The 57,671-nt window shown below is 41.0% G+C and carries 45 protein-coding genes and 1 pseudogene (2 of these 46 only partly in view); 41 read left to right on the plus strand and 5 right to left on the minus strand.

Annotated features, from left to right (window positions below; translation table 11 throughout):
- The 14 genes and pseudogenes from HMPREF1117_RS04105 to HMPREF1117_RS04170 form a co-directional block, all read left to right on the plus strand.
- Nucleotides 1-17, plus strand: the final stretch of a protein-coding gene (locus HMPREF1117_RS04105; protein WP_000880488.1) for an ABC transporter permease. It extends 826 nt beyond the left edge of the window; the window shows 17 of its 843 coding nt (coding positions 827-843); its start codon lies beyond the left edge, outside the window; the stop codon is at nucleotides 15-17.
- A gap of 18 nt (nucleotides 18-35) precedes the next feature.
- Nucleotides 36-491, plus strand: a complete 456-nt coding sequence (locus HMPREF1117_RS04110; protein WP_000701929.1) for a LytTR family DNA-binding domain-containing protein — start codon at nucleotides 36-38, stop codon at nucleotides 489-491.
- Nucleotides 492-500: 9 nt separating this feature from the next.
- Complete coding sequence (locus HMPREF1117_RS04115) at nucleotides 501-920, plus strand: DUF3021 domain-containing protein (RefSeq protein ID WP_000825498.1); 420 nt, start codon at nucleotides 501-503, stop codon at nucleotides 918-920.
- A 94-nt stretch (nucleotides 921-1,014) separates the two neighbouring features.
- Nucleotides 1,015-1,709, plus strand: a pseudogene (locus HMPREF1117_RS04120) (GNAT family N-acetyltransferase).
- Between the two features lie 11 nt (nucleotides 1,710-1,720).
- The gene (locus tag HMPREF1117_RS04125; protein WP_000626617.1) at nucleotides 1,721-2,137 is read left to right on the plus strand and encodes a GNAT family N-acetyltransferase; all 417 of its coding nucleotides are present in this window, start codon (nucleotides 1,721-1,723) and stop codon (nucleotides 2,135-2,137) included.
- Nucleotides 2,138-2,322: 185 nt separating this feature from the next.
- Nucleotides 2,323-3,321 (plus strand): Holliday junction branch migration DNA helicase RuvB, encoded by a 999-nt coding sequence (gene ruvB, locus HMPREF1117_RS04130; RefSeq protein ID WP_000086799.1) that lies wholly within the window; start codon nucleotides 2,323-2,325, stop codon nucleotides 3,319-3,321.
- Nucleotides 3,302-3,874, plus strand: a complete 573-nt coding sequence (locus HMPREF1117_RS04135) for a nucleotidyltransferase family protein (protein ID WP_001028386.1) — start codon at nucleotides 3,302-3,304, stop codon at nucleotides 3,872-3,874. Before ruvB ends, HMPREF1117_RS04135 begins: the two co-directional genes overlap by 20 nt.
- Before the next feature lie 230 nt (nucleotides 3,875-4,104).
- Nucleotides 4,105-4,863: an isoprenyl transferase gene (locus HMPREF1117_RS04140; RefSeq protein WP_000466729.1), complete on the plus strand. Its 759-nt coding sequence runs from the start codon at nucleotides 4,105-4,107 to the stop codon at nucleotides 4,861-4,863.
- An 8-nt stretch (nucleotides 4,864-4,871) separates the two neighbouring features.
- Complete coding sequence (locus HMPREF1117_RS04145; RefSeq protein ID WP_000159113.1) at nucleotides 4,872-5,675, plus strand: phosphatidate cytidylyltransferase; 804 nt, start codon at nucleotides 4,872-4,874, stop codon at nucleotides 5,673-5,675.
- A gap of 21 nt (nucleotides 5,676-5,696) precedes the next feature.
- Nucleotides 5,697-6,956, plus strand: a complete 1,260-nt coding sequence (rseP, locus tag HMPREF1117_RS04150; protein ID WP_000900680.1) for an RIP metalloprotease RseP — start codon at nucleotides 5,697-5,699, stop codon at nucleotides 6,954-6,956.
- A 12-nt stretch (nucleotides 6,957-6,968) separates the two neighbouring features.
- Nucleotides 6,969-8,822 carry a proline--tRNA ligase gene (locus tag HMPREF1117_RS04155; protein WP_000814036.1) on the plus strand — a complete coding sequence of 618 codons (1,854 nt, stop codon included), beginning with the start codon at nucleotides 6,969-6,971 and terminating at the stop codon, nucleotides 8,820-8,822.
- Nucleotides 8,823-9,074: 252 nt separating this feature from the next.
- On the plus strand, nucleotides 9,075-10,454 hold the full coding sequence (bglA, locus tag HMPREF1117_RS04160; protein ID WP_000943536.1) for a 6-phospho-beta-glucosidase: 1,380 nt from the start codon (nucleotides 9,075-9,077) through the stop codon (nucleotides 10,452-10,454).
- A 192-nt stretch (nucleotides 10,455-10,646) separates the two neighbouring features.
- Nucleotides 10,647-12,455, plus strand: coding sequence for a glutamine--fructose-6-phosphate transaminase (isomerizing) (gene glmS, locus HMPREF1117_RS04165; RefSeq protein WP_025171568.1), 1,809 nt, complete (start codon nucleotides 10,647-10,649; stop codon nucleotides 12,453-12,455).
- A gap of 122 nt (nucleotides 12,456-12,577) precedes the next feature.
- Entirely contained in the window at nucleotides 12,578-13,636 is a 1,059-nt protein-coding gene (locus HMPREF1117_RS04170; protein WP_000229804.1) for an LLM class flavin-dependent oxidoreductase, read from the plus strand.
- Nucleotides 13,637-13,832: 196 nt separating this feature from the next.
- Here HMPREF1117_RS04170 and HMPREF1117_RS04175 read toward each other — a convergent pair whose 3' ends face one another.
- The gene (locus HMPREF1117_RS04175) at nucleotides 13,833-17,681 is read right to left on the minus strand and encodes a pullulanase (RefSeq protein WP_000831733.1); all 3,849 of its coding nucleotides are present in this window, start codon (nucleotides 17,679-17,681) and stop codon (nucleotides 13,833-13,835) included.
- A 106-nt stretch (nucleotides 17,682-17,787) separates the two neighbouring features.
- Nucleotides 17,788-19,272: a M protein trans-acting positive regulator PRD domain-containing protein gene (locus tag HMPREF1117_RS04180; RefSeq protein WP_001023725.1), complete on the minus strand. Its 1,485-nt coding sequence runs from the start codon at nucleotides 19,270-19,272 to the stop codon at nucleotides 17,788-17,790.
- 485 nt (nucleotides 19,273-19,757) lie between these two features.
- Between HMPREF1117_RS04180 and rpoB the strand changes: the two genes are divergently transcribed.
- The 24 genes from rpoB to HMPREF1117_RS04300 all read left to right on the plus strand — a co-directional run bounded on the left by rpoB (nucleotide 19,758) and on the right by HMPREF1117_RS04300 (nucleotide 49,513).
- Nucleotides 19,758-23,363: a DNA-directed RNA polymerase subunit beta gene (rpoB, locus tag HMPREF1117_RS04185; protein WP_000907156.1), complete on the plus strand. Its 3,606-nt coding sequence runs from the start codon at nucleotides 19,758-19,760 to the stop codon at nucleotides 23,361-23,363.
- A 38-nt stretch (nucleotides 23,364-23,401) separates the two neighbouring features.
- On the plus strand, nucleotides 23,402-27,079 hold the full coding sequence (gene rpoC, locus HMPREF1117_RS04190) for a DNA-directed RNA polymerase subunit beta' (protein ID WP_000228744.1): 3,678 nt from the start codon (nucleotides 23,402-23,404) through the stop codon (nucleotides 27,077-27,079).
- 260 nt (nucleotides 27,080-27,339) lie between these two features.
- On the plus strand, nucleotides 27,340-27,759 hold the full coding sequence (ndk, locus tag HMPREF1117_RS04195; protein ID WP_000438292.1) for a nucleoside-diphosphate kinase: 420 nt from the start codon (nucleotides 27,340-27,342) through the stop codon (nucleotides 27,757-27,759).
- 279 nt (nucleotides 27,760-28,038) lie between these two features.
- Nucleotides 28,039-28,482: a tRNA (adenosine(37)-N6)-threonylcarbamoyltransferase complex ATPase subunit type 1 TsaE gene (tsaE, locus tag HMPREF1117_RS04200; protein WP_000288223.1), complete on the plus strand. Its 444-nt coding sequence runs from the start codon at nucleotides 28,039-28,041 to the stop codon at nucleotides 28,480-28,482.
- On the plus strand, nucleotides 28,472-28,990 hold the full coding sequence (locus HMPREF1117_RS04205) for a GNAT family N-acetyltransferase (RefSeq protein WP_000455527.1): 519 nt from the start codon (nucleotides 28,472-28,474) through the stop codon (nucleotides 28,988-28,990). The genes tsaE and HMPREF1117_RS04205 overlap by 11 nt, the downstream gene beginning before the upstream one ends.
- A gap of 7 nt (nucleotides 28,991-28,997) precedes the next feature.
- Nucleotides 28,998-30,050, plus strand: coding sequence for a glycopolymer--peptidoglycan transferase LytR (gene lytR / locus HMPREF1117_RS04210; RefSeq protein ID WP_000239263.1), 1,053 nt, complete (start codon nucleotides 28,998-29,000; stop codon nucleotides 30,048-30,050).
- A gap of 76 nt (nucleotides 30,051-30,126) precedes the next feature.
- Nucleotides 30,127-31,383, plus strand: a complete 1,257-nt coding sequence (locus HMPREF1117_RS04215) for a competence/damage-inducible protein A (protein ID WP_000642681.1) — start codon at nucleotides 30,127-30,129, stop codon at nucleotides 31,381-31,383.
- Nucleotides 31,384-31,437: 54 nt separating this feature from the next.
- Nucleotides 31,438-32,586: a recombinase RecA gene (gene recA / locus HMPREF1117_RS04220; protein ID WP_001085443.1), complete on the plus strand. Its 1,149-nt coding sequence runs from the start codon at nucleotides 31,438-31,440 to the stop codon at nucleotides 32,584-32,586.
- Nucleotides 32,587-32,693: 107 nt separating this feature from the next.
- Complete coding sequence (locus HMPREF1117_RS04225) at nucleotides 32,694-34,064, plus strand: MATE family efflux transporter (protein ID WP_001036249.1); 1,371 nt, start codon at nucleotides 32,694-32,696, stop codon at nucleotides 34,062-34,064.
- Nucleotides 34,065-34,160: 96 nt separating this feature from the next.
- The gene (locus tag HMPREF1117_RS04230) at nucleotides 34,161-34,877 is read left to right on the plus strand and encodes a YebC/PmpR family DNA-binding transcriptional regulator (protein ID WP_000532879.1); all 717 of its coding nucleotides are present in this window, start codon (nucleotides 34,161-34,163) and stop codon (nucleotides 34,875-34,877) included.
- Nucleotides 34,878-35,054: 177 nt separating this feature from the next.
- Nucleotides 35,055-35,516, plus strand: coding sequence for a MarR family winged helix-turn-helix transcriptional regulator (locus HMPREF1117_RS04235; protein WP_000360542.1), 462 nt, complete (start codon nucleotides 35,055-35,057; stop codon nucleotides 35,514-35,516).
- On the plus strand, nucleotides 35,500-37,269 hold the full coding sequence (locus tag HMPREF1117_RS04240) for an ABC transporter ATP-binding protein (RefSeq protein ID WP_000731782.1): 1,770 nt from the start codon (nucleotides 35,500-35,502) through the stop codon (nucleotides 37,267-37,269). Before HMPREF1117_RS04235 ends, HMPREF1117_RS04240 begins: the two co-directional genes overlap by 17 nt.
- Nucleotides 37,259-39,019: an ABC transporter ATP-binding protein gene (locus HMPREF1117_RS04245; protein ID WP_000428278.1), complete on the plus strand. Its 1,761-nt coding sequence runs from the start codon at nucleotides 37,259-37,261 to the stop codon at nucleotides 39,017-39,019. The genes HMPREF1117_RS04240 and HMPREF1117_RS04245 overlap by 11 nt, the downstream gene beginning before the upstream one ends.
- A 248-nt stretch (nucleotides 39,020-39,267) precedes the next feature.
- On the plus strand, nucleotides 39,268-39,771 hold the full coding sequence (locus tag HMPREF1117_RS04250; RefSeq protein ID WP_000800911.1) for a phosphatase PAP2 family protein: 504 nt from the start codon (nucleotides 39,268-39,270) through the stop codon (nucleotides 39,769-39,771).
- Nucleotides 39,772-39,884: 113 nt separating this feature from the next.
- On the plus strand, nucleotides 39,885-40,331 hold the full coding sequence (locus HMPREF1117_RS04255) for a LytTR family DNA-binding domain-containing protein (RefSeq protein ID WP_000776606.1): 447 nt from the start codon (nucleotides 39,885-39,887) through the stop codon (nucleotides 40,329-40,331).
- Nucleotides 40,332-40,335: 4 nt separating this feature from the next.
- Nucleotides 40,336-41,010, plus strand: coding sequence for a LiaF transmembrane domain-containing protein (locus HMPREF1117_RS04260; RefSeq protein ID WP_000725714.1), 675 nt, complete (start codon nucleotides 40,336-40,338; stop codon nucleotides 41,008-41,010).
- Nucleotides 41,011-41,116: 106 nt separating this feature from the next.
- Nucleotides 41,117-41,305, plus strand: a complete 189-nt coding sequence (gene rpmB / locus HMPREF1117_RS04265; RefSeq protein WP_001140948.1) for a 50S ribosomal protein L28 — start codon at nucleotides 41,117-41,119, stop codon at nucleotides 41,303-41,305.
- Nucleotides 41,306-41,459: 154 nt separating this feature from the next.
- Complete coding sequence (locus HMPREF1117_RS04270) at nucleotides 41,460-41,825, plus strand: Asp23/Gls24 family envelope stress response protein (protein ID WP_000216440.1); 366 nt, start codon at nucleotides 41,460-41,462, stop codon at nucleotides 41,823-41,825.
- A gap of 2 nt (nucleotides 41,826-41,827) precedes the next feature.
- Nucleotides 41,828-43,495, plus strand: a complete 1,668-nt coding sequence (locus HMPREF1117_RS04275; protein ID WP_000036695.1) for a DAK2 domain-containing protein — start codon at nucleotides 41,828-41,830, stop codon at nucleotides 43,493-43,495.
- A gap of 199 nt (nucleotides 43,496-43,694) precedes the next feature.
- Nucleotides 43,695-45,395, plus strand: coding sequence for an acetolactate synthase large subunit (locus HMPREF1117_RS04280; RefSeq protein WP_000411754.1), 1,701 nt, complete (start codon nucleotides 43,695-43,697; stop codon nucleotides 45,393-45,395).
- A complete protein-coding gene (gene ilvN / locus HMPREF1117_RS04285) occupies nucleotides 45,388-45,864 on the plus strand; it encodes an acetolactate synthase small subunit (RefSeq protein WP_001253810.1) in 477 nt (158 codons plus the stop codon). The genes HMPREF1117_RS04280 and ilvN overlap by 8 nt, the downstream gene beginning before the upstream one ends.
- Nucleotides 45,865-45,930: 66 nt before the next feature.
- Nucleotides 45,931-46,953 (plus strand): ketol-acid reductoisomerase, encoded by a 1,023-nt coding sequence (ilvC, locus tag HMPREF1117_RS04290; protein WP_000290688.1) that lies wholly within the window; start codon nucleotides 45,931-45,933, stop codon nucleotides 46,951-46,953.
- 255 nt (nucleotides 46,954-47,208) lie between these two features.
- The gene (ilvA, locus tag HMPREF1117_RS04295) at nucleotides 47,209-48,459 is read left to right on the plus strand and encodes a threonine ammonia-lyase IlvA (protein WP_000952966.1); all 1,251 of its coding nucleotides are present in this window, start codon (nucleotides 47,209-47,211) and stop codon (nucleotides 48,457-48,459) included.
- Between the two features lie 838 nt (nucleotides 48,460-49,297).
- A complete protein-coding gene (locus HMPREF1117_RS04300) occupies nucleotides 49,298-49,513 on the plus strand; it encodes a capsule biosynthesis transcriptional regulator (protein ID WP_001130035.1) in 216 nt (71 codons plus the stop codon).
- Between the two features lie 90 nt (nucleotides 49,514-49,603).
- Here HMPREF1117_RS04300 and HMPREF1117_RS04305 read toward each other — a convergent pair whose 3' ends face one another.
- Both HMPREF1117_RS04305 and HMPREF1117_RS04310 read right to left on the minus strand, forming a co-directional pair.
- Entirely contained in the window at nucleotides 49,604-50,344 is a 741-nt protein-coding gene (locus HMPREF1117_RS04305) for an amino acid ABC transporter ATP-binding protein (protein WP_000189468.1), read from the minus strand.
- The gene (locus HMPREF1117_RS04310; protein WP_001227285.1) at nucleotides 50,344-51,909 is read right to left on the minus strand and encodes an ABC transporter substrate-binding protein/permease; all 1,566 of its coding nucleotides are present in this window, start codon (nucleotides 51,907-51,909) and stop codon (nucleotides 50,344-50,346) included. The genes HMPREF1117_RS04305 and HMPREF1117_RS04310 overlap by 1 nt, the downstream gene beginning before the upstream one ends.
- Nucleotides 51,910-52,048: 139 nt before the next feature.
- Here HMPREF1117_RS04310 and HMPREF1117_RS04315 point away from each other — a divergent pair, with 139 nt between their 5' ends.
- Together HMPREF1117_RS04315 and HMPREF1117_RS04320 are read left to right on the plus strand one after the other, a co-directional pair.
- Nucleotides 52,049-53,938 carry a DUF2207 domain-containing protein gene (locus HMPREF1117_RS04315; RefSeq protein ID WP_000750614.1) on the plus strand — a complete coding sequence of 630 codons (1,890 nt, stop codon included), beginning with the start codon at nucleotides 52,049-52,051 and terminating at the stop codon, nucleotides 53,936-53,938.
- Between the two features lie 60 nt (nucleotides 53,939-53,998).
- The gene (locus tag HMPREF1117_RS04320; protein WP_000280766.1) at nucleotides 53,999-54,844 is read left to right on the plus strand and encodes an undecaprenyl-diphosphate phosphatase; all 846 of its coding nucleotides are present in this window, start codon (nucleotides 53,999-54,001) and stop codon (nucleotides 54,842-54,844) included.
- 32 nt (nucleotides 54,845-54,876) lie between these two features.
- Here the strand turns inward: HMPREF1117_RS04320 and dinB are convergent, their stop codons facing one another.
- Nucleotides 54,877-55,938, minus strand: coding sequence for a DNA polymerase IV (gene dinB / locus HMPREF1117_RS04325; RefSeq protein ID WP_000959925.1), 1,062 nt, complete (start codon nucleotides 55,936-55,938; stop codon nucleotides 54,877-54,879).
- A gap of 237 nt (nucleotides 55,939-56,175) precedes the next feature.
- On the opposite strand from dinB, the gene pflB reads away from it, so the two are divergent.
- Nucleotides 56,176-57,671: the 5' portion of a formate C-acetyltransferase gene (pflB, locus tag HMPREF1117_RS04330; RefSeq protein WP_000260650.1), read on the plus strand. The gene runs 829 nt beyond the window's last position; the window shows 1,496 of its 2,325 coding nt (coding positions 1-1,496); its start codon is at nucleotides 56,176-56,178; its stop codon lies off the right edge, out of view.

Consider the following 57,671-nt stretch of genomic DNA (forward strand, 5'->3'; position numbering starts at 1 on the left):
TTAGCAAGAGAAAATAAAGGTATATTGGAGAGAAAATGAAGATTCGTTTTGAAATGAAGGCAGAGTTTTCAGAAAAGGACCCACATATTGTAATTCAGGCAGCTCAGTTAACCGACCAAGCAAGGGAAGTCATGGAGTATTTAGAACAATTTTCAACGACTAATCAGGTGGTCATTCCTATTCGAACGGATGATCATCTGGTTATGGTGAAAATTGAGGATCTTATTCTAGCAGATATCGATAAGAACTTGTTAACCATTTATACGGTAGATGGGATTTATAAAACTAAGGAAACATTGATAAACTTTCAGAATCGGATTAACCGACGTAATTTTATACAGATATCACGCCATTCAATTATAAACATTGACCATTTAGAGTCATTATCGGATAGCTTTTCAGGGAACATGATGGCTAAAATGACTCGGGGTATCAAGTCTAGTGTGAGTAGGAAATACGTCAAGTCCTTAATGAATTATCTAGGTTTATAGGAGAAAATCATGAAACGATTAATTGATTATTTTGTATCGGGAATGCGTACGGCTTCCTTCTTTTATTTGAGTATGATGTTATTAGCTCAGTGTCATCCAAGCATTACCTATCCTGCACCAATGACAAAAAATATTCTAGCTCTGTTTTTAATGGGTGGAATTATGGGGGTATTGACTTTAATCCTTGAAAAGCTAGAGTTTCTTTCTTTTAGTATACGTGTAGGAGTTCATTTATTAGTGACAGCTACTGTCTTAGTATTGACCTCTCTATTTTTTGGCTGGGGTTCAGCCTTGTGGAGTCCCTTGCTTTGGTTCTGTTTCTTGTTAATTTATGGATTGATATGGTTGTATCAAATCTGGCAAACTCACAAACTCACCCAACGAATTAATCAAGCCTTAGAGGATAAAAGACAGAAAACGGGTCACTAATATAGTGTTGAGTATGAAGTTTGGGGACAGTGCTAGTTTCCAAAGAGAACAATTTGTGATATAGTATTTTCAGCGTAAAACAAGGAGAAGAAAAATGCCAGTAAACGAATATGGTCAGATGATTGGTGAGTCAATGGAAGGTTATACACCCGGTGCACTGCCTTCTATTGATTTCTTAGAAGGGCGTTATGCTCGAATAGAGGCTCTCTCGGTAGAAAAGCATGCGGAGGATTTATTAGCTGTTTATGGCCCTGATACGCCTCGGGAGATGTGGACCTACCTCTTTAAGAACCAGTAGCAGACAGAGAGGAACTGGTTAGCCTTTTAAATCAGATGTTGGCTCGTAAGGACCGTTTTTACTATGCAATCATAGACAGGTCAACTGGTAAGGCTTTGGGAACTTTTTCTCTCATGCGCATTGACCAGAATAACCGAGTAATAGAAGTGGGAGCTGTCACTTTTTCTCCAGAGCTCAGGGGGACACGGATAGGAACAGAAGCCCAGTATCTCTTGGCTTGCTATGTCTTTGAGGAGCTTAACTATCGTCGCTATGAATGGAAATGCGATGCTCTTAACATGCCATCAAGACGAGCTGCGGAGCGTTTGGGCTTTGTCTACGAAGGGACCTTCCGTCAAGCAGTGGTTTATAAGGGGCGGACGAGGGATACGGATTGGTTGTCTATGATTGATAAGGACTGGCCAAAAGTTAAATCTCGTTTGGAAACATGGTTGCGTCTTGAAAATTTTGACCAAAATGGACAGCAGTACAAGAGCTTGAGAGAACTCTAATAGGTGATGATATGATTAGCGTTAGAAAGCAAGATGTTGTCAAGTTAGAAGATGTTTTACATCTCTATCAGGCTGTCGGTTGGACAAATTATACAAATCAACCTCAGATGCTGGAGCAGGTCTTGCCCCATTCACTTGTTGTTTATTTAGCGTTTGATGGGGAGAAAATAGTTGGCTTGATTCGTTTGGTTGGAGATGGTTTTTCATCAGTTTTTGTACAGGATTTGATTGTTTTGCCTACTTATCAGCGCCAAGGGATTGGTAGCGCCTTGATGAAACAGGCTTTAGGAGATTTTAAAGGAGCCTATCAAGTCCAGCTGGTGACAGAACAGACAGAAAAAAACGTGGGATTTTATCGTTCTATAGGTTTTGAAACCTTATCCACCTATGATTGTATAGGGATGATTTGGATAAATAGAGAAAAATAACAAAACTTGTTTGTTCTTAAGAAAATTTTAAGTCTGATTTAGTATCATGTAATCATTAAATAAAGACCTCCTAACTTTATTTAATGAAATCCTAAACTTTTCTTTTTCATAATAATCTCCCTATAGAAGCCACCCAATCAGGTGGCTTTTTTGTTTGTAGCTTGGTTTTTTGATATAATAGAGCCATGAGTAGAATTTTAGATAATGAAATCATGGGTGATGAGGAGTTAGTGGAACGCACGCTTCGTCCCCAGTATTTGCGTGAATATATTGGGCAGGACAAGGTCAAAGATCAGCTTCAAATTTTTATCGAGGCTGCCAAGATGCGAGATGAAGCTTTGGATCATGTTCTCTTATTTGGCCCTCCAGGCTTAGGTAAAACGACCATGGCTTTTGTCATTGCCAATGAATTGGGAGTGAATCTCAAGCAAACTTCTGGTCCAGTCATTGAAAAAGCGGGTGATTTGGTAGCTATTTTAAATGACTTGGAACCGGGGGATGTCCTCTTTATTGATGAGATTCATCGCTTGCCCATGTCTGTGGAAGAAGTGCTTTACAGTGCCATGGAGGACTTCTACATTGATATTATGATTGGTGCTGGTGAAGCTAGTCGCAGTGTTCATTTAGACTTGCCACCTTTTACCTTGATAGGTGCGACGACTCGGGCTGGTATGCTCTCAAATCCACTACGGGCACGTTTTGGGATTACGGGGCATATGGAGTATTATGCCCATGCTGACTTGACAGAAATTGTTGAGCGGACGGCAGATATTTTTGAGATGGAAATCACCCATGAGGCAGCATCTGAGTTGGCCCTACGTAGTCGTGGGACCCCTCGTATTGCCAATCGTCTCCTCAAGCGCGTGCGCGATTTTGCCCAGATCATGGGGAATGGGGTCATCGATGATGTTATTACCGATAAGGCTTTGACCATGCTGGATGTTGACCATGAAGGTCTGGACTATGTGGACCAAAAAATCCTTCGGACCATGATTGAGATGTACGGTGGTGGTCCTGTTGGTTTGGGTACCCTTTCTGTCAATATCGCAGAAGAGCGTGAGACGGTGGAAGATATGTATGAGCCTTACTTGATTCAAAAAGGCTTTATCATGCGGACACGGTCTGGACGGGTGGCGACTGCTAAGGCATATGAGCACTTAGGTTATGAATATAGTGAAAAATGAGCAAGAAATTCTAGAGGCTTTTAGAAAAAATCCAGATATGATGGCTATTCTGACGATCATCCGAAATCTTTGTCTGAAAGACTCGTGGTTGGCAGCAGGTTCTGTCAGAAATTTCATCTGGAATCTCTTGTCAGATAAATCACCTTTTGACTGTGAAACAGATGTGGATGTGATTTTCTTTGACCCAGATGTCAGTTACGAAGAAACGCTGGCTATAGAAAGCAAGCTGAGAGAGGACGTTCCCCAGTATCAATGGGAGCTTAAAAATCAAGTCTACATGCACCAGCATAGCCCTCATACTGCTCCCTATACCAGTTCCCGTGATGCTATGAGTAAGTATCCAGAACAGTGTACGGCGCTTGGACTACGCTTGAATGAAGAATCTGCTTTGGAACTCTTTAACCCATACGGTCTCGAGGATATTTTGAATTTTCAAGTTCGTCCGACTCCTCATTTTTTAGAGAATCAAGACCGAATGGAACTTTATCGAACACGTCTATCCAAGAAAAATTGGCAGGATAAATGGAAAAATTTGATTTTAAAAAATACTTAAGGAAACTTTAAGTTAGGTACTGTATACTAAGTCCATAAGTTAAGAAGACCTTAACTTAAACTCCTAAAACTTTTTCATAATAATCTCCCTATAAAAAATAGAGTCGCCCAATTAGGCGGCTTATTTTTTTGAAAATACGTATACTGGTATAGAATAAACACGCTGATAATAGAAGAAAATAAGGAAATATGGTATAATGAAACGATAGATTTTTGAATAGGAATAAGATCATGTTTGGATTTTTTAAGAAACATAAAACAGTGGAAGTAGAAGTTCCTACCCAAGTTCCTGCTCATATCGGTATTATCATGGATGGTAATGGTCGATGGGCAAAAAAACGTATGCAGCCAAGGGTGTTTGGGCATAAGGCAGGAATGGAAGCTTTGCAAACTGTAACCAAAGCAGCTAGTAAATTAGGTGTTAAAGTGATTACGGTTTATGCTTTTTCTACGGAAAACTGGACGCGACCAGATCAGGAAGTTAAGTTTATCATGAACTTACCAGTAGAGTTTTATGATAATTATGTACCTGAACTGCATGCCAACAATGTTAAGATTCAGATGATTGGTGAAACTGAACGCCTGCCTAAGCAGACTTTCGAAGCATTGACCAAGGCTGAGGAATTAACCAAGAATAATACAGGTTTGATTCTTAATTTTGCCCTTAACTACGGTGGGCGTGCAGAGATTACACAGGCTCTTAAGCAGATTTCCCAAAATGTATTAGATGGAAACATCAATCCTACTGATATTACTGAGGATTTGGTTGGAGATTACCTTTTCACTCAGTATTTACCTCAGGATTTACGAGATCCGGATTTGATTATCCGTACAAGTGGAGAATTGCGCTTGAGTAACTTTCTTCCTTGGCAGGGAGCTTATAGTGAACTTTACTTTACAGACACTTTATGGCCTGATTTTGATGAGGCGGCTTTGAAGGAAGCAATCCTTGACTACAACCGTCGTCATCGTCGCTTTGGAGGAGTTTAGGAGGACTTATGACAAAGGATTTACAAAAAAGAACCTTATTTGCAGCCATTGCTCTAGCTATTTTTCTACCAATTCTCATGGTAGGGGGGCTCTTGCTTCAGATAGTGATTGGCCTTATAGCTATGTTAGCTATGCACGAACTATTGAAGATGAAAGGCTTAGAAACCATGACTATGGAGGGCCTCTTGACCCTCTTTGCAACATTTTCTCTGACTATTCCCTTAGAAAACTACCTGACTTTTTTACCAGTTGATGGAAATGTTGTAGCCTATAGTGTTTTGATTTCAATCATGCTTGGTACGACTATCTTTAGCAAGTCTTATACGATTGAGGATGCTGTCTTCCCACTGGCTATGAGTTTTTATGTAGGCTTTGGCTTTAATGCCTTGCTAGATGCTCGTGTTGCTGGTCTAGATAAGGCTTTATTGGCCTTGTGCATTGTTTGGGCCACAGACAGCTTTGCTTATTTAGTTGGGATGAATCTTGGTAAGCGCAAATTGGCTCCAGCTGTTTCTCCCAATAAAACGATTGAGGGGGCATTGGGTGGTATTTTAGGTGCTATCTTGGTAACGATTGTCTTTATGATAGTTGATAGTACAGTCGCTCTTCCGTATGGAATTTACAGAATGTCCGTCTTTGCTATTTTCTTTAGCTTAGCTGGGCAGTTCGGTGATTTATTGGAAAGTTCTATTAAGCGTCACTTTGGTGTTAAAGATTCTGGGAAATTTATACCTGGCCATGGTGGTGTTTTAGATCGTTTTGATAGTATGTTACTTGTATTTCCAATCATGCACTTATTTGGGCTCTTTTAATGTAACAAGGAAGGAAATGCTATGCTCGGAATTTTAACCTTTATTCTTGTTTTCGGGATTATTGTGGTGGTGCACGAATTTGGACACTTTTACTTCGCCAAGAAATCAGGAATTCTAGTGCGTGAATTTGCTATTGGGATGGGCCCCAAAATTTTTGCCCATACTGGTAAGGATGGGACAGCTTATACTATTCGCATCTTGCCTTTAGGCGGATATGTACGTATGGCTGGTTGGAGTGATGATACGACTGAAATCAAGACAGGAACGCCTGTTAGTTTAACCCTAGCCGATGATGGTAAGGTCAAGCGAATCAATCTTTCAGGAAAAAAATTGGATCAAACAGCTCTCCCCATGCAGGTAACCCAATTTGATTTTGAAGATAAGCTCTTTATCAAGGGACTTGTTTTAGACGGAGAAAAGACTTTTTCAGTAGATCACGATGCAACAGTTGTGGAAGCAGATGGAACTGAGGTCCGTATTGCTCCTTTGGATGTTCAATATCAAAATGCTACCATCTGGGGTAAGATCATTACTAACTTTGCAGGTCCTATGAACAACTTTATCTTAGGTGTTGTTGTTTTTTGGATTCTAATCTTTTTGCAAGGTGGTGTTAGAGATATTCAGACCAACAACTTCCATATCATGTCCCAAGGGGCCTTGGCTAAGGTGGGAGTACCAGAAACGGCTCAGATTACAAAGATTGGTTCTCATAACATCAGTAACTGGGAAGACTTGATTCAAGCTGTTGAAGCAGATACTAAGAATGAAACGGCCCCGATCTTGGATGTGACTATTTCTGAAAATGGTAGTGAAAAACAAGTTTCGGTCAGTCCAGAAGAAAGTGAAGGGCGTTACTTACTTGGGGTTCAACCGGGAATTAAATCAGATTTTCTTTCTATGTTTGTTGGCGGATTTACAACCGCTGCTAACTCGGCTCTCAGTATCCTTTCTGCTTTGAAGAATCTGATTTTTCAACCAGATTTGAATAAATTAGGTGGACCTGTTGCTATTTTTAAGGAAAGTAGTGATGCTGCCAAAAATGGCCTAGAGAATGTCTTGTATTTCTTGGCTACGATTTCCATCAATATTGGGATTTTTAACTTAATTCCTATCCCTGCTTTAGACGGTGGAAAGATTGTTCTCAACATCTTAGAAGCTATCCGCCGGAAACCACTTAAACAAGAAATTGAAACCTATGTCACCTTGGCCGGAGTAGTCATCATGGTTGTCCTGATGATTGCTGTGACCTGGAATGACATTATGCGACTCTTTTTTAGATAATCGAGGAATATTATGAAACAAAGTAAAATGCTTATCCCAACGCTTCGCGAAATGCCAAGCGATGCTCAAGTTATTAGTCACGCTCTTATGTTGCGTGCTGGTTATGTTCGTCAAGTATCAGCAGGTGTTTATTCATACTTACCACTTGCTAACCGTGTTATTGAGAAAGCTAAAAATATCATGCGCCAAGAATTTGATAAGATTGGGGCTGTTGAGATGTTGGCTCCAGCTCTTCTTAGTGCCGATCTTTGGCGTGAATCTGGCCGTTATGAAACCTACGGTGAAGACCTTTATAAACTAAAAAACCGTGAAAAAACAGACTTTATCCTAGGTCCAACCCACGAAGAGACATTTACAGCTATCGTTCGTGATTCTGTTAAGTCTTACAAGCAATTACCACTTAACCTTTATCAAATCCAACCTAAGTATCGTGATGAAAAACGCCCACGTAATGGACTTCTCCGTACACGTGAGTTCGTCATGAAAGATGCTTATAGTTTCCACGCTAGCTATGATAGCTTGGACAGTGTTTATAATGAGTACAAGGCTGCTTATGAACGTATCTTCACTCGTAGTGGTTTAGACTTCAAGGCTATCATCGGTGACGGTGGAGCAATGGGTGGTAAGGACAGCCAAGAATTTATGGCGATTACACCTGCTCGTACAGACCTTGACCGCTGGGTTGTCTTGGACAAGTCAGTTGCATCATTTGACGAAATTCCTGTAGAAGTGCAAGAAGAAATAAAGGCAGAATTGCTTAAATGGATGGTTTCTGGTGAAGATACCATTGCTTACTCAAGTGAATCTAGCTATGCGGCTAACTTAGAAATGGCAACAAACGAGTACAAACCAAGCAACCGTGTCATTGCTGAAGAAGAAGTAACTCGTGTTGCAACGCCAGATGTTAAATCAATTGATGAAGTTGCAGCCTTCTTAAATGTTCCAGAAGAACAAACCATTAAAACACTCTTTTATATGGCAGATGGAGAATTGGTTGCAGCCCTCTTAGTTGGTAATGACCAACTCAACGAAGTTAAGCTGAAAAACCACTTGGGTGCTGATTTCTTCGACGTAGCAAGTGAAGAAGAAGTTGCTAATAACCTTCAAGCTGGATTTGGGTCACTTGGTCCAGTAGGCTTGCCAGAAAATGTTAAAATCATCGCAGACCGTAAGGTGCAAGATGTTCGCAATGCAGTTGTTGGCGCCAACGAAGATGGTTACCACTTGACTGGTGTGAACCCAGGTCGTGACTTCACAGCAGAATATGTGGATATTCGTGAAGTTCGTGAGGGTGAGATTTCACCAGACGGACAAGGTGTTTTGAACTTTGCACGTGGTATTGAAATCGGTCATATCTTCAAACTTGGTACTCGTTACTCAGCAAGTATGGGGGCAGATGTCTTGGATGAAAACGGCCGTGCGATTCCAATTATTATGGGTTGCTACGGTATTGGTGTGAGCCGTCTCCTCTCAGCAGTTATGGAGCAACACGCTCGCCTCTTTGTCAACAAAACACCAAAAGGTGAATACCGTTACGCTTGGGGAATCAACTTCCCTAAAGAATTGGCGCCATTTGATGTTCACTTGATCACTGTCAATGTCAAGGACGAAGAAGCGCAAGCCTTGACAGAAAAACTTGAAGCAAGCTTGATGGGAGCTGGTTACGAAGTCTTGACAGATGACCGCAATGAGCGTGTCGGTGTTAAATTTAGTGATAGCGACTTGATTGGTCTTCCAATCCGTATCACTGTTGGTAAAAAAGCAGCTGACGGTATCGTGGAAGTTAAGATTAAGGCTACAGGAGATACTATCGAAGTTCATGCGGATAACTTACTCGAAACACTTGAAATCTTAAGTAAGAAATAAAAACTATAATCAGAAGAAAAACAAGGTAAAAATGTAACTAGTTTTTGCCTTGTTTTTTCTATATAATGAGATAGGATAATACTTAATAAAAATCAAATAAGGAGCTAGGAATTCGCACGAGTAGCTTATGATCTTATTTAAGGTTTCACATGAAACTAGATAAGTCAGTAATAGCCTATGTGTCCCCTACTTGCTGTTTTCTGATTTTTGTAGAGTACTGATATAAAAATTATCGAATCAAGAGGTATAACTATGCTAAGATTTCCAAAGGATTTTGTTTGGGGTTCCTCAACTTCTGGACCACAGACCGAAGGACGTGTAGCTGGTGACGGTAAGGGAGATAATCTCTGGGACTATTGGTATCAAGTAGAGTCTAACCGTTACTACAAAGGGATTGGACCAGATAAAACTTCTACTTTTTATGAAAATTGGGAGCGAGATATCGAGCTCTTGTTAGAAACGGGCCATACAGCCTTTCGAACTTCTATCCAGTGGTCTCGCATTTTTCCACAAGGACGAGGAGAAGTCAATTCTCAAGGTGTGGATTTCTATCGTAAGGTTTTTGAGGCTATTAAGGCCAAAGGGATACGTCTTTTAGTGAATCTCTATCATTTTGATCTTCCTTTTGCCCTTCAAGAGGATGGTGACGGTTGGGAAAATAAGGCGACTGTCTCAGCCTATGAAGACTATGCGCGTTTTTGTTTTGAGACTTATGGAGATTTGGTGGACCAATGGATTACCTTTAACGAGCCCATCGTTCCTGTAGAATTTGGTTATTTTTACGATGCTCACTATCCACATAAGGTGGATGCGGAAGCGGCGGTTAAAGTAGCTTATCATACACAATTGGCTAGCAGTTTGGCTGTTAAGGTTTGTCATGAAATCCTACCGAATTCAAAGATTGGGATTGTTCTGAATTTGACACCGGCTTATCCACGTAGCCAGCATCCTGCTGATGTCAAGGCAGCTAGTATTGCGGACCTTTTTCAGGCCCAATCTTTTTTAGATCCGTCTGTTTTGGGGACTTATCCACAGGAGTTGGTAGAAATCTTGCATGAACAAGGGCTCTTACCTGATGCTACAGAGGAGGAGTTGGAGCTCATTCGTAACAATACGGTAGACTTCCTTGGTGTCAACTACTATCAACCCTTACGAGTTATGGCACCTCGATTTGCTAAGCATCCAGACAGTCCACTCTTACCAGAACATTTTTACGAGCCTTATGTGATGCCTGGACGTAAAATCAATCCTCACCGTGGCTGGGAGATTTATGAGCAAGGGATTTATGACATTGCCCAAAATATCAAGGAAAATTATGGCAATATTGAGTGGATGTTGACAGAGAATGGTATGGGTGTTGAGGGGGAAGAAAAATTCCGTCAAGATGGAATGATTCAAGATGATTATCGTATTGACTTTGTAAAAGGTCATCTTCGTGAACTGCACCGTGCTATTGAAGACGGAGCCAATTGTAAGGGTTACTTGATTTGGACCTTTATTGACTGCTGGTCATGGCTCAACAGCTATAAAAATCGCTATGGTCTGGTCGAATTAGACTTGGAAACGCAAGAACGTCGTCTGAAAAAATCAGGGCACTGGTTCAAGGAATTAAGCGATAATAATGGATTTTAAAAAAGGACTCTGACTGATGATGTTAATTGGTCGGAGTTTTTTCATAGATTGTATCCAATAAAAACTATACCAATTTTTATTCTTGACAAGAGTAAGAAACAAGTATATACTGTCTTTGCTGATTCTGTAAAAGAGGAATTAGACTATACCAATTTTAAGGGGAAAGCACAGCTTGCCTGTGTCGTATATACTATGTGTGGAATTGTTGGTGTTGTTGGAAACACAAATGCAACTGATATTTTGATTCAAGGACTTGAAAAGCTCGAATACCGTGGCTATGATTCTGCGGGAATTTTTGTCCTAGGTGGTCCGGAGAGCCATCTGGTTAAAGCAGTGGGACGTATCGCAGAATTGTCTGCTAAGACAGTTGGTGTTGAGGGGACAACGGGTATTGGTCATACTCGCTGGGCGACGCATGGAAAACCAACAGAAAACAATGCTCACCCACACCGCTCTGAGACAGAACGTTTTGTCTTGGTTCACAATGGGGTGATTGAGAACTACCTTGAAATCAAGGAAGAATACCTTGCAGGTCATCATTTCAAGGGGCAAACGGATACTGAAATCGCCGTTCACTTGATTGGGAAATTTGCAGAAGAAGAGGGTTTGTCAGTACTTGAAGCCTTCAAAAAGGCTCTTCACATCATTCGTGGTTCTTATGCTTTTGCCTTGGTTGACTCACAAGATCCTGAAGTCATCTACGTAGCTAAAAATAAATCACCACTTTTGATTGGTCTTGGAGAAGGCTATAACATGGTCTGTTCAGACGCCATGGCTATGATTCGTGAAACCAGCCAATACATGGAAATCCACGACCAAGAGTTGGTCATCGTTAAGGCTGATAGCGTGGAAGTTCAAGATTATGATGGCAATAGCCGTGAACGTGCTAGCTATACAGCTGAACTTGACTTGTCTGATATCGGTAAGGGAACTTATCCTTACTACATGCTCAAGGAAATTGATGAGCAACCAACGGTTATGCGTAAACTCATCCAAGCCTATACTAATGAGGCTGGTCAAGTAGTGGTAAATCCTGCTATCATCAAGGCTGTTCAAGACGCAGATCGCATTTACATCCTTGCAGCTGGAACATCTTACCACGCAGGCTTTGCTTCTAAGAAGATGCTGGAAGAATTGACGGATACACCAGTTGAACTTGGAATCTCATCTGAGTGGGGCTATGGTATGCCACTTCTCAGCAAGAAACCACTCTTCATCTTTATCAGCCAATCTGGTGAAACAGCGGATAGTCGTCAAGTTTTGGTTAAGGCTAATGAAATGGGAATTCCAAGCTTGACAGTGACAAACGTCCCAGGTTCAACCCTTTCACGTGAAGCCAATCATACTATGCTCCTTCACGCAGGTCCTGAAATTGCCGTGGCATCAACTAAAGCCTATACAGCACAAATCGCAGCCCTTGCCTTCCTTGCACAAGCAGTTGGAGAAGCAAATGGCAATGCCAAAGCGAAAGCCTTTGATTTGGTTCATGAATTGTCAATCGTAGCTCAGTCTATCGAATCAACTCTTTCTGAGAAAGAAAACATTGAATCCAAGGTTCGTGAGCTTCTTGAAACAACTCGCAATGCCTTTTACATCGGGCGGGGTCAAGATTACTATGTAGCCATGGAAGCCAGTCTCAAACTCAAAGAGATTTCTTACATCCAGTGTGAAGGCTTTGCGGCAGGAGAGCTCAAGCACGGAACTATTGCCTTGATTGAAGAAGGAACACCTGTCTTGGCTCTCTTGTCAGATCCAGTTCTTGCCAACCACACTCGTGGTAATATCCAGGAGGTCGCAGCCCGTGGTGCTAAAGTACTCACTATCGCAGAAGAAAATGTTGCTAAAGATACAGATGATATCGTTCTTACGACCGTCCACCCTTACCTCTCACCAATTTCAATGGTCGTACCAACGCAATTAGTCGCTTACTTTGCAACACTCCACCGTGGCCTTGATGTGGATAAACCACGTAACCTTGCTAAGTCAGTAACGGTAGAATGATACATAGAACAAGTCTAGTTTATCTAGGCTTTTTCTTGTAAGCAAATCGGTTGCTTGTACTCAAGATTCGTGTTAGAATAATTTTTCAAATTGAAGGACGGAAATAGACAGGGAGTATCACAATGGTAGAATTGGGAATTTCAACATTTGGGGAAACAACGAAGCTTGAGGGGACTGGGCAGGCTTACAGTCATGCTGAACGCATTCGCCAGTTGGTGGCAGAGATTGAGCTGGCTGACAAGGTTGGTTTGGATGTGTATGGGATTGGTGAGCACCATCGAGAGGATTTTGCAGTATCAGCTCCAGAGATTGTCCTAGCAGCTGGAGCAGTTAATACCAAGAAAATCCGTTTGACCAGTGCAGTCAGTGTTCTCTCGAGTATGGACCCGATTCGTTTGTTCCAACAGTATGCCACTATTGATGCTTTGTCAAATGGACGTGTGGAGATTATGGCTGGAAGGGGTTCTTTCACGGAATCTTTTCCCTTGTTTGGATATGATTTGAAAGACTACGAAGCCCTTTTTGATGAGAAATTGGACTTGCTCCAGTTAGTCAATGAAAAGACCAAGCTAGACTGGCAAGGTCGATTGACCCAAACAATCTCTGGCAAAGAAGTTTATCCTCGTCCAGTTCAGGACAAATTACCCTTGTGGATAGCGACAGGTGGTCACGTCGAATCAACAGTGAAGATTGCTCAGGCAGGTCTACCGATTGTCTATGCCATTATTGGTGGCAACCCTCGTTATTTTAAAAAGTTGATTCAGGCTTATCGTGAGATTGGGAGCGAAGCGGGCCATGCCAGTCAGGAACTAAAGGTTGGAGCCCATTCTTGGGGGTGGATTGCTGAGGATGGCGAGCAGGCCGTGAAAGACTATTTCCATCCAACCCAGCAAGTGGTGGATGCTATTTCCAAAGACCGTCCGCACTGGCAGGAATTGCGTTATGAGCAATATTTGGAGCAAGTAGGACCAAATGGTGCCATGTTTGTGGGAAATCCAGATCAGGTGGCAGAAAAATTGATTCGCATGATTGAAGATTTAGCCTTGGACCGCTTTATGTTGCACCTACCTCTTGGTTCTATGCCTCATGAACAAGTCCTGAGAGCTATTGAACTTTTCGGAACGCAAGTGGCTCCAAAAGTACGGGAATACTTTGCCATGAAAGAGGCTTATACTCAATGAAAATCAAAGAGCAAACTAGGAAGCTAGCCGCAGACTGTACTTGAGTACGGCAAGGTGAAGCTGACGTGGTTTGAATTTGACCTTCGAAGAGTATTAATAAAAAATCCTAATAAAGCTTATTAGGACGACAAATAATGTACAAAAATCAATCCCCCGAGCATTGAGGCTCAGGGGATTTTTCTATAGGAGGGCTAGTTTAGTTCTCTTTTTTGTTTTTTAGCAAGAACCCGAGACCTAGAAGGGCAAGGAGACTAATTCCTGCAAACAGGAGTTTGTGATCGTTTTTGGTTCCTGTATTTGGAAGTTCAGCTTGTTTAGCTAGGGGTGCAGGTGTATTTTTCTTGCTTGTGTTTTCCACAACTTCGTTGACAGTCCCTTCTTGTGTCTTCTGTGTATCAGTTGTAGTTTGACTAGGTTTATTTTCCGCATCAGCTACGTTTGCATCTGATTTAGCTTCTGGACTTAGATCTTGATGTTGAGGTTTAATTACTAGGTTTGAACTATTGTCTTGGCCGTTATTTTGACCGTGTTCTTGTTTTAAGCTAGAAAGATCAAATTCTGGCTTTTCTTCCACAGCTGGGGCGACGATAGCACCGCCTTGAGCGATTCGAAGAACAGTAGCTGTAAGGGCATTTAATTTCAAGCCTTTTTCGGTCCATTCAAGTCCTTTCGGGTTGGCAATTCCTACTGGTCCTGCTTGGTTTTCATCTGCCAAAACTTCAGCGTTTCTGAGGTAGGCAAAGGAAGTTCCCAAATTAAATTCGCGAGCTTTTTCGTCCGCATTGACAAAGACTGCGTAGATATCACCGTTTGGAGCAGTGATTTGGTAGCCGATCACTACATCCTCTTTTTCCACACCATTTTGACCTGGGACAGTGATGAGGCGAACACGGTCTTTGATATCCTGAAGACTCTTAAGTCGGAAGGCATCTGTAGATTGACGAAGGGCAATCAAACCTTTCATATATTCACGGCTCTTGACATTTTCAGGATATGCTTTTCCATCTGTAGCCTTGGTCCAATCAAACTTGTTAATAGCATCACTCGAATCGTATGAGTCATGGATGAAGTAAGGATAGTCAAATGGATTACCGTCCTTATCACGCAACAAGTGAGATTTGTTTGGAACCTTATCCTCCGCTACTGGAGTCTTGTAGGCTGGGTCACGGAATTGTTTAGTGCGTCCATATTCCTGACCAGAGTGGATAAATGGAGTTCCTTGAGCTGTCAAGACCATGAGGTTTCCAAGTCGCAAACGACGGTGGATTTCAGCATAGTTCTCAGCTTTGCTTGGGTCTTTTTTGATAGACTGGGCGATGATGTCAAAGAGGGTCAAGTTATCATGGGCTGCGATATACTGGATAACATCTCCAGGATTGTCTGCTTCAAAGTTGGTTGGTTGAGCAATGAGATTTTTGAAGATGGTATTGATATCACGCTTGCCACCTGTAATAAAGGCAGGTTGACCTTCGTTTGGATAACCAGACTTGAGGTTGTTACGGATGTCATCTGAAAAGACAGCGACAGTATCGGTGTGTTTCATCCAATCTTGGTCAGCAGCTTTAGTAGGCATATTTTCATCACCAGCATAGGTTCTCCAACCTTCACCTAGCATGATTAGGTTAGGATTGAGGGCGCGTGCAGCCTTGTAGGCTTCTTCGATAGAAGCTGCATCATGGTCTCCCATCATATCGAAGCGGAATCCATCCACTTTGTAGGTATCAACTAGATATTTGATAGAGTCAACTAGGAGACGTTTGGTCATATGGTGGGTTGTCCCCAAGCGTCCACCACCAAAGCTAGTTCGAGGTGTCCCATCAGCATCCATAAAGTGGTAGTAGTTTGGTTCTAAATCTTCAAAGATATTGACTTTAGCTGTGTGGTTATAAACCACATCTAGGATAGCTCCCATGCCACGTTTGTGGATTTCGTTGATGAGGTTTTTAAATTCTGCGATTCGTTTTTCTGGATTTTTAGGATCGCTTGAGTACATACCAGTCAAGGAGAAGTAGTTTTGAGGATCATATCCCCAGTTATAGTTGCTGTTGCTTGAAGCATAGTCAGACAAGCGTTCATGATTTTTCAATTCATTGACAAAGTAGTAAGACAAGACTGGAAGGAGCTGGATGTGGGTTACACCCAAGTCTTTGAGATAGTCTAGTTTTTCAATGAAGGCTTCAAAAGTCCCAAATGGTTTGGTCAAGTCTTTTGCAATGGCAGGATCTGAAGTGAAGTCACGCACATGAGCTTCGTATATAACGGCGTCTTCACGAGTCTTGAAGTTGTGAATCTTACCGTAGGTCAAATCTTGTGGGCCTAGTTTAGCTGGATCTACAAAGGCGGCTTTAGCCACTTTATGGGCATCGTCAATCTTGGCATCGTCACTATTCCAAGCAGCGAGGGACTTAGCGTATGGATCGAGTGCAAGAACAGTTTTACCTTGACGCTCGATCTGGTAGTGGTAGTAGTAGCCAGTATAGTTGCTGATACCGAGACCAGAGTTTTCATTCAGAGTTTGTTTCCAAGTTCCTCTTTTACCTTTTTCAAGAGCGACAGTTCCAACCACTTTTTCAGGGTCATTCTTGTCGTAGACAACGACAGAAACCTTATCGGCACTTGGTGACCAAAGGGTTAAATCAACTTGCTTTCCTTCTTCTTTTAGGTCAGCCCCCAGTTTGCCATCATAACTGTAAGTCTCATCTTTAAGGCGCCAGCTTGTTTTGGTAGTGAAGTGGTCGGAATTGTAGCTAACAGTATATGGATGTTTTGTGTCAGAGAAATCTCCGCTGTAGGTCACTTTCTTACCAGCTTCATCGATTGCAACATCGGTGATAGTTACTTTGTTTCCTAGGTGGTTAGTGATATTGGAGTGTTTGAGGATATCTTCTTTTTTGGCACCGACAAGTGTTGAAAAGCTACTTTCAATGCTAGAAGTTCCTATGTGTTGGGCTCCTGTCATACGGATATCGTGGACATAGTAAGGATTTGTGTAAATCGATTCATCATCGTCTTTTAGGAAAATTTGGCTATGATTTTTCAAATCTGTGAACTTATAATCTTCTTTACGGATTTTCACATCGTCTCCTTTTTTGTTTCTGTCTAGTAATAAAAATCCAAGGTCCTTAGCTGCATCTTTGAGTGGAATATCGATATAGCGACCATATTTGCCTGTAGCCGTAAAGTCTGTTCCGTTAGGCCATTCACCACTACTTGGCTCTTTCACATCTCCCCAGTACCAGAGAGATTTCTTATCATAGTTGCCATCTGTACGGTAGTAGTTGACGCGAATAGTTCCTGCAGGCTGTGGTTCGTAAGAGAAAACCTTGTGATCTTGGTCCAACCAAGCCTCATTCATCTTTGGTGCCAGTTTTTCTACCGATTTATCGCCGGTTAGATTTTTCCCAGCTGTATTATTGATGAGGAAGCTAATTTTCTTGGCTTGTTCTCCCTTTAATTTGACATCTAGGTAGTAGCCATAGTCATCTTTTTTGGCATCCTTAAAGGACAAGGCTCCGTTAGGCCAATTTTCAGATGGTTTTTCAACATCGTCCCAAGTCCATAGTCCTTGAGCATCCTTGTTTTCTTCAGGGAGTTTTTTGACATGGATGCGGAAGTAGTTGTCTTCGATTGGCTCTTCTGTCTTAATTTCAGTCGTTACTGGACTCGTAGAAGTAGTTGGTTCACTTGAACGATCTTGTCCGGTTTGTGGTGCTGAATCGGCAGGAGTTGTAGCAGGAGTGGTTGCCTCTGTTGCAGGTTTTTTTTCTGTTTTTTCTAGGGAAGCGTTTGCATTTTTAGGCGAAGAAATATCACTTTCATTCTTACCAGAGTTAACTGCTGTATCAGTAAGAGGTTGTGCAAGAGCAGTAGTAGCTTCATTATCAGTTCCCTTATTGGTTATAGTATTTTCGTTGGCTGAGATAGTTGGTGTAGCCATGGCAAGCAGAACAAGGCTTGCTCCAATAAGGATAGAACCAGTTCCATTCTTGAGTGAACGGATGCTGTAAACCATTTTTTTCTCAGTGTGAGATGGTGTTCTTTTCATAATCAATCTCCTATAAATGAATTTCTCTATCAGTATAGCACTTAGTAAAATAATATGCAAGCGTTTTCTCGGTATTAAAATAAAAGAAAAATCGCAACAGATTTTGCTACGATTTAGCCAGTCCTTCTTTATGAATTTGAGCAGCCAGAAGGTGGAGATGGTGGAATAATTCTGAAGTAGAGAAGTTACGATTGTAGATAAGTGGTTTAGGAGAGTTGGTGACAGGAAAGGTAGTGATAACAATATCGTGAGGAATTTGATTGAGAGTTGAGAATGAAATAGTAGGTTCTTCCCAAGAATCAAAGAGATAGAGATTGTTGCCGTAATGAGTTAGGGTGTCGATTAGACTTTGTGCGTGATGGCTATCAAGATGACTAATGACCAAAACACGTATTTTGGGAAGTTTTTGAAGTAATTGGACCAAAATTCTTTGTCCTTGGATCGTGAAGGTGTAGACAAGTTCTTGTAGTTTAATGGAGTGACTTTCGAGTCCCATTTTAGTCAGGTAAGATTGGAATTTGTGTTGACTTACTTCAAATAGTTTTGGAAATTCTACTTGATAATTGCCTAAAATTTGGGATTTCTGTCTGTCAATAGACTGGTTGCTGAGTAGATGAAAGCAATCTGATTGGGCAGTATAGTGGAGGAGCCAAATCAATTCCTCGCGATTTTCAATCTGTAGGTGAAATTCTTTAGCTAGTTCTTCTAGGATTTGGCTCAATAAACGGTAAGATTTTTGGATATGATGAATATTACCCAGTGCTCCATTGCTAGGATTGTTTGTGATTTGAGGAGACTTTACTGGGTTTGAAAATAGCTGTTCTAGCGTCTCCTTTTTCGGTTCAAAATGAAGTTTTTTAGCCAGCTTTTTGATATCTTGTTCAAACTGGGTAATCTGCATGAGGGTGCTGTAGTGACTCGTTAAAAGAGGAGTAGGATTTTCAATCAAATGCCTCTTATTAAAGCGCTCCAGATTGATAGCTAGAGTATATTTGATTTGCCGTAAACTACTGAGGTTGGGTGAAACTTGTTGGGCGTTCAAAAATAGCTGAATCAAGTGAGTGAGTGATTCTTCAGAAATAGAAGGAAAGGGCCAATCCAGAAAACTGTAACTTTGGCTAAAGTAGTCTAGATAAAAGGCGCGAATGCTCTCTTCTTTTCCCTCCATGACTAAAGGGGAAGGTTGGATGCTGATGTCATAGTGTTCCGGAAGCTTAGTATTTAGATGCTGGATGATTTCCTGAACTCGTTCGCAGCTAATCACAAGTTCCTGACAAATTTGCTTAAGTGATAGTCCCTCTTTGAAAAATAGACAGTCCAAAAAAGAGTAGGTTTCAGATTGTTTAAAAATCGCGATCCTGGGATCCAAGGTATTTTGGAATTCAAACTGCAATTGAATGCCTTTTTTTCTTGATTGAAGCAGGAGGTTTGGAAATAATTGCTCAAGCTTAAAAAGGTGTTCTTGCAATTCTTCGATTGAAAAATTCAGCTTCTCAGCCAAGACTGGAATTTCTATCCAATCATGGTGTTTGGTTAATTCTTCCAGTAAGAATAGCAAGTCTTGTTCAGTTTTAGACAGCAAGATATTCATCATAAATCTCCATATATATTTATACATATATATTAAAAGAAAAAGCTAGTAAAGTCAAGAAAAACAGCCTAATATAAAATAGGGAAATCGTAATTTGCTATATTTTATATTAGACTATTAAGCTAAAAACGAATTTTGCAAAACGATAATTGAATTAAACTTTTCATAGGAAAAGATTTTGTCAAAAAATTGTCAACCCCCTTGAAAAATCTAGCTAAATAGGGTATAATATGAGTAATCATTTGTCGTAGGTTTTGTCTGAAATATTGTCCAGACAAGACTCACAGCAGTTAAATCTTCTGAAAAAGTCAGATTTAGCTGCTCTTTTTGTGCTTTTTTTCAGCTTTTTGAGTGTTTGTAATAAAGATTTAAAGATTCTGAAAATTAACTCAAGAGGACACGGTGATAGGGGTTTTTAAAACCATATGACGATTAGAAAAGCCTGATTGACAAGGCTTGGAACTTATTTACAAAGGAGAATCATCTTGGCAGGACATGACGTTCAATACGGGAAACATCGTACCCGTCGTAGTTTTTCAAGAATCAAAGAAGTTCTTGACTTACCAAATTTGATTGAAATTCAAACTGACTCATTCAAAGATTTCCTAGACCATGGTCTTAAGGAAGTGTTTGAAGATGTATTGCCAATTTCAAACTTCACAGACACAATGGAGTTGGAATTTGTTGGCTATGAGATCAAAGAACCTAAATACACGCTAGAAGAAGCTCGTATCCACGATGCTAGCTACTCAGCGCCAATTTTTGTAACCTTCCGCTTGATCAATAAAGAAACAGGCGAAATCAAGACCCAAGAAGTTTTCTTTGGTGATTTCCCAATCATGACAGAGATGGGTACTTTCATCATTAATGGTGGTGAACGTATCATCGTATCTCAGTTGGTCCGCTCACCAGGTGTTTACTTTAACGATAAAGTTGATAAAAACGGTAAAGTGGGCTACGGTTCAACGGTTATCCCTAACCGTGGGGCTTGGTTGGAACTTGAAAGTGACTCAAAAGATATCGCCTATACTCGTATCGACCGTACTCGTAAAATTCCATTTACAACCTTAGTGCGTGCCCTTGGTTTTTCAGGTGATGATGAAATCTTTGATATCTTTGGTGATAGCGAATTGGTTCGCAATACTGTTGAAAAAGATATCCACAAGAACCCAATGGACTCTCGTACAGACGAAGCCTTGAAAGAAATTTATGAGCGCCTTCGTCCAGGTGAGCCTAAGACTGCTGAAAGCTCACGTAGCTTGCTTGTGGCTCGCTTCTTTGACCCACGCCGCTATGACCTAGCCGCTGTTGGTCGTTATAAAATTAATAAAAAACTCAATATTAAGACACGTTTGCTCAACCAAACGATTGCTGAGCCATTGGTAGATGCTGAAACTGGAGAAATCTTAGTAGAAGCTGGAACTGTTATGACTCGTAGCGTCATTGAAAGTATTGAAAGTCATTTGGATGGCGATTTGAACAAGATTGTCTACATTCCAAACGATGCAGCCGTTGTGACTGAGCCAGTTGTTCTTCAAAAATTCAAGGTTGTTGCACCAACTGATCCTGATCGTGTAGTCACTATCATTGGTAATGCCAATCCAGATGACAAGGTTCGTATTGTCACTCCTGCAGATATCCTTGCTGAGATGAGTTACTTCCTCAACTTAGCTGAAGGAATTGGCCGTGTAGATGATATCGACCACCTTGGAAACCGTCGCATCCGTGCGGTTGGTGAATTGCTTGCCAACCAAGTACGTCTTGGACTTTCTCGTATGGAACGTAATGTCCGTGAACGTATGTCTGTTCAAGATAACGAAGTCTTGACACCACAACAAATTATCAATATTCGTCCTGTAACAGCTGCGGTTAAAGAATTCTTTGGTTCATCACAGTTGTCACAGTTCATGGACCAACACAATCCGCTTTCTGAGTTGTCTCACAAACGCCGTTTGTCAGCCTTAGGACCTGGTGGTTTGACACGTGACCGCGCTGGATATGAAGTACGTGACGTGCACTACACTCACTATGGCCGTATGTGTCCAATCGAGACGCCTGAAGGACCTAACATCGGTTTGATTAATAACTTGTCATCTTACGGACACTTGAACAAATATGGTTTTGTTCAAACACCATACCGTAAGGTTGACCGTGAAACAGGTGTTGTCACAAACGAAATCGTTTGGTTGACAGCCGATGAAGAAGATGAATTTACTGTAGCACAGGCTAATTCTCGTCTGAATGAAGATGGAACATTTGCTGAGAAAGTTGTCATGGGACGTCACCAAGGGGTCAACCAAGAGTATCCAGCTAATGTTGTTGACTACATGGACGTGTCACCAAAACAGGTAGTTGCTGTTGCGACAGCATGTATTCCTTTCTTGGAAAACGATGACTCCAACCGTGCCCTTATGGGAGCCAACATGCAACGTCAGGCTGTACCATTGATTAATCCTAAAGCACCTTACGTTGGTACTGGTATGGAATACCAAGCAGCCCACGATTCTGGAGCGGCTGTGATTGCTCAGTATAACGGTAAAGTTACTTACGCAGATGCTGACAAGGTAGAAGTTCGTCGTGAAGATGGTTCATTGGACGTTTACCACATCCAAAAATTCCGTCGTTCAAACTCAGGTACTGCCTACAACCAACGTACGCTTGTTAAAGTCGGTGATATCGTTGAAAAAGGCGATTTCATTGCTGACGGACCTTCTATGGAAAATGGAGAAATGGCGCTTGGACAAAACCCAATCGTTGCCTACATGACTTGGGAAGGTTACAACTTCGAGGATGCCGTTATCATGAGCGAACGCTTGGTCAAAGATGATGTCTACACATCTGTTCACCTTGAAGAATACGAATCAGAAACACGCGATACAAAGCTTGGACCTGAAGAAATTACTCGTGAAATTCCAAACGTTGGGGAAGACGCTCTTAAAGACCTTGACGAAATGGGTATTATTCGTATCGGTGCTGAGGTTAAAGAAGGTGATATCCTTGTAGGTAAAGTAACACCTAAGGGTGAGAAAGACCTTTCAGCTGAAGAACGTCTCTTGCACGCTATCTTTGGAGATAAGTCTCGTGAAGTGCGTGACACTTCTCTTCGTGTACCACATGGTGCCGATGGTGTCGTTCGTGATGTTAAAATCTTTACACGTGCAAATGGAGATGAGTTGCAATCAGGTGTTAACATGCTGGTTCGCGTCTACATCGCTCAAAAACGTAAGATCAAGGTCGGAGATAAGATGGCCGGACGTCACGGAAACAAAGGGGTTGTCTCTCGTATCGTTCCTGTAGAAGACATGCCTTACCTTCCAGACGGAACTCCAGTCGACATCATGTTGAACCCACTTGGGGTGCCATCACGTATGAATATCGGTCAGGTTATGGAGCTCCACCTTGGTATGGCGGCTCGTACTCTTGGTATTCACATTGCTACACCAGTCTTTGACGGAGCAAGTTCTGAAGATCTTTGGTCAACTGTTAAAGAAGCTGGTATGGATAGCGATGCCAAAACGATCCTTTACGATGGCCGTACTGGTGAACCATTTGATAACCGTGTTTCTGTCGGAGTCATGTACATGATTAAACTCCACCACATGGTTGATGATAAATTGCACGCGCGTTCAGTCGGGCCTTACTCAACCGTTACTCAACAACCACTTGGAGGTAAAGCTCAGTTTGGTGGACAACGTTTCGGTGAGATGGAGGTTTGGGCTCTTGAAGCCTACGGTGCGTCAAATGTCCTTCAAGAAATCTTGACTTACAAGTCTGACGATATCAACGGACGTTTGAAAGCTTATGAAGCTATTACAAAAGGAAAACCAATTCCAAAACCAGGTGTTCCAGAATCCTTCCGAGTTCTTGTGAAAGAATTGCAATCTCTTGGTCTTGACATGCGTGTCCTTGACGAAGATGATCAAGAAGTGGAACTTCGTGACTTGGATGAAGGAATGGACGAAGATGTCATCCACGTAGATGACCTTGAAAAAGCCCGCGAAAAAGCAGCACAAGAGGCTAAAGCAGCCTTTGAAGCTGAAGAAGCTGAGAAAGCAACAAAAGCGGAAGCAACAGAAGAAGCTGCTGAATAAGAAAAAGCAGTTCACTTAGAATAGAAAGGGAAGAAATAGTGGTTGATGTAAATCGTTTTAAAAGTATGCAAATCACCCTAGCTTCTCCAAGTAAAGTCCGTTCATGGTCTTATGGAGAAGTCAAAAAACCTGAAACAATCAATTACCGTACCTTGAAACCAGAACGTGAAGGACTCTTTGATGAAGTTATCTTTGGTCCTACAAAAGACTGGGAATGTGCTTGTGGTAAGTACAAACGCATTCGTTACAGAGGGATTGTTTGTGACCGTTGTGGGGTTGAAGTAACGCGTACGAAAGTTCGCCGTGAGCGTATGGGACATATCGAATTGAAAGCTCCTGTATCTCACATCTGGTACTTCAAGGGGATTCCAAGTCGTATGGGCTTGACTCTTGATATGAGTCCTCGTGCCCTTGAGGAAGTTATCTACTTTGCGGCTTATGTGGTGATTGATCCTAAGGATACACCACTTGAGCATAAGTCTATCATGACAGAGCGCGAATACCGTGAGCGCTTGCGTGAGTATGGTTATGGATCATTCGTTGCCAAGATGGGTGCCGAAGCCATCCAAGACCTTTTGAAACAAGTAGATCTTGAAAAAGAAATTGCTGAACTCAAAGAAGAATTGAAAACAGCTACTGGACAAAAACGTGTTAAAGCCATCCGTCGTTTGGATGTTTTGGATGCCTTTTACAAGTCTGGAAACAAACCTGAATGGATGATTCTCAACATCCTTCCGGTTATTCCACCAGATCTTCGTCCAATGTTGCAGTTGGATGGTGGCCGTTTTGCTTCATCTGACTTGAATGACCTTTACCGCCGTGTTATCAACCGTAACAACCGTTTGGCTCGTTTGCTTGAGTTGAATGCACCAGGTATCATCGTTCAAAATGAGAAGCGTATGCTTCAAGAAGCAGTTGATGCTTTGATTGACAATGGTCGTCGTGGTCGTCCAATCACAGGACCAGGTAGTCGTCCACTGAAATCATTGAGCCACATGCTTAAAGGTAAACAAGGACGCTTCCGTCAAAACTTGCTCGGTAAACGTGTTGACTTCTCAGGACGTTCGGTTATCGCCGTTGGTCCAACTCTTAAGATGTACCAATGTGGTGTGCCACGTGAAATGGCTATCGAGCTCTTTAAACCATTCGTTATGCGTGAAATCGTTGCCCGTGATATCGTGCAAAACGTCAAAGCAGCTAAACGCTTGGTGGAACGCGGAGATGAGCGTATCTGGGACATCCTTGAAGAAGTGATCAAAGAACACCCAGTACTTCTTAACCGCGCACCGACCCTTCACCGTTTGGGTATCCAAGCCTTCGAGCCAGTCTTGATTGATGGTAAGGCCCTTCGCTTGCACCCGCTTGTCTGTGAAGCCTACAATGCCGACTTTGACGGGGACCAAATGGCCATCCACGTACCGCTTTCAGAAGAAGCCCAAGCAGAAGCTCGTATCTTGATGCTAGCTGCTGAGCACATCTTGAACCCGAAAGATGGTAAACCAGTTGTTACTCCGTCTCAGGACATGGTTTTGGGTAACTACTACTTGACTATGGAAGAAGCTGGTCGTGAAGGTGAAGGAATGGTCTTCAAAGACCGTGACGAAGCGGTTATGGCTTACCGTAATGGTTATGTTCACCTCCACTCACGTGTTGGTATCGCAACAGACAGCCTCAACAAGCCTTGGACAGAAGAGCAAAAACATAAGGTCTTGCTCACAACAGTTGGTAAAATCCTCTTCAACGACATCATGCCAGAGGGGCTACCATACTTGCAAGAACCAAACAATGCCAACTTGACAGAAGGCGTTCCAGCTAAATACTTCTTGCCACTTGGTGGAGATATCAAGGAAGCTATCAGCAATCTTGAGCTTAACCCTCCATTCAAGAAGAAAAACCTTGGGAATATCATCGCTGAAATCTTCAAACGTTTCCGTACAACAGAAACTTCTGCCCTACTTGACCGTATGAAGAACCTCGGTTACCACCACTCAACTCTTGCAGGATTGACAGTGGGTATTGCCGATATTCCAGTCGTTGATGACAAGGCTGAAATCATTGAAGAATCACACAAACGTGTAGAACAAATCACAAAACAATTCCGTCGTGGTATGATTACAGACGACGAGCGTTACAATGCTGTTACAGCCGAATGGCGTGCTGCCCGTGAAAAACTTGAGAAACGCTTGATTGCCAACCAAGATCCTAAGAACCCAATCGTTATGATGATGGACTCTGGAGCCCGTGGTAATATCTCAAACTTCTCACAGCTTGCCGGTATGCGTGGTCTGATGGCTGCTCCGAATGGACGTATCATGGAATTGCCAATCCTTTCAAACTTCCGCGAAGGTTTGTCAGTACTCGAAATGTTCTTCTCAACTCACGGTGCGCGTAAAGGTATGACCGATACGGCCCTTAAGACAGCCGACTCAGGTTACTTGACTCGTCGTTTGGTTGACGTTGCCCAAGACGTTATCATCCGTGAGGACGACTGTGGAACTGACCGTGGTCTCTTGATCCGTTCTATCGCAGAAGGAAAAGAAATGATCGAGTCACTCGAAGAGCGTCTCAACGGTCGTTACACTAAGAAAACTGTTAAACATCCAGAAACTGGTGCAGTGATTATCGGTCCAAATGAGTTGATTACAGAAGACAAGGCGCGTGAAATTGTTAATGCTGGTGTTGAAGAAGTGACTATCCGCTCCGTATTTACATGTAACACTCGTCATGGTGTTTGCCGTCACTGTTATGGTATCAACTTGGCGACTGGTGATGCGGTTGAAGTTGGTGAAGCGGTTGGAACAATCGCTGCCCAATCTATCGGCGAACCTGGTACCCAGCTTACAATGCGTACCTTCCACACGGGTGGGGTTGCCTCAAATACTGATATCACTCAGGGTCTTCCTCGTGTCCAAGAAATCTTTGAAGCCCGCAATCCTAAAGGGGAAGCGGTTATCACAGAGGTTAAAGGACAAGTTATCGCTATCGAAGAAGATGCATCAACTCGTACCAAGAAAGTCTTTGTTAAGGGTGAAACTGGCGAAGGTGAATATGTTGTTCCATTTACCGCTCGTATGCGTGTTGAAGTTGGGGACCAAGTAGCGCGTGGTGCTGCTCTTACAGAAGGTTCTATCCAGCCAAAACGTCTCCTTGCAGTTCGCGATGTCTTGTCAGTTGAAACTTACCTTCTTGGTGAAGTACAAAAAGTTTACCGTAGCCAAGGGGTAGAAATCGGTGACAAACACATCGAGGTAATGGTTCGTCAAATGATTCGTAAAGTACGTGTCATGGATCCAGGAGATACAGACCTTCTCATGGGTACCCTCATGGATATCAATGACTTTACAGATGCCAACAAAGATGTCCTTATCGCAGGTGGTGTTCCAGCGACAGGTCGTCCAGTCCTTATGGGAATTACCAAAGCCTCACTTGAAACGAATAGTTTCTTGTCAGCGGCTTCCTTCCAGGAAACAACTCGTGTCCTTACTGACGCGGCTATCCGCGGTAAGAAAGACCATCTTCTTGGACTTAAAGAAAATGTTATCATCGGTAAGATCATCCCGGCAGGTACTGGTATGGCTCGTTACCGTAACCTTGAACCACATGCTATCAACGAAGAAGAATACCTTAATCCTTCAGTAGAGGAAGAAGGAAACGAAGAAGCAACAGAAGTAGTTGTAGATACTGCCGTTGAAACTGTGGAAGAAACAGTAGAATAAAAGAGAATGAGAGAGCCTTCGGGTTCTCTTTCTCTTTTCTGAAAACTTTCTACATTTTTCCATGAAATGTGGTAAAATAATACTCAATGAAAATCAAAGAGCAAACTAGGAAACTATCCGCAGGTTGCTCAAAGCACTGCTTTGAGGTTGTAGATAGAACTGACGAAGTCAGTCACATATATACGACAAGGCGACGTTGACGTGGTTTGAATTTGATTTTCGAAGAGTATAAAAGAAAGAAGCTGACAAAGGAGACGAGTATGGAACAAACATTTTTTATCATTAAGCCAGATGGTGTAAAAAGAGGATTAGTGGGTGAGGTGTTGAAACGCATCGAACAACGTGGATTTACAATCGAAAAATTGGAGTTGCGTTCACAGCTTTCAGAAGAGTTGATTGACCAGCACTATCAGAACTTGGTTGGCCAAAGTTTTTACCCACCGATTCGTGAATTTATGACTTCAGGACCGATTCTTGCGGGTATCATTTCTGGTCCCAAGGTAATCGAAACTTGGCGGACCATGATGGGTGCAACTCGTCCAGAAGAAGCTTTACCAGGAACTATTCGAGGTGATTTTGCAAAAGCTGCTGGAGAAAATGAGGTTATCCAAAATGTTGTACATGGTTCAGATTCAGAAGAGTCAGCTAAGCGAGAAATTGCTATTTGGTTCGAGGGATAAGATAGTAAAAAAACGGCTTTGTTTATAGCAGAACTATTTTTGTTATTTGAGAAGTATTCGTGATAAAACTCAATTAGTCTTTTTCGATTGTGATTTATATTGGTGTTCTGAATCTTGCTTTTCTTTTTTAAAGATTCATTCAAAAAGAGATGTTCTTTTTCTTGTTTGTATGTTTGAATGCTTTTTAGGTGATAAAAAATGAAAATGATTATGCAAATTTATAATAGTGAATTGTAAAGAAAATTCACACAAAAGAAAACTTTTTGGTATAATAATCTTATGTACACTAAAAATGAAGATGATCTTTTAGCTCTAGGGGAAAAACTAGGAACCTTGTTAGAAAAAAATGATGTTCTTATTTTGACGGGTGAACTTGGGGCAGGTAAAACGACTTTTACAAAGGGTCTTGCTAAAGGTTTAGAGATTAATCAGATGATTAAAAGTCCAACTTATACTATTGTTAGAGAGTACGAGGGACGACTTCCACTCTATCATTTGGACGTTTATCGTATCGAGGGAGATGCAGACTCGATTGATTTGGATGAATTTCTCTTTGGTGGTGGAGTGACTGTCATTGAGTGGGGAAATCTCTTGGGCCAAGATTTACCTGATAATTATTTAGAGTTAGAAATTCTAAAAGAAACAACTGGCCGATTCTTAAACTTTAAACCAAAGGGCTTAAGAGCGAATCAATTGGTAGAGGGGCTTCAAGATGGAGTATGAATTACTGATTAGAGAAGCTGATCCTACTGATGCGACTGATTTAGTAGCATTTTTAAATCGCGTGAGTTTAGAAACAGACTTCACAAGTTTAGATAAAGATGGAATATTACTCACAAATAGTGAAATGGGGATCTTCCTTGAGAAGCAAGCTACTTCTGACAATCAGATAACCTTGCTAGCCTTACTCGATGGAGAAATTGCAGGTCTTGTAAATATTACAGCTGATCAACGCAAGAGAGTTCGTCATATTGGAGATCTCTTTATTGTGATTGCAAAAAAATATTGGAATCAAGGTCTGGGAAGTATTTTACTTGAAGAAACGATTGAGTGGGCACAAGCAAGTGGTTTTATCCGTCGTTTGCAGTTGACAGTTCAAACCAGAAATCAGGCTGCTGTTCATCTTTACCAGAAGCATGGTTTTATGATTGAAGGAAAGCAAGAGCGCGGTGCTTACATTGAAGAAGGGAAATTTATTGATGTTTATCTTATGGGTAGACTGATAGATTAGTAAATATATGGTTAAAAAAATTATTGGGATGGTACTAGCTTTTTTAGCTGTGACGATTTTGGGTATAGGTGCATTTGCTTATACCATCTACCAACAAGGAACGGATGCCTTGTCAAAAACCTATAAAAAAATTGGTGAGGAAACAAATGTAATTGAGGCTACTGAGCCATTGACGATTCTTTTGATGGGAGTGGATACAGGGAATGTTGAACGGACTGATCCTTGGGAAGGCAATAGTGATTCAATGATATTGTTAACTGTTAATCCACGTACAAAGAAAACGACTATGTTAAGTTTAGAGCGTGATATCTTAACGAAGATTCAGCATCAGGACGGTCAAGTTGCAGAAGCGAAACTAAATGCTGCCTATGCAGGTGGTGGGGCTGAATTAGCTATTTCGACCATTCAAAAAATGATGAATATTCATATAGATCGTTATGTGATGGTTAATATGCAAGGGCTCCAACAATTAGTGGATGCGGTTGGGGGTATTACAGTTAATAATACCTTGGGCTTCCCAATTTCAATTACTGACCAAGAGGAGTTTAATAAGATTTCAATAGGCGTTGGAGAGCAAACTCTAAATGGAGAAGAAGCTCTTGTGTATTCACGGATGCGTTATCAAGATCCGGAAGGGGATTACGGTCGCCAAAAGAGACAACGGGAAGTTATTCAAAAAGTAGTGGAAAAAGTACTCAGTTTGAATAGTGTTAGTCATTATCAATCAATCTTAAAAGCACTAAGTACGAATATGCAGACCAATATTGACTTGTCTTCTAAAAGTATTCCAAGCTTGTTGGGTTATAGAGATTCCTTTAAAACGATAGAAACGCACCAATTACAAGGTGAAGATGCTAATTTACAAGGAATTTCGTATCAAATTGTAACTACTAGCCATTTATTAGAAATGCAAAATTTATTGAGAACCTCACTTGATAAACCTAAGGTGACAGAGTTAGAAACCAATGCAGTTTTATATGAGACTATTTATGGAAGTCAAAATGGAGGATCAGGAACCGGACCTGTTTCTAACACTATCGACCAAGGAAATGTAGAATAATTTATTTTATAGTTAAATCGTGGGAAATTTCCTGCGATTTTTTCAAAAAAATACGAATAAAAAGTTAGGAGGAAACATGAAAGCAGAAATCATTGCTGTTGGAACAGAGATTTTGACAGGACAGATTGTTAATACCAATGCCCAGTTTTTATCGGAAAAACTAGCAGAGATTGGGGTAGACGTATATTTTCAGACGGCTGTAGGAGACAATGAAGCTCGTCTCTTGTCCTTGCTTGAGATTGCCAGTCAACGCAGCAGTCTGGTGATTTTGACAGGCGGTTTGGGGCCAACTGAGGACGATTTGACCAAACAAACTCTGGCTAAATTTTTAGGGAAAGAATTAGTCTTCGATCCTCAGGCTCAGGAGAAGTTGGATATCTTTTTTGCCCAGAGACCAGACTATGCCCGAACACCAAATAACGAAAGACAAGCTCAACTTGTAGAAGGAGCGACTCCACTACCGAATGAAACAGGACTGGCTGTGGGAGGAATATTGGAAGTCGATGGAGTGACCTACGTTGTCCTTCCAGGTCCACCAAGTGAATTGAAACCCATGGTCTTAAACCAACTTCTACCTAAGTTGATGACAGGTAGAAAGCTTTACTCCCGTGTTCTTCGATTTTTTGGAATTGGAGAGAGTCAGTTGGTGACGATTTTATCTGATTTGATTGATCGGCAAACAGATCCGACCTTGGCACCTTATGCTAAGACGGGTGAAGTGACACTGCGCTTATCTACGAAAGCTATTAGTCAAGAAAAGGCCGATCAAGCTTTAGATGCTTTAGAAGCACAAATTCTTGAACGCCAGACTTTTGAAGGGATCTCTTTAGGAGAAATTTGTTATGGCTATGGGGAAGAAGCTAGCTTGGCAAGTATCGTCGTTGAGGAACTTAAAAAGAGAAATAAAACCATCACAGCTGCCGAGAGTTTGACAGGAGGGCTTTTTCAGGCTACTTTAGCGGACTTTTCAGGAGTTTCCGCTATCTTTAATGGTGGTTTTGTGACCTATAGTCTGGAAGAAAAGTCTAAGATGCTGGACATCTCCGAGCAAGAGTTGCAAAAACATGGGGTTGTTTCTGAGTATACTGCTAAAGAAATGGCGGAGCAAGCACGGTTCAAGACACAGTCTGACTACGGAGTGAGCTTGACAGGTGTTGCTGGACCAGATAGTTTAGAAGGTCATCCAGCTGGAACAGTCTTTATTGGTTTAGCCTATAAAAAAGGAACCGAGGTTATTAAGGCTAATATTGCAGGAAGAAGCCGATCAGATGTACGTCATATTGCGGTTATGCATGCCTTTAACCTAGTTCGCAAGGCTTTATTAAGTGACTAACTTTTGATATAATAGTAGATAGGTCGCAAGACCATTAGAATGTAGGAGAATAGAATGGCGAAAAAACCAAAAAAATTAGATGAAATTTCAAAAAAATTTGGGGCTGATCGTGAAAAAGCCTTGAATGACGCTCTTAAATTGATTGAGAAAGACTTTGGTAAGGGTTCAATCATGCGTTTGGGTGAACGTGCGGAGCAAAAGGTTCAAGTGATGAGTTCAGGTTCTTTGGCTCTTGACATTGCCCTTGGTTCAGGTGGTTATCCTAAGGGACGTATCATTGAAATCTACGGACCAGAGTCATCTGGTAAGACAACGGTTGCCCTTCATGCAGTTGCGCAAGCACAAAAAGAAGGCGGTATTGCAGCCTTTATCGATGCGGAACATGCCCTTGATCCAGCTTATGCTGCGGCCCTTGGTGTCAATATTGACGAATTGCTCTTGTCGCAACCAGACTCAGGAGAGCAAGGTCTTGAAATTGCAGGAAAATTGATTGACTCTGGTGCGGTTGATCTTGTTGTAATTGACTCTGTTGCAGCTCTTGTACCTCGTGCAGAAATCGATGGAGATATCGGAGATAGTCACGTTGGTCTACAGGCCCGTATGATGAGCCAAGCTATGCGTAAACTAGGAGCTTCTATCAATAAGACTAAGACCATTGCTATCTTTATCAACCAATTGCGTGAAAAAGTTGGAGTCATGTTTGGAAATCCAGAAACAACTCCTGGTGGACGTGCTTTGAAATTCTATGCATCTGTCCGTTTGGATGTTCGTGGAAGTACACAGATCAAGGGAACTGGTGACCAAAAAGATACCAACGTTGGTAAGGAAACTAAGATTAAAGTCGTGAAAAATAAAGTAGCTCCGCCATTTAAGGAAGCCTTTGTTGAAATCATGTACGGAGAAGGAATTTCGAAGACTGGTGAACTCTTGAAGATCGCAAGCGACTTGGATATCATCCAGAAAGCAGGAGCTTGGTACTCTTACAAGGATGAAAAAATCGGGCAAGGATCTGAAAATGCTAAGAAATATTTGGCAGATCATCCAGAAGTCTTTGATGCCATTGACCACCAAGTTCGTGTTCAGTTTGGTTTGATTGAGGATGAAGAGGGTTCTGATGACGTTTCCCTAGTTGAAGATAGCACTCCAAACCAAGAAGTAACTCTTGACCTTGGTGATGAACTTGAAATCGAAATTGAAGAATAATGCTAATAAGTAGTGGAGGAAATTCACTACTTTTTCTATGCTTGCCTTGCTATTGAACTTATTCCCTTTGTCTTGTTCCTCCTCTAGAAAGCTGATATAATAGCCTTATGAATAAAAAACGAACAGTGGACCTGATTCATGGCCCGATTCTTCCCTCGCTCTTAAGTTTCGCCTTCCCAATCTTGCTGTCTAATATTTTTCAACAGCTCTATAACACTGCTGATGTCTTGATTGTAGGGCGTTTCCTTGGTCAAGAATCCTTGGCGGCAGTAGGGGCGACAACAGCGATTTTTGACCTGATTGTAGGTTTTACTCTTGGTGTTGGCAATGGGATGGGGATTGTTATTGCTCGCTATTATGGAGCTCGGGACTTCACAAAAATTAAGGAGGCAGTAGCAGCCACCTGGATTTTAGGTGCTCTGTTGAGTATTGTGGTTATGTTGCTGGGATTTCTTGGTTTGTATCCTCTTTTACAGTACCTAGATACCCCGTATGAAATCCTCCCTCAGTCTTATCAATATATTTCTATGATTGTGACCTGTGTCGGTGTCAGCTTTGCCTATAATCTCTTTGCAGGTTTGTTGCGATCTATTGGGGATAGTCTAGCAGCGCTTGGTTTTCTGATTTTCTCTGCCTTGGTTAATGTAGTTCTGGATCTCTATTTCATTACACAACTGCAGTTAGGAGTTCAATCGGCAGGATTTGCTACCATTATTTCGCAAGGCTTATCAGCGGTTCTTTGCTTTTATTATATCCGTAAGAGTGTGCCAGAACTTTTGCCTCAACTTAAACATTTCAAATGGAACAAGGCCTTGTACGCTGATCTCTTGGAGCAAGGTTTGGCTATGGGCCTGATGAGTTCAATTGTATCTATAGGCAGTGTGATTTTACAGTCTTCTGTTAATACCTTTGGTGCAGTGATTATTAGTGCCCAGACGGCAGCTCGACGCATTATGGCCTTTGCCCTTCTTCCTATGACCGCTATTTCTGCATCAATGACGACCTTTGCTTCTCAGAATCTAGGAGCTAAGCGATCAGACCGCATTGTCCAAGGTCTTCGAATCGGCAGTCGTTTAGGTATGTCCTGGGCAGTTTTTGTTTGTATCTTCCTCTTTTTTGCCAGTCCAGCCTTGGTTTCCTTCTTGGCTAGTTCGACGGATAGCTATTTGGTAGAAAATGGCAGTCTCTATCTGCAAATCAGTTCAGCCTTTTATCCTATTTTGAGTCTCTTGTTGATTTATCGCAATTGTTTGCAGGGCTTGGGGCAAAAAGTCCTTCCTCTGGTTTCTAGCTTTATCGAACTAATCGGGAAAATCGCTTTTGTGGTCTTGATTATCCCTTGGGCGGGCTATAAGGGAGTTATCCTTTGTGAACCCCTTATCTGGGTTGCCATGACCATCCAACTTTATTTCTCACTGTTCCGTCATCCCTTGATAAAAGAAGGCAAGGCCATCTTGGCAACAAAAGTGTCATCATAGCTCGATTTGCTGAATAAAATCCGTTTCCTCTAGTGAAAATCGAAAAAACTTGTGTTATAATAAGAAAGATTAAAATGTGAAAAAAGGAGATTCCTAATGGGACGTAAATGGGCCAATATCGTAGCCAAGAAAACGGCTAAAGATGGAGCTAACTCTAAGGTATATGCAAAATTTGGTGTAGAAATCTATGTAGCAGCTAAAAAAGGTGATCCAGATCCAGAATCAAACTCAGCTTTGAAATTCGTTATCGACCGTGCTAAACAAGCCCAAGTGCCAAAACACGTTATCGATAAAGCGATTGATAAAGCCAAAGGAAATACAGACGAAACCTTTACAGAAGGACGTTACGAAGGTTTTGGACCAAATGGTTCTATGCTGATTGTTGATACTTTGACTTCAAATGTCAACCGTACAGCGGCTAATGTCCGTGCAGCTTTTGGTAAAAATGGCGGAAACATGGGTGCTTCAGGTTCGGTTTCATACCTCTTTGACAACAAGGGAGTTATTGTATTTGCAGGTGAAGATGCGGACGCAGTCTTTGAGCAATTGCTAGAAGCAGATGTGGATGTGGATGATGTAGAAGCAGAAGAAGGTACAATCACAGTTTACACAGCTCCAACTGACCTTCATAAGGCTATCGTTGCCCTCCGTGAGTCTGGCGTTGAAGAGTTCCAAGTGACTGAATTGGAAATGATTCCTCAGTCAGAAGTGGAATTGTCAGGCGATGACCTTGAAACCTTTGAAAAACTTTACAGCGTCCTTGAGGACGACGAAGACGTACAAAAGATCTACACAAACGTAGACGGGTTCTAATTTAACCTAGAGAACATGATCCTAAGTGAAAAAATCACTTGGGATTTTTTTGAATCAAGAAAATAGTTCTCGTGGAAACTTTTTCTTGACATCTCTTTTCAAAGTGGTAAAATACTTCTCATGGAAACTTATTTAGTTCCTAGGAGAACTAAATGTGATAGTTAGAAAGGAGTTAGTATGGATAAACCGATGTTAGTCTTTAAGCGTTTTGGTCATCAGATTCACCTGATGGTGCAAAAGGAAGCCAAACGTTGTGGTATTGAATTTATGGGGGGGCCTCAAGGTCAGGTTGTACGTTTTTTGGATAATCGTGAGAAAAACCAAGACTTGGTCTTGATTAAAGATATCGAGCAGGAACTCAATATTACCAAGTCTGTTGCTAGTAATTTGGTCAAGCGTATGGTGCAAAATGGTTTGGTGGAATTGGAGGCGAGTCCTAGCGATAAGCGGGCGAAATTTGTTCGTTTGACGGACAAAGCACGTTCTCAAATGCAGCAGGTTAAGTCCTTCTTTGAACGCATAGACAAGCAGTTGATGGAAGACATTGATGAAGATGAATTACTGATTTTTGAGAAAGTTCTAGGTCAACTACAGGAAAATATCAAGAGAATAGGAGGAGATAATGAAGAAATTAGCTAAACGAATTAGTAGAAAAGAATGGGGGATGATTTTACTAGCCATTCTCTTTACTTGCTTTTCGGTCTATCTAGAGTTGGAAGTGCCGACCTATATCTCGAAAATTACGGATTTACTAGGTAGTCAAGGAACTAATTTAGATGAGTTGTGGCAGCCGGCAAGCATGATGTTGGGAATGTCCTTTCTTGCCTTCTTGTCCGTAGTTGCAGTTGGTTTTTTTGCATCCCGAGTGGCGGCTTCTTATACTAGTAGGTTAAGAAGCGATATTTTTAACCGAGTTTTGGATTACTCGCAGACAGAGATTAAGAAATTCTCTATTCCCAGTCTTTTAACTCGTACCACCAATGACATCACTCAAGTTCAAATGTTGATTACCATGGGCTTGCAAGTAGTTACGCGTGGTCCGATTATGGCTATCTGGGCTATTGGGAAGATTTTAGGCCATTCAGAATACTGGCTCTGGGCCGTACTTGTGGCAGTGATTGTCAACGTTTTGATGACGACCGTTTTGATGACGCTAGCCTTTCCAAAACAGTCCTTGATTCAGGGGATGACAGATAAACTAAACAGTATCACTCGTGAAAGTTTAACAGGTATTCGTGTCGTTCGTGCCTACAATGCAGAGGAATACCAAAATGAAAAATTTGCAGCAGCAAATGATGAATTGACACGCTTGAATTTGTTTGTCAACCGTCTCATGGCTATTTTGAACCCTATCATGATGGGGATTTCAAGTGGCTTGAGTGTGGCGATTTACTGGATTGGGGCCTATGTGATTAACGATGCTGCTCCAATAGCACGTCTGCCTCTTTTTAGTGACATGATTGTTTTCATGTCTTATGCCATGCAGGTTGTCATGGGCTTCCTTCTCATGGGAGCACTTTTCATCGTTCTTCCCCGAACTATGGTCTCTGCTAAGCGGATTAATCAAGTTTTAGATTTGCATTCTTCTATCCAAAATCCTGCTCAAGTGCAGCTGGCTGATGAAAACCTCAAAGGTCAGGTCGAGTTTAAGGATGTGACCTTCCGCTATGCGGCAAATTCGGAGGCAGTTATCGAGCATGTTAGCTTTAGAGCAGAAGCTGGTCAAACAGTGGCCTTTATTGGGTCAACAGGTTCTGGTAAATCAACTCTGGTCAATCTGATTCCACGTTTCTACGATGTGTCAGAAGGAGAAATTCAGGTGGACGGTGTCAATGTTCAAGACTATGCCTTAGAAGATTTGCGCAACAAGGTTGGTTATATTCCCCAGAAAGCGGTTCTCTTTTCAGGTGATGTTAAGAGCAATTTGGACTTTGGACAGAGTCAAGAAACACCACTTAGTGAGCAAGCTATGTGGCAAGCCTTGGAATTGGCCCAGTCTAAGAACTTTATCGAAGACAAGGAAGCGGGTTTGGCGTCAGAAGTGGCCCAAGGAGGAAACAACTTCTCAGGTGGTCAAAGACAGCGTCTGGCAATTGCGCGTGCCTTGGCTCGAAAGCCAGAAATCCTCATCTTTGATGACTCCTTCTCAGCCTTGGACTACAAGACAGACCGTGTCCTACGCCAAGAGCTAGCAGAGAAAACCAAGTCTATGACCAAGCTTATCGTCGCACAGCGTATTTCAACGATTATGGATGCAGATTTGATTTTAGTCTTGGAACAAGGGAAAGTCGTGGGGCAAGGCACCCACAAGGAACTTCTAGCTAATAACGAAGTTTACCAAGAAATTGCCTATTCACAACTATCGAAGGAGGAATTGGAACATGGAAAATAAGAAAATGTCTCTTTGGAAACAGAGTAAACCCTATCTTGCAGGCCTCCAGTTTGCCCTTCTGATAGCCTTTCTAGCAACAATCGTATCCAATATCATTACTGTATATGGTCCAACCCGCATTAAGGAAATGACTAATATCATTGCCAGTGGTCTGGAAACAAGTGTGGATGTCGTGGCGGTTGCAGCTATTGGTGGTTTTTTGGCCGTCATCTATGTGATTGGACTCCTATCAAATTATTTACAGGCATTTCTGTTTACAACAGCTATTCAACGTTTTTCAGAGCGTTTGAGAAGAGCTATTTCAGAGAAAATCAATAGCCTACCATTGGGATATTTTGATGGACACTCTCAGGGGGATACCTTATCTCGTGTAACCAATGATGTTGACACTGCAGCCCAGTCCCTTAATCAAAGTCTGGGAACAGTTCTTTCATCTAGTTTATTGGTCTTAGCAGTCTTGGTAACCATGTTTGGGATGAACTGGATTTTAGCCTTGGTTACGGTTGTTTCAACTCTTATCGGTTTTGCTTTCGTGTCCGTCTTTATGGGCAAATCACAGGGCTTCTTTAAGAGTCAGCAACAGGATTTGGCAGCTGTCAATGGCTATGTGGAAGAAATGTACTCTGGTCATAATGTGGTGACTAGTTACAATGCTATCGAGAGCACGAAAGAAGAGTTTGCGAAATTAAACCATCGTCTGTATGACAGTATCTGGAAATCTCAGTTTATTTCAGGGATTATGATGCCGATTATGATGTTCATTGGGAACTTTAGTTATGCCTTAGTGATTATCGTCGGTGCAGCCTTGGCTCTGAATGGGCAGATTAGTATCGGGATTATCGTTGCTTTTATGGCCTACGTTCGTATCTTTTCTCAGCCTCTTTCACAAATTGCCCAAGGGATTACTAGTCTTCAGCAGGCTGGTGCAGCCATGGGACGTGTCTTCGAATTTCTAGCTGAAGATGAAATGGAAGATGAATCTCATAAAGAAAGACAATTGAGCGATATGAAAGGGCAAGTGGTCTTTGATCGAGTTTCTTTTGGTTACACACCAGAGAGAATCATCATCCATGACTTTTCTGCGACCGCTCATGCAGGTCAAAAGGTTGCGATTGTCGGACCGACTGGGGCTGGTAAGACAACCATTGTTAATCTTTTGATGAAGTTCTATGAGATTGATAAGGGAAGTATCTGCATTGATGGTGTGGATACCAAGGAGATGAAGCGTTCGGAAGTGCACGATGCCTTTTCAATGGTCTTGCAGGACACCTGGCTCTTTGAAGGCACTATCCGAGACAATCTTATCTATAATCAAAAGGGTATTAGTGATGAGCGCGTGATCGAAGCCAGCAAGGCTGTAGGAATTCACCACTTTATTATGACTCTACCAGATGGTTACGATACCGTCTTGGATGATACAGTGACCTTGTCTGTCGGACAAAAACAACTCTTGACTATCGCTCGTGCTTTGCTGAAAGATGCACCACTCCTAATCCTAGATGAGGCGACTTCTTCTGTTGATACCCGTACAGAGGAATTGATTCAGAGAGCCATGGATCGTTTGATGGAGGGCAGAACTTCCTTTGTTATCGCCCACCGCTTGTCTACTATCCGAAATGCTGATCTTATTCTTGTCATGAAAGATGGAAATATCATCGAGCAAGGAAATCATGATGAGCTAATGGCGCAAGCTGGCTTCTATGCTGATTTGTATAACAGTCAATTTACAGAAGACCAAGCAGAAGAATAAACCCAAAGAAGGCTTGACGGCCTTCTTTTTCTGCACTATACTAGAAGACAAGTGCTTCCCTGCAAGCAATACTCTTCGAAAATCTCTTCAAACCGCGGCAGCTTCGCCTTGCTGTAGATATATGTTATTGACTCCGTCAGTCTTATTTACAATCTCAAAGCAGTGCTTTGAGCAGTCTGCAGCTAGCTTCCTAGTTTGCTCTCTGATTTTCATTGAGTATAAAATTTGAGTAAGTGATGAGAAAATATATGAAAAATTATCAAGAATGGTATGACAACATTGCTGCTAACATTAAAAATAAGCCCTTTCTTCTGAGCTTGTTAAGAACTTTTAATCGCTTCATGACAGTAGTTGTGTCTATGATTTATCTAACCTTGTTAGCAACTACCTATCTCCAACAAGGACTTGGAAAACAAGTCTTGATCTATGTGTTTATCCCTGCATCAGGTTTTGTGATTTTGTCCTTTCTTCGTAAGAAAATCAATGCCCCTAGGCCTTATGAGGAATGGACTATCAAACCTTTGCTTGACAGAGATAGTCCTGGTCAGTCTATGCCTAGTCGTCATGTCTTTTCAGCAACCATTATATCCATGGCTTGCTTTCATGCTAGTTTATCTGTAGGGGTTATCTTGTTGGTTTTGTCAGCCTTTCTCGGTCTAGTGAGAGTATTAGGGGGAGTGCATTATCCCAAGGATGTAGTGGTTGGCTATATGTGTGCTCTTGTGTGGGGTGTGATTTTCTTTCTATGTTGACCTGTAAGTTAAGGCAGCCTTACAACCATTTACGGGTCTAAAGGAACCACTTGCTTTTTTGCTCTTGTTTTCTTATTTTAGCTTTGATATAGTAGAGTCAGAAAGGAGATGGAATGAAGTTACGAATCGAAATTGACAGCAATTTAGAGGAAACTGAAATTGTTATCAAGGCAGCGGCTTTGACAGATGAGATTGCGGATTTACAGCGGCTCTTGCAAGAATCCAAGTCTCCTAGGTTGATTTTTTACAAGGGGACGGGCGAATATTATCTGGACTTGTCGGAAATTCTCTTCTTTGAGACAGAAGGTAGCAAGATTTATGCCCATACCCAGAAAGATGCCTACGAGGTTCGGCTCAAACTCTATGAGTTAGAGGCTATCCTTCCTCGCTATTTTAGCCGGGTATCCAAGTCTACTATTGCAAATATCCGTCAGGTTTACTCGGTGGACAAGTCCTTTTCAGGAACGGGCACCATTTCCTTTTATCAAACCCACAAGGAGGTTCATGTCTCACGGCATTATCAATCCCTCCTAAAAGAAAATCTAAGAAACATGAGGTAACAAGATGAAAAAGAAAGCATTTGGTATTGTATTGCTCATTTTGGCAACTTTAATATTATTACAAGGAAATTTTGGAATCCCTTCATTTGGAGGGCAGATTTGGCCCTTGATCGGTATTGCTTTTTTTGCCTATCAATCAGTTGGAGCTTTGTTGCGTCGCCACTTAACTTCAGCCTCTTTTACAGCTCTAGTAGCCTTAATGATTGCTAACCACTTTTATGATATTTTACCAATTCCAAATCAGTCATTGTTCTGGGCGAGTATTTTAATCGTAATGGGTGTCAGCGCACTCACTCATTCTAACAGAACTTGGAATGGAAAAAAATGGTGGTATGACGGTGAAAAGACCATTTTGACAGATAAGGAAGTCGCTTTTGGGACTGGGACTTTCTACAAGCAAAATCAAGAATTGGTAGACGATCAAGTAGAAGTTGGTTTTGGCAATGCCAAGATATATTATGACAATGCAGAGATTTTAGGAGATAGCGCAAGCCTGAAAGTGGAAGTTGGTTTTGGCAATGCAGTTATCTATGTTCCCCAACATTGGCGAGTTGATCTAAAGGTAGAAACTTTCTGTGGTGTAGCAAAGGCAGATACTTCTCTAGCCCCAACTAGCAAAACCTTGATTATCCGTGGAGATGTGGCTTTTGGGAAGTTGGGGATTGTCTACGTTAAATAAAAAAATCTTCCAATTCCCTTGCAAAAAAAGAGAAAGTGTGATAACATAGTACGGTATGTGGTGCTAGCACATCCGCTATATTAGATCTAATAGGAGGAAAACACAAATGGCTAAAGTATGTTACTTTACAGGTCGTAAGACTGTATCTGGAAACAACCGTTCACACGCGATGAACCAAACTAAACGTGCCGTAAAACCAAACCTTCAAAAAGTTACTGTTCTTATCGATGGTAAACCTAAAAAAGTTTGGGCTTCAGCTCGTGCTTTGAAATCAGGTAAAGTTGAACGCGTTTAATTATGAAAGTAAGGAGACCTTAGGGTCTTTTTCTTTTGCTCTAAGGTTAAAATCATTTGAAAAATAGAGCAAATATCCGCTGATACAGTATTCTGCTTTTACACTTAGGCTGAAATATGATAAAATAGAGTATCAACTAGTCGAGGTAAAAAGAATGACTGTAAAAATTAATACAAAAGATGGTCAAATCGAACTAACAGACGAAGTCATTGCAACCGTTGTAGGCGGTGCAGCGACTGAGATTTTTGGTGTAGTCGGTATGGCTAGTAAAAATGCTCTTAAAGATAATTTCCAAGCTCTTCTCAGAAAAGATAATTACTCAAAAGGGGTTGTCGTAAAAGCAGCTGAGGATGGCAGTATTGCAGTTGATGTTTATACCGTATTAAGCTACGGAACAAAGATTAGTGAGGTCTCAAAGAACATTCAAGATAGTGTTCGCTTTAGTTTGGAAAACCAACTTGGAATTACTGCTCAGACTGTCAATGTCTTCATTCAAAATATCAAAGTTGTAGGAGAATAAACGTGTCAAAAATTACTACCAGCTTATTTCAGGAAATGGTGCAGGCAGCATCAACTCGCTTGAATAAGCAAGCTGAATATGTCAATTCATTAAACGTCTTTCCAGTTCCAGATGGAGATACTGGGACAAATATGGGAATGACCATCGAAAATGGTGCTAAGGAAGTAGCGGATAAGCCGGCTTCTACAGTTGGAGAGGTAGGAAGTATTCTTGCCAAAGGGCTTTTGATGGGTGCACGTGGAAACTCAGGTGTTATCACTTCTCAGCTTTTCCGTGGCTTTTCACAAGCTATTAAGGATAAAGAAGAGTTGAATGGTCAAGATTTGGCTCTTGCCTTCCAATCAGGGGTTGAAGTGGCTTACAAAGCAGTAATGAAACCAGTTGAGGGAACTATTTTGACAGTTTCTCGCGGTGCTGCGATCGGTGCTAAGAAAAAAGCTGAACAGACAGATGATGCCGTTGAGGTTATGCGCGCTGCTTTAGAGGGTGCAAAAACAGCACTAGCTAAAACACCTGATATGCTTCCAGTCTTGAAAGAAGTTGGAGTTGTGGACTCTGGTGGTCAAGGATTGGTGTTCATCTACGAAGGTTTTCTTTCAGCTCTTACAGGTGAATATAGTGCATCTGAGGATTTTGTAGCCACTCCTGCAAATATGAGTGAAATGATTAATGCTGAACACCATAAGTCTGTGGCAGGTCATGTGGCAACTGAAGACATTACTTTCGGCTACTGTACAGAAATCATGGTAGCCCTTAAGCAAGGCCCTACTTATGTTAAAGACTTTGACTACGAAGAGTTCCGTAACTATTTGAATGAGCTTGGAGATTCACTCCTTGTTGTTAACGACGATGAAATCGTCAAAGTTCACGTTCATACAGAAGACCCAGGTTTGGTCATTCAAGAAGGTCTTAAATATGGTAGCTTAGTCAAGGTAAAAGTGGACAACATGCGTAACCAACATGAAGCGCAAGTTGAAAAGGAAGCATCTCAAGCTAGTCAACCAACTGAAGAAAAAGAATATGCGCTTATTGCCGTAGTAGCTGGTCAAGGCTTGGCAGATATCTTCCGTGCCCAAGGTGTTGATTATGTTATCGAAGGTGGTCAAACCATGAACCCTTCAACAGAGGACTTCATCAAGGCTGTCGAACATGTCAATGCTCGAAACATCATTTTCTTGCCAAACAATAAGAATATCTTTATGGCGGCTCAATCTGCTGCAGAAGTTTTGGAAACGCCAGCAGTTGTTGTAGAAGCACGTACTCTTCCTCAAGGTTTGACAAGTCTTTTGGCCTTTGACCCAAGTAAGTCAATCGAAGAAAACAAAGAACGTATGACAGCAGCCCTTAGTGATGTAGTCAGCGGAAGTGTGACCACAGCTGTGCGTGATACAACGATTGATGGTTTAGAAATCCATGAAAATGATAATCTTGGTATGGTGGATGGAAAAATCCTCGTGTCAAACCCTGATATGCACCAAACCTTGACAGAAACATTGAAACATATGTTGGACGAAGATAGTGAAATCGTAACCTTCTATGTTGGAGAAGACGGAAGCGAAGAACTTGCCAATGAAATTGCTCAAGAAATCGTTGAAGAGTTCGAAGACGTAGAAGTCGAAATTCACCAAGGTCAACAACCTGTTTACCCATACCTATTTAGTGTAGAATAAGATGAATGAAGAACTGAGAAATCAGTTCTTTTTGTATTTTTAAGAGAAAAAACGCTATATTCCATATAAAAATAAAAATATTATTCATAAAAAAATACTAAAATAGAAAATTCAGAAAATTTCTTCTTTTGCCTTGAAAATTTTTGAAAAAATGGTATGATAGTAACAAGTTATTTTTAAGAGAAGAGAAAGGGGAACAATGGAGAAAATCAGTTTAGAATCTCCTAAGACGGGGTCGGACCTAGTTTTGGAAACACTTCGTGATTTAGGAGTTGATACTATCTTTGGTTATCCTGGTGGTGCTGTCTTGCCTTTTTATGATGCAATATATGGTTTTAAAGGCATTCGTCATATTCTGGGGCGCCATGAGCAAGGGTGCTTACATGAAGCTGAGGGTTATGCCAAATCAACTGGAAAGTTGGGTGTTGCAGTTGTTACAAGTGGACCAGGAGCAACAAATGCCATTACAGGTATTGCGGATGCCATGAGTGATAGCGTTCCTCTTTTAGTTTTTACTGGCCAGGTGGCTCGAGCTGGGATTGGTAAAGATGCTTTCCAAGAAGCTGATATTGTGGGAATCACTATGCCGATTACCAAATATAATTATCAAGTACGCGAGACAGCTGATATTCCTCGTATCATTACGGAAGCTGTTCACATCGCAACTACAGGGCGTCCAGGGCCAGTTGTCATTGACCTACCTAAAGACGTGTCTGCTCTAGAAACGGACTTTATTTATGCTCCTGATGTAAACTTACCAAGTTATCAGCCGACAACTGAACCTAATGATATGCAAATCAAGAAAATCTTGAAGCAATTATCTAAGGCTAAAAAGCCAGTATTGTTAGCTGGTGGTGGAGTGAGTTATGCAGAGGCTGCTGCAGAATTAAATGAATTTGCAGAGCGTTATCAAATTCCAGTGGTGACTAGTCTTTTAGGTCAAGGGACGATTGCAACTAGCCATCCCCTCTTCCTTGGAATGGGGGGAATGCATGGTTCATTTGCAGCTAACATTGCCATGACTGAATCGGATTTTATGATTAATATTGGTTCGCGTTTTGATGATCGTTTAACTGGAAATCCCAAGACCTTTGCTAAAAATGCTAAGGTTGCCCACATTGATATTGATCCAGCAGAGATTGGTAAGATTATCAAAGTAGATATCCCAGTTGTTGGTGATGCTAAGAAAGCCTTGCAAATGCTATTAGCAGAGCCGATAGTTCATAACAATACTGAAAAGTGGATTGAAAAAGTCACAAAAGATAAAGAGCGTGTTCGTTCTTATGATAAGAAAGAACGAGTCGTTCAACCTCAAGCAGTTATTGAGCGAATTGGTGAGTTGACCAAGGGAGATGCCATTGTTGTTACAGACGTTGGTCAACACCAAATGTGGACAGCTCAGTATTATCCCTACCAAAATGAACGTCAGTTAGTGACTTCAGGTGGTTTAGGAACGATGGGATTTGGAATTCCAGCAGCAATCGGTGCTAAAATTGCTAACCCAGACAAGGAAGTTGTCTTGTTTGTTGGTGATGGTGGTTTCCAAATGACCAACCAAGAATTGGCGATTTTGAACATCTATAAGGTTCCAATCAAGGTTGTGATTCTCAATAATCACTCGCTTGGGATGGTTCGCCAGTGGCAGGAAGCTTTCTATGAAGGTAGAACTTCAGAGTCTGTATTTGATGTCCTTCCGGACTTCCAGCTGATGGCACAGGCTTATGGAATTAAAAACTATAAGTTTGATAATCCTGAGACTCTAGAAGAGGATCTTAAGGTTATCACTGAAGATGTACCAATGCTAATCGAGATTGATATTTCTCGTAAGGAGCAAGTTTTACCAATGGTACCAGCTGGCAAGAGTAATCATGAGATGTTGGGGGTGAAGTTCCATGCGTAGAATGTTAACAGCTAAACTACAGAATCGTTCAGGTGTTCTCAATCGCTTTACAGGAGTCTTGTCCCGCCGTCAGGTTAATATTGAGAGTATTTCTGTCGGAATTACAGAGGATCCTAATGTATCACGTATCACCATTATTATTGATGTGGCTTCTCATGATGAAGTGGAGCAAATCATCAAGCAACTCAATCGTCAGATTGACGTGATTCGCATTCGTGATATAACAGATAAACCTCATCTAGAGCGTGAAGTTATTTTGGTTAAGGTATCAGCACCAGCTGAGAAGCGAGCTGAGATTCTAGCTATTATTCAACCTTTCCGAGCAACGGTGGTAGATGTAGCGCCAAGCTCGATCACTATTCAGATGACAGGAAATGCTGAAAAAAGTGAAGCTCTATTGCGAGTTATTCGACCATACGGTATTCGTAATATTGCTCGAACAGGTGCAACTGGATTTACCCGCGATTAAAAATCCAACTTAAATTTGTTAATACAGCCTAAAAGGCAATAAATAATAGAAAAGAGAGAAAAAACTATGGCAGTTCAAATGGAATATGAAAAAGATGTTAAAGTGGCAGCACTTGACGGTAAAAAAATCGCCGTTATCGGTTATGGATCACAAGGTCATGCCCATGCTCAAAACTTACGTGATTCAGGTCGTGATGTTATTATCGGTGTTCGTCCAGGAAAATCTTTTGACAAGGCAAAAGAAGATGGGTTTGACACTTATACAGTAGCTGAAGCAACTAAATTAGCTGACGTTGTCATGATTTTGGCACCAGATGAAATCCAACAAGAATTGTACGAAGCAGAAATCGCTCCAAACTTGGAAGCTGGAAACGCAGTTGGTTTTGCTCATGGTTTCAACATTCACTTTGAATTTATCAAAGTTCCAGCAGATGTAGATGTTTTCATGTGTGCCCCTAAAGGTCCTGGACATTTGGTACGCCGTACTTACGAAGAAGGATTTGGTGTTCCAGCTCTTTATGCAGTATACCAAGACGCTACAGGAAATGCGAAAAATATTGCTATGGACTGGTGTAAAGGTGTCGGAGCAGCTCGTGTTGGTTTGCTTGAAACAACTTACAAAGAAGAAACTGAAGAAGATTTGTTTGGTGAACAAGCTGTACTTTGTGGTGGTTTAACTGCCCTTATCGAAGCAGGATTCGAAGTCTTGACAGAAGCAGGTTACGCTCCAGAATTAGCTTACTTTGAAGTTCTTCACGAAATGAAATTGATCGTTGACTTGATCTATGAAGGTGGATTCAAGAAAATGCGTCAATCAATTTCAAACACTGCTGAGTACGGTGACTATGTATCAGGACCACGTGTGATTACTGAACAAGTTAAAGAAAACATGAAAGCTGTCTTGGCAGACATCCAAAATGGTAAATTTGCAAATGACTTTGTAAATGACTATAAAGCTGGACGTCCAAAATTGACTGCTTACCGTGAACAAGCTGCAAATCTTGAAATCGAAAAAGTCGGTGCAGAACTGCGTAAAGCAATGCCATTCGTTGGTAAAAATGACGACGATGCATTCAAAATCTATAACTAATTGATAGAAATCAAGTTGAAGGCGTGTTGGGGGGACCTAACTCGCTTTTATAATCAATTCATTCTTTTTAAGAGGATGGATTGCGATAATACTCAACGAAAATTAAAGAGCAAACTAGGAAGTTAGTCGCAGACTGCTCGAAGTACTGCTTTGAGGTTGTAAATATCAGTAATATATACCTACGACAAGGTGAAGCTGACGTGGTTTGAAGAGATTTTCGAAGAGTATAAGTATAAAATAGTCTAGGAGAAAATGATGTTAAGTTCAAAAGATATAATCAAGGCTCACAAGGTCTTGAATGGTGTGGTTGTTAATACACCGCTTGATTATGACCATTATTTATCGGAGAAGTATGATGCTAAGATTTATTTGAAAAAAGAAAATGCCCAACGTGTTCGTTCTTTTAAAATTCGTGGGGCTTATTATGCCATTTCTCAGCTCAGCAAGGAAGAGCGTGAGCGTGGAGTAGTCTGTGCTTCAGCTGGAAATCATGCCCAAGGAGTTGCCTATACTTGTAATGAAATGAAAATTCCGGCTACGATTTTTATGCCGATTACAACACCACAACAAAAGATTGGTCAGGTTCGCTTTTTTGGTGGGGACTTTGTGACTATTAAACTAGTTGGAGATACTTTTGATGCCTCAGCAAAAGCTGCTCAAGAATTTACAGTTTCTGAAAATCGTACCTTTATTGACCCCTTTGATGACGTCCATGTTCAAGCTGGTCAAGGGACAGTTGCTTATGAGATTTTAGAAGAAGCTCGAAAAGAATCGATTGCTTTTGATGCTGTTTTGGTTCCTGTTGGAGGTGGCGGTCTCATTGCTGGGGTTTCAACTTATATCAAGGAAACAAGTCCAGAAATTGAAGTCATTGGCGTAGAAGCAAGTGGTGCTCGTTCTATGAAAGCTGCTTTTGAAGCTGGAGGTCCAGTAAAACTCAAAGAGATTGACAAATTTGCAGATGGTATTGCTGTGCAGAAGGTTGGTCAGTTGACTTATGAAGCAACGCATCAACATGTTCAAACTTTGGTAGGTGTCGATGAGGGACTGATTTCTGAAACCTTGATTGACCTTTATTCTAAGCAAGGTATAGTCGCAGAGCCTGCTGGAGCGGTTAGTATCGCCTCTTTAGAGGTTTTAGCTGAATATATCAAGGGGAAAACCATTTGTTGTATCATTTCTGGAGGAAATAATGATATCAACCGTATGCCGGAAATGGAAGAGCGTGCCTTGATTTATGATGGTATCAAGCATTACTTTGTGGTCAATTTTCCACAGCGTCCAGGGGCCTTACGTGAGTTTGTAAATGACATCCTGGGACCAAATGATGATATCACACGATTTGAGTATATCAAGCGAGCTAGCAAGGGTACAGGACCTGTACTAATTGGGATTGCCTTGGCAGATAAGCATGATTATGCAGGCTTGATTCGTCGAATGGAAGGTTTTGATCCATCTTATATTAACTTGAATGGTAATGAAACGCTCTATAATATGCTTGTCTGAGGACTAATAAAAAAATATCATATTATTTGCACAACCGATGTATAGGTGCTATAATGAGGGTGAAAAAAGGGGGTGATTCCTATGAACTTAGGAAATCGATCACACTGTTTCTACAACAACTCATTATAGTACCTATTATTTTTTGATTCAGTTTATATTAAGGTAATAGAATTATTTGTTATATTTAAGGAGTTTTTTTGAAATCCACTATTCTATATATGTCTAATCTGAAATTTGGCTAAATATAATAGGAATTAGAAAAAATAATCAATACTAATGAGAAGCCTTATACTGAGTTAACTGAGAAGAGTGATAAGATACTAAGAAGATAAAAACAGTGGAAAATGTTGGAAGATAGGATACTATTGTTTCCTAACTACTTATCTTTTAATGACGTAGGAGAAACAAAAGGAATCTTGATACAGTAAATAGTACCAGTAGAGCAAGTAAAAAAGTGCTTATACAGACAGGAAGAAATTGAAGAAGGAGAAGAAAAAGATTAGTTAGAAATAGTAAGGAGAGAAAGTCTACTGCTATTAGGAATGTCCTTTTAAAGTTGGATAAATAGAATAAAGTTGAAGATAAAACCTGTCTAACCTATCAAGAACTGGTATTTACAAATATGAATATTATTACAAATAAAAGAGTTAATAATACAATTATTTTAAAGGTATTTACTAATGGTTTATAGTAAGCAAAAACCTATATATTATCGGCTTTAATAAGATAGTAACAGAAAAATAAATCATTTATTTTATTGAATATATGTTTTTTTATTGACAAAACACATAAAAACGTATACAATTAAATATCGTAAAGAAGAAAATAGGAGAAGGACATGGCTAAGTCAAACTTTGAAAAAGTAGAATCAGTTGTTGGCTGGGTTCGTGATAAGAAAATCACAGGCTACCGTATCTCTAAAGAAACGAATGCGCGTGAAATGTCTATCATTGCTCTAGCGCAGGGACGTGCAAAAGTAAAAAATATTTCGTTTGAAACGGCTCTAGGTTTAATTGATTTCTATGATAAAAATCATGAAAAATTTGAAGATTAATCTTTGGATAATGGTAGGTTCTTGAATAGGATCTGCCTTTTCATTTTTAGGATAGCAAAAAGACTGCATGATGTATGCAGCCTTTTCTTTTTATTTGAGATAACGTTGGAGAAATTCTTTTGTACGAGCTTCTTTAGGATTGGTAAAGAGATCTTCTGGATTTCCTTCTTCTGCAATCACACCCTTATCCATAAAGATGACACGGTGTGAAACATCGCGGGCGAATTCCATTTCGTGAGTTACAACAATCATGGTCAATCCTTCTTGGGCAAGGTCTTGCATGATTTTAAGTACTTCACCGACCATCTCAGGATCGAGAGCGGATGTTGGTTCATCGAAAAGGATGGCATCAGGACTCATGGAGAGGGCGCGAGCAATTGCTACACGTTGTTTTTGGCCACCTGAGAGTTGTTTAGGTTTTGCTTGCCAGTAGCGTTCCCCCATGCCAACTTTTTCAAGATTTTCTTTTGCAATTTTTTCAGCTTCAGTTCGGTCACGTTTGAGGACGGTTGTTTGAGCAACGATAGTATTTTCAAGAACATTTAGATTTTCAAAGAGGTTAAAGGATTGGAAAACCATTCCTAACTTTTCACGGTACTGAGTAAGATCATAACCTTTCTCTAAGACGTTCTTACCGTGGTAGAGTATTTCTCCATCAGTCGGAGTCTCAAGCAAGTTGATAGAACGTAAAAAAGTTGATTTTCCGCTTCCAGAGCTTCCGATAATAGAGATAACCTCTCCCTTGTGGATAGTCAGAGAAATATCTTTTAAAACTTCATTTTGGCCATAGGATTTTTTGAGGTGTTTAATTTCAAGGATTGCTTGTGTCATTATTTCAAATCCTCCGTTTGCATTTGGTTAGCACCGGTAGTATAGGTATCCATGTCCATGCGGCGTTCGATGAAGCGTAGGATACGTGTTACGGTGAAGGTGAGTACAAAGTAAATCACGGCGATGATTGTAAATGTCTGGAAGTATTGATAGGTTTGAGTTGCTACGGTATTCCCTGAGAAATAAAGTTCGACAACAGAGATAACGTTCAACACTGAAGTATCTTTGATATTGATGACAAACTCATTACCAGTTGCAGGTAGGATATTACGAACGACTTGAGGTAGGACAATTTTACGCATAGTTTGATTGTGGGTCATACCAAGAGCAGTCGCAGCTTCAAATTGTCCCTTGTCAACTGCTAGGATACCACCACGAACGATTTCGGTCATGTAGGCGCCGGTGTTGATCGAAACGATGAAGATAGCAGCCAGTGTGCGGTCAAGGTTGATACCGAAAGCTTGGGCAGTTCCATAGTAGATAACCATCGATTGAACAATCATAGGTGTACCACGGAAAATTTCAATGTAGACATTGAGAATCCAGCCGACTAGTTTTTGTAGTCCATAAATAGCCTTATTTTCAGATAGAGGTGCTGTACGGAAGACACCAATAGCAAGACCAATAATGAGACCTGTGATGGTTCCGATGATTGAGATTAGGAGAGTGATTCCAGCACCGCGTAAGAGTTGTTGCCAGTTTTCAGAAAGGATTTTAGCAACTTGACTAAAGAAACTACTGCTAGTCTCTTCAGTTGTTGTAGCTTCGGCAGGTTGCTCTTTGATCATACGATCCATCAAGGCAACTTGGTCGTCTTTAGAAAAGGTTTCAATACTGGAATTGATTTGAGAGATTCTATTGTCGTCCTTGCGAAGACCGATGGCAATGGCTGTATCTTCCTCTCCAGTTTGGAATCCTGGATCTACTTGGATCATTTTGAACTTAGAGTTAGCTGCTTCTGCTGTCAAAGCTTCTGGGCGTTCAGATACATAGGCGTCAATGACACCAGCTTCAAGTGCCTGGCGCATCTGAGCGAAGTCCCCCATGGCTGTTTCTTTTTTGGCACCTGTAATTTGAGCAATCAAATCATAGAGGTAAACGCCTTGTTGGGAAGTGATTTTAGCTCCGTTAAAATCGTTTAGACTTTTGGCATTTGCATAGGTGGAATCTTTTTTTACCAGAAGAACAGGCTCACTAGTGTAGTAACTACTTGAAAATGCAATTTCTTTTTTACGTTCAGCAGTTGGACTCATACCTGCAATAATCATATCGATTTTTCCTGAGGTAAGAGCAGGAACGAGACCTTCCCACTTAGTTTTTACTACTAATGGTTCTTTCCCTAAATCTTTGGCAATTTTTTTTGCAATTTGAACATCGTAACCGTTAGCATATTGATTGGTTCCATCGATTTTGACAGCGCCATTGCTATCGTCGTCCTGTGTCCAGTTAAATGGGGCGTATGCGGCTTCCATACCGATGCGTAAATATTCATCAGCTTGAGCAACATTGACAAGTCCCAGCATCAGCAAGAGACCTGTGAAAATAGATAAGTATATTTTTCTCATGATTTCTCCTATTTCTAATCTATTAAAAAATAACTGTCTCCTATTTTATCGAAAAAAAATCTATTTTTCAATACAGGTAAGCCCTTACTTATGAAAAAATGATATAATGATAGCAAAGATAAAAAAGGGGGCTTAGTTGATGAAAAAAACTTTTTTCTTGCTGTTATTTTGTTTGTTTTGTATGTTTCCACTCTCGGTTTTTGCCATTGATTATAAGATTCCGTCTTATCAGGGGGATTTGTATATTCATGCAGACAATAGGGCAGAATTTCGACAAAAGATTGTTTATCAGTTTGAAGATGATTTTAATGGTCAACTTGTAGGTCTTGGTCGTGCAGGAAAGATGCCTAGCGGCTTTCAAATTGATCCTCATCCAAAGGTTCAGGTCTTTAAAAATGGCCGTGAAATAGCAGGTGTTGAGAGTCAAGTAATAGAAGAAACAGAAGGTTATACTGTCAAAATCTTTAATCCAGGTCAGGAAGGCGACACAGTTGAAGTTATCCTTGTCTGGAATTTAAAAAATTTGCTTTTCCTATATGATGATATCGCTGAATTAAATTGGCAACCTTTAACAGATAGTTCAGAGTCTATTGAAAAGTTTGAATTTCATGTAAGGGGAGATAAGGGGGCTGAAAAACTCTTTTTCCATACAGGGAAACTCTTTAGAGAGGGAATAATTGAAAAGAGTAACCTTGATTATACTATTCGTTTAGACAATCTTCCGGCTAAGCGTGGAGTTGAGTTGCATGCCTATTGGCCTAGAACCGACTTTGCTAGCGCTAGGGATCAGGGGTTGAAGGGGAATCGTTTAGAAGAGTTTAATAGGATAGAAGATGCTATTATTAAAGAAAAAGGTCGAAGTAAGATCTTAATGGATTGGATTATTCCTTCGTTACTTTCCTTATCCTTATTACTTAGTAGCTTTTTCCAATTTATGTACAGAAGGAAAACAAGTCCTTCAGTCAAATATGCCAAAAATCATCGTCTCTATGAACCGCCAATGGACTTAGAACCTATGGTTTTAGCTGAAGCTATTTACTCTACTTCCTTGGAGGAAGTGAGTCCCTTGGCTAGGGGAGGTGGAAAATTTTACTTTGAAGAACTAGTTAAGGCCACTTTGCTAGACGTGATTGATCGTGGGAATGTTTCAATTATCTCAAGAGATGATGGAATCCGTTTAAGCATAATCAAAAAAAGCGGACTAGAAAGTTTTGAAAAGGACTGTTTAAACCTAGCTTTCTCAGGAAAGGATGAGGTAATGATTTCGGATTTATTTGAAGCTTACCGAGTGTCTGATAGCCTCTATCGCGGAGCAAAAGCAGCAGAGGAGGAACAGATTCAAAGAAAGGGGCGTAAACTCATATCTTCCTTTGAAAAAAAATTGGAAAAGATACAAGAGGGAGTGGAAAGACGAATTTCTTTCTTGGGGATTCCAGAATATTATCGACCATTAAACCAAGAGGAAAAGAATTTCCTGCTGGCTAGAGGGATTTGTGCTATTTTACCACTATTTCTTGGATTTGGCTTATTTTGGTATAATTTTGATGCTCATGATCATGTCTTTATTTTACTTCCTATAATTGGGTTACTAAGTCTTATTTTGGGGATTGTCTATGCTAGATCGACTAAATTGGATATTCGTGATGGCGTCCTAAATGAAGCAGGAGCAGAAGCTTACTATCTCTGGACCAGCTTTGAAAATATGTTACGGGATATTGCACGCTTGGATCAGGCTGAATTGGAAAGTATTGTGGTTTGGAATCGCCTCTTGGTCTATGCGACCTTATTTGGCTATGCGGATAAGGTTAGTCATTTGATGAAGGTTCATCAGATACAAGTAGAAAATCCAGATATTAATCTCTATGTAGCTTATGGTTGGCACAGTATGTTTGATCATTCAACAGCACAAATGAGGCATTATGCTAGTGTCGCAAATACAGCAAGTACCTACTCTGTATCCTCTAGTAATGGGAGTTCTGGCGGTGGCTTTTCTGGAGGAGGAGGCGGTGGCAGTATCGGTGCCTTTTAAAGAGAACTGTCATAGACTGAAAAAGTATGCTATAATGGAAGATAGAAAAAGGAGTTATCTATGTATCTTATTGAAATTTTAAAGTCTATCTTCTTCGGGATTGTTGAAGGAATTACAGAATGGTTGCCTATTTCAAGTACAGGACATTTGATTTTAGCAGAGGAATTTATCCAATACCAAAATCAGAATGAAGCTTTTATGTCCATGTTTAATGTTGTGATTCAGCTTGGTGCGATTTTAGCGGTTATGGTAATTTACTTTAATAAGCTGAATCCTTTTAAACCAAGTAAGGACAAACAGGAAGTTCGCAAGACTTGGAGACTATGGTTAAAAGTTTTAGTCGCAACTCTGCCATTATTAGCAGTGTTTAAGTTCGATGATTGGTTTGATACCCACTTCCATAACATGGTTTCTGTTGCTCTCATGCTAATTATCTACGGGGTCGCCTTCATCTATTTGGAAAAACGTAATAAAGTGCGCGCTATTGAGCCAAGTGTGACTGAACTGGACAAGCTTCCTTATACAACGGCTTTATATATTGGGCTCTTCCAAGTTCTGGCTCTTTTGCCAGGTACTAGTCGTTCAGGTGCAACTATCGTCGGTGGTTTATTGAATGGTACTAGTCGTTCTGTTGTAACAGAATTTACTTTTTACCTTGGGATTCCAGTTATGTTTGGAGCAAGTGCCTTAAAGATTTTCAAATTTATTAAAGCAGGACAGCTCTTGAGCTTTGGGCAATTGTTCTTGCTCTTGGTTGCGATGGGAGTCGCTTTCGCAGTCAGCATGGTCGCTATTCGTTTCTTGACCAGCTATGTGAAAAAACACGACTTTACCCTTTTTGGTAAATACCGTATCGTGCTTGGTAGTATCTTGTTACTTTATAGCTTTGTTCGTTTATTTGTATAAGAAAAACCTTGAAGGGTTCTCCCTTCAAGGTTTTAAAATCCAGTTACGGTAATCCCCAACAGACGAACACCTCTTTCTGTCTCATTTAACTCTTCATAGAGTTGCAGGGCTATTTGGTTTATCTGACTAGCATTCTGTGTTTTTTGAGTAAGACTTTTTCGTTTAGTAAGGGTTGAAAAGTCTTCGTAGCGGATTTTCAAAATCACAATCTTTCCAGCTTTTTCGTGTTGATTGAGATTAAGAGCGACTTTTTCTGATAGAAGAGTCAGTTCTTTTTTGATATCATCTTCTGCACGGAGAATCTTTCCGTAGGTTTTTTCCTTTCCGATTGATTTACGGATGCGATTGGACTTGACTGGGGAATTGTGGATACCACGAGCCTTTCGATAAAGGTCATAGCCCAGTCTTCCAAAATGGTCTATTAGAGTCACTTCAGGGACTTCAAGTAGATCAGATCCAGTAAAAACTCCCATTTGATGAAGTCTTTCCACTGTTTTTTTGCCTACTCCATGGAACTTAGCCACATCCATTTGTTTGAGAAAATCCTCAGCTTGGTCAGGTAGAATCACTGTCAAACCATGTGGTTTTTGATAATCGCTAGCCATTTTAGCTAAGAACTTGTTGTAGGAAACTCCTGCGGAAGCAGTTAGATGGAGTTCTTGCCAGATATCCATTTGGATGAGACGGGCTATTTTGACCGCTGACTCGATACCAAGTTTATTTTCCGTAACATCCAAATAGGCTTCGTCAATGCTCATGGGTTCAATCAAATCTGTATAGCGCTTAAAGATAGTTCGAATTTGGAGTCCCACAGACTTGTATTTCTCATAATTTCCTGAGATAAAGACAGCCTGGGGGCAACGTTCATAGGCCTCTTTAGAGCTCATGGCAGAATGAACACCAAAAGCTCTTGCTTCATAGCTGCAAGTAGAAACGACGCCACGCCCACCTGTTTCTCTTGGATCACGTCCGATGATGACTGGTTTACCTTTTAATTTAGGATTGTCTCGAATTTCTACAGCAGCAAAAAAAGCATCCATGTCAATGTGGATGATCTTTCTTGACAAATCATTTAATAAAGGAAAAACCAGCATGAATAGCCCCTTCTCAATATTTGTTCCCCTTCATTATACCCTTTTTTCTGAAAAAAAGGAAAATCAGGTTTTGTTTTTCAAAAATATAATACAGTTTATATAAAAAAGCAGACTGTTTTAGAAAAGAAAGTGTAAAAATAGGGATTTTGCTCTTGTTGAAATCGTTTACTGTATGGTATACTTGTCTCATAAATGTAACAGATGTCTGTTACTAGAAAGAAAAAAGAGGACACTAACATGGTTGTTAAAACAGTTGTTGAAGCTCAAGATATTTTTGATAAAGCTTGGGAAGGCTTCAAAGGCGTAGATTGGAAGGAAAAAGTAAGCATTTCACGCTTCGTTCAAGCTAACTACACACCTTATGATGGAGACGAAAGCTTCCTTGCAGGCCCAACTGAACGTTCACTTCATATCAAAAAAATTGTAGAAGAAACTAAAGCTCATTACGAAGAAACTCGTTTCCCAATGGACACTCGTCCAACATCTATTGCTGATATCCCAGCAGGATTTATCGACAAAGAAAACGAAGTTATCTATGGTATCCAAAACGATGAACTCTTCAAATTGAACTTCATGCCAAAAGGTGGTATCCGTATGGCTGAAACTACATTGAAGGAAAATGGATATGAACCAGATCCAGCTGTTCACGAAATCTTCACTAAATATGTAACAACAGTTAATGACGGTATCTTCCGTGCTTATACTTCAAACATCCGTCGCGCTCGTCACGCACACACTGTAACTGGTCTTCCAGATGCATACTCACGTGGACGTATCATCGGTGTTTACGCTCGTCTTGCTCTTTACGGTGCAGACTACTTAATGCAAGAAAAAGTAAACGATTGGAACTCAATCGAAGAAATCGATGAAGAAACAATCCGTCTTCGCGAAGAAATCAATCTTCAATATCAAGCATTGCAACAAGTTGTACGCTTAGGTGATCTTTACGGAGTTGACGTTCGCAAACCAGCGATGAACACTAAAGAAGCTATCCAATGGGTTAACATTGCCTTCATGGCTGTCTGCCGTGTAATCAACGGTGCAGCTACATCTCTTGGACGTGTGCCAATCGTACTCGATATCTTTGCAGAACGTGACCTTGCTCGTGGTACATTTACTGAATCAGAAATCCAAGAATTCGTTGATGATTTCGTTATGAAACTTCGTACAGTTAAATTTGCTCGTACTAAAGCTTATGACCAATTGTACTCAGGTGACCCAACATTCATCACAACTTCTATGGCAGGTATGGGTAACGACGGTCGTCACCGTGTTACTAAGATGGACTACCGTTTCTTGAACACTCTTGACAACATCGGTAACTCTCCAGAACCAAACTTGACAGTTCTTTGGACTGACAAATTGCCATACAACTTCCGTCGCTACTGTATGCATATGAGCCACAAACACTCTTCTATCCAATATGAAGGTGTAACAACAATGGCTAAAGACGGATATGGTGAAATGAGCTGTATCTCATGCTGTGTGTCTCCACTTGACCCAGAAAACGAAGAACAACGCCACAACATCCAGTACTTCGGTGCTCGTGTAAACGTATTGAAAGCCCTTCTTACTGGTTTGAACGGTGGTTACGACGATGTTCACAAAGACTACAAAGTATTTGACATCGACCCAATCCGTGACGAAGTTCTTGAATTTGAATCAGTTAAAGCTAACTTTGAAAAATCTCTTGACTGGTTGACTGACACTTACGTAGATGCTTTGAACATCAT

This window comes from Streptococcus sp. SK643 (genome assembly GCF_000259505.1).
In the GTDB taxonomy this organism is placed as follows: domain Bacteria; phylum Bacillota; class Bacilli; order Lactobacillales; family Streptococcaceae; genus Streptococcus.

Excerpts from the sequence above, each read along its gene's own strand:
- HMPREF1117_RS04110 (WP_000701929.1), top strand. The coding sequence starts at position 36 with ATGAAGATTCGTTTTGAAATGAAGGCAGAGTTTTCAGAAAAGGACCCA.
- HMPREF1117_RS04115 (WP_000825498.1), top strand. The coding sequence starts at position 501 with ATGAAACGATTAATTGATTATTTTGTATCGGGAATGCGTACGGCTTCC.
- HMPREF1117_RS04125 (WP_000626617.1), top strand. The coding sequence starts at position 1,721 with ATGATTAGCGTTAGAAAGCAAGATGTTGTCAAGTTAGAAGATGTTTTA.
- ruvB (WP_000086799.1), top strand. The coding sequence starts at position 2,323 with ATGAGTAGAATTTTAGATAATGAAATCATGGGTGATGAGGAGTTAGTG.
- HMPREF1117_RS04135 (WP_001028386.1), top strand. The coding sequence starts at position 3,302 with ATGAATATAGTGAAAAATGAGCAAGAAATTCTAGAGGCTTTTAGAAAA.
- HMPREF1117_RS04140 (WP_000466729.1), top strand. The coding sequence starts at position 4,105 with ATGTTTGGATTTTTTAAGAAACATAAAACAGTGGAAGTAGAAGTTCCT.
- HMPREF1117_RS04145 (WP_000159113.1), top strand. The coding sequence starts at position 4,872 with ATGACAAAGGATTTACAAAAAAGAACCTTATTTGCAGCCATTGCTCTA.
- rseP (WP_000900680.1), top strand. The coding sequence starts at position 5,697 with ATGCTCGGAATTTTAACCTTTATTCTTGTTTTCGGGATTATTGTGGTG.
- HMPREF1117_RS04155 (WP_000814036.1), top strand. The coding sequence starts at position 6,969 with ATGAAACAAAGTAAAATGCTTATCCCAACGCTTCGCGAAATGCCAAGC.
- bglA (WP_000943536.1), top strand. The coding sequence starts at position 9,075 with ATGCTAAGATTTCCAAAGGATTTTGTTTGGGGTTCCTCAACTTCTGGA.
- glmS (WP_025171568.1), top strand. The coding sequence starts at position 10,647 with ATGTGTGGAATTGTTGGTGTTGTTGGAAACACAAATGCAACTGATATT.
- HMPREF1117_RS04170 (WP_000229804.1), top strand. The coding sequence starts at position 12,578 with ATGGTAGAATTGGGAATTTCAACATTTGGGGAAACAACGAAGCTTGAG.
- HMPREF1117_RS04175 (WP_000831733.1), bottom strand. The coding sequence starts at position 17,681 with ATGAAAAGAACACCATCTCACACTGAGAAAAAAATGGTTTACAGCATC.
- HMPREF1117_RS04180 (WP_001023725.1), bottom strand. The coding sequence starts at position 19,272 with ATGAATATCTTGCTGTCTAAAACTGAACAAGACTTGCTATTCTTACTG.
- ndk (WP_000438292.1), top strand. The coding sequence starts at position 27,340 with ATGGAACAAACATTTTTTATCATTAAGCCAGATGGTGTAAAAAGAGGA.
- tsaE (WP_000288223.1), top strand. The coding sequence starts at position 28,039 with ATGTACACTAAAAATGAAGATGATCTTTTAGCTCTAGGGGAAAAACTA.
- HMPREF1117_RS04205 (WP_000455527.1), top strand. The coding sequence starts at position 28,472 with ATGGAGTATGAATTACTGATTAGAGAAGCTGATCCTACTGATGCGACT.
- lytR (WP_000239263.1), top strand. The coding sequence starts at position 28,998 with ATGGTTAAAAAAATTATTGGGATGGTACTAGCTTTTTTAGCTGTGACG.
- HMPREF1117_RS04215 (WP_000642681.1), top strand. The coding sequence starts at position 30,127 with ATGAAAGCAGAAATCATTGCTGTTGGAACAGAGATTTTGACAGGACAG.
- recA (WP_001085443.1), top strand. The coding sequence starts at position 31,438 with ATGGCGAAAAAACCAAAAAAATTAGATGAAATTTCAAAAAAATTTGGG.
- HMPREF1117_RS04225 (WP_001036249.1), top strand. The coding sequence starts at position 32,694 with ATGAATAAAAAACGAACAGTGGACCTGATTCATGGCCCGATTCTTCCC.
- HMPREF1117_RS04230 (WP_000532879.1), top strand. The coding sequence starts at position 34,161 with ATGGGACGTAAATGGGCCAATATCGTAGCCAAGAAAACGGCTAAAGAT.
- HMPREF1117_RS04235 (WP_000360542.1), top strand. The coding sequence starts at position 35,055 with ATGGATAAACCGATGTTAGTCTTTAAGCGTTTTGGTCATCAGATTCAC.
- HMPREF1117_RS04240 (WP_000731782.1), top strand. The coding sequence starts at position 35,500 with ATGAAGAAATTAGCTAAACGAATTAGTAGAAAAGAATGGGGGATGATT.
- HMPREF1117_RS04245 (WP_000428278.1), top strand. The coding sequence starts at position 37,259 with ATGGAAAATAAGAAAATGTCTCTTTGGAAACAGAGTAAACCCTATCTT.
- HMPREF1117_RS04250 (WP_000800911.1), top strand. The coding sequence starts at position 39,268 with ATGAAAAATTATCAAGAATGGTATGACAACATTGCTGCTAACATTAAA.
- HMPREF1117_RS04255 (WP_000776606.1), top strand. The coding sequence starts at position 39,885 with ATGAAGTTACGAATCGAAATTGACAGCAATTTAGAGGAAACTGAAATT.
- HMPREF1117_RS04260 (WP_000725714.1), top strand. The coding sequence starts at position 40,336 with ATGAAAAAGAAAGCATTTGGTATTGTATTGCTCATTTTGGCAACTTTA.
- rpmB (WP_001140948.1), top strand. The coding sequence starts at position 41,117 with ATGGCTAAAGTATGTTACTTTACAGGTCGTAAGACTGTATCTGGAAAC.
- HMPREF1117_RS04270 (WP_000216440.1), top strand. The coding sequence starts at position 41,460 with ATGACTGTAAAAATTAATACAAAAGATGGTCAAATCGAACTAACAGAC.
- HMPREF1117_RS04280 (WP_000411754.1), top strand. The coding sequence starts at position 43,695 with ATGGAGAAAATCAGTTTAGAATCTCCTAAGACGGGGTCGGACCTAGTT.
- ilvN (WP_001253810.1), top strand. The coding sequence starts at position 45,388 with ATGCGTAGAATGTTAACAGCTAAACTACAGAATCGTTCAGGTGTTCTC.
- ilvC (WP_000290688.1), top strand. The coding sequence starts at position 45,931 with ATGGCAGTTCAAATGGAATATGAAAAAGATGTTAAAGTGGCAGCACTT.
- ilvA (WP_000952966.1), top strand. The coding sequence starts at position 47,209 with ATGTTAAGTTCAAAAGATATAATCAAGGCTCACAAGGTCTTGAATGGT.
- HMPREF1117_RS04300 (WP_001130035.1), top strand. The coding sequence starts at position 49,298 with ATGGCTAAGTCAAACTTTGAAAAAGTAGAATCAGTTGTTGGCTGGGTT.
- HMPREF1117_RS04305 (WP_000189468.1), bottom strand. The coding sequence starts at position 50,344 with ATGACACAAGCAATCCTTGAAATTAAACACCTCAAAAAATCCTATGGC.
- HMPREF1117_RS04310 (WP_001227285.1), bottom strand. The coding sequence starts at position 51,909 with ATGAGAAAAATATACTTATCTATTTTCACAGGTCTCTTGCTGATGCTG.
- HMPREF1117_RS04315 (WP_000750614.1), top strand. The coding sequence starts at position 52,049 with ATGAAAAAAACTTTTTTCTTGCTGTTATTTTGTTTGTTTTGTATGTTT.
- HMPREF1117_RS04320 (WP_000280766.1), top strand. The coding sequence starts at position 53,999 with ATGTATCTTATTGAAATTTTAAAGTCTATCTTCTTCGGGATTGTTGAA.
- dinB (WP_000959925.1), bottom strand. The coding sequence starts at position 55,938 with ATGCTGGTTTTTCCTTTATTAAATGATTTGTCAAGAAAGATCATCCAC.